The sequence below is a fragment of the Saccharopolyspora sp. NPDC045839 genome, from assembly GCF_056431645.1.
This window is the reverse complement of record NZ_JBWKKH010000012.1, coordinates 7,236-64,906: the sequence shown is the minus strand read 5'-3', so window position 1 is coordinate 64,906 and position 57,671 is coordinate 7,236. Positions and strand designations below refer to the sequence as shown.

The following is a 57,671-nucleotide window of genomic DNA, read 5'->3' as shown; positions in this document are numbered from 1 at the left end:
GTGCGCATGGGCTTTCGGAGGTCCTCTACGCCTATGCCTCGGCCGGCAACAACAACGGCAGTGCTTTCGCCGGGCTGACCGTGACCAGTGGGTTCTTCCAGTCCACCCTCGGCGTCGCGATGCTGCTGGGGCGCTTCGTGCCGATCATCGCGGTTCTCACCCTCGCCGGATCGGTGGCGAACCAGAAACGGGTGGCCGCGTCGGCGGGAACGCTGCCCACCGATGGCCCGTTGTTCGCCGGTCTGCTGACTGGCACCGTGATCCTGGTGGCGGCGCTGACGTTCCTGCCGGCGCTGGCGCTCGGTCCGATCGCGGAGGCGTTGGCATGACCACCACGGAATCCGGGGAACATCCACGACGCGATCCACTGGACGCGCGACAACTCCACGCCCGGCGCACCGGGCGCACCGTGACGGCCGGGGCGTTCTCCCCGCGCCAGCTGTGGACGTCGCTGCCGGATGCGCTGCGGAAGCTCAACCCGCGCCATCAGCTGCGCAACCCGGTCATGTTCGTGGTGTGGGTGGGCTCGGTGCTGGTCACCGTGCTGGCCATCGCGGACCTGGCCACGGGGGCGAGCGCCAACGGCGGGTTCAGCATCGCGGTGGCGGTGTGGTTGTGGTTCACCGTGCTGTTCGCCAACCTCGCCGAAGCCGTGGCCGAGGGCCGCGGCAAGGCGCAGGCCGACCACCTCCGCAAGATGAAGAAGGAGGCCACGGCACGGCGCCTGCTGCCCGACAGCGGGGAGGAACAGGTCCCGGGCACCTCGCTGAAGGTCGGTGACCTCATCGTCATCGAGGCGGGCGAGCTGATCCCGGGTGACGGGGACATCGTCGAAGGAATCGCGACCGTCGACGAGTCGGCGATCACCGGTGAATCCGCACCGGTGATCCGGGAGTCCGGCGGCGACCGCTCGGCGGTGACGGGCGGGACGACCGTGCTGTCGGACCGCATCGTCGTGCGCGTCACCAGCAAGCCCGGTGAGACGTTCGTGGACCGGATGATCGCGCTGGTCGAAGGCGCGGCGCGGCAGAAAACGCCGAACGAGATCGCTTTGACGATCCTGCTGTCCACGCTGACGATCATCTTCCTGCTGGCCGTGCTGGCGTTGCAGCCGATGGCCGGCTACTCCGGGGCGTTGCAATCCGTCGTGGTGCTGACCGCGCTGCTGGTGTGCTTGATCCCGACGACGATCGGCGCGCTGCTGTCGGCGATCGGCATCGCGGGCATGGACCGGCTGGTGCAGCGCAACGTGCTGGCCAAGTCCGGCCGCGCCGTGGAGGCCGCCGGCGACGTGGACACGCTGCTGCTGGACAAGACGGGGACCATCACCTACGGCAACCGGCAGGCCACCGAACTCATCCCGCTGGGCTCTTCGGACCTTCGGGCGCTCGCGGAGGCCGCGCGGCTGTCCAGCCTCGCCGACGAGACCCCGGAAGGCCGCAGCATCGTGACCCTCTGCGCCGAACGCTACGGGCTCAGCGCGCAGGCCACGCAGCCGGAGCAGGCCGGCGAGTTCGTGCCGTTCTCCGCGCACACGCGGATGAGCGGCATCGATCTCAACGGCCGTCAGATCCGCAAGGGCGCCGCCGGTTCCGTGCGCGCGTGGGTCGGCCAGCACGGCGGCAGCGTCCCCGACTCGATCACCGACATCGTCGACGGCGTCGGCCAGGACGGCGGCACGCCGCTGGTGTGCGCCGAACTGGTCGACGGCCAGGCGAAGGTGCACGGGGTCATCCGGCTCTCCGACGTCGTCAAGCCCCTCATGGCCGAACGGTTCGCGGCGCTGCGTGCGATGGGCATCCGCACGGTCATGATCACCGGCGACAACCCGCTGACCGCCAAAGCCATCGCCGAGGAAGCCGGGGTGGACGACTACCTCTCGGAGGCCACGCCCGAGGACAAGATGGCACTGATCCGCTCCGAGCAGGAGGGCGGCAGGCTCATCGCGATGACCGGCGACGGCACCAACGACGCCCCCGCGCTCGCCCAGGCGGACGTCGGCGTGGCGATGAACACCGGCACCACGGCCGCCAAGGAAGCCGGCAACATGGTCGACCTCGACTCCGACCCGACGAAGCTCATCGACATCGTCGAGATCGGCAAGCAGCTGCTGATCACCCGCGGCGCGCTGACCACCTTCAGCATCGCCAACGACCTCGCCAAGTACTTCGCGATCCTGCCCGCGATGTTCGTGGCGATCCACCCGCAGCTCGACGCGCTGAACATCATGCGACTGGCCACCCCGGCCTCCGCGATCCTGTCCGCGGTCATCTTCAACGCCCTGATCATCGTCGCGCTCATCCCGCTCGCGCTGCGCGGCGTGCGCTACCGCCCCACCACCGCCGCGGCGCTGCTGCGGCGCAACCTGCTCATCTACGGGCTCGGCGGCATCATCACGCCGTTCCTCGGCATCTGGCTCATCGACCTGCTGATCCGCCTCATCCCGGGAATCGGGTGACCACCATGCTCCTGCGCCAGACGCTGGCCGGTCTGCGGCTGCTGCTCGTGATGACCGTGATCACCGGGATCCTGTACCCGCTGGTCGTCTGGGGCATCACCCGGCTCCCGGGACTGCGTGAGCACGCCGAAGGGTCCGTCGTCACCCAGCACGGCACACCTGTCGGATCGGACCTGATCGGAGTGGACCTCGTGGCCGCCGACCCGGCCCGCGACCCCTACTTCCACACCCGCCCCTCAGCCTCGTCCGACACCTCCCTCGGCCCCGGCAACCCGGCCACCTCCGGTGGCTCCAATGACGGCGGAGACAACCCGGACCTGCTGGCCGCCGTCGAACAGCGACGCGCGGCGATCGCTGCCCGGGAACGCGTCGTGCCCGAGATGGTGCCCGCCGACGCGGTCACCGCCTCGGCCAGCGGCGTCGACCCGCACATCAGCCCCGCCTACGCCGCACTCCAAGTGCCCAGGGTCGCCCGCAACAACGGCCTGTCCGAGCACCAGGTCCGCGCGATCCTCGACCAGCACACCGGAGGGCGCGATGCCGGGTTCCTCGGCGAACCCACCGTCAACGTGCTCCGGCTCAACCTCGGCGTGGCCAACGCAGCACGCCGTTGAGCCGAACGGCGTAGGACACTGGGCGTGTGACCGGAAGCACACCCAAGCGCCGTGGGGAGCTGCGCATCTACCTCGGCGCGGCTCCCGGCGTGGGCAAGACCTACGCCATGCTCGGCGAGGCCCACCGGCGGCTGTCGAGGGGCACCGACGTCGTGGTCGGATTCGTCGAAACCCACGGCCGAGCCAAGATCGCCGAACAGCTGGAAGGGCTGGAGGTCGTGCCACGCCGGACGCTGGTCCACCGCGGCGTCGAGTTCGGCGAGATGGACATCGACGCCGTCCTGGCCCGCAACCCCGAGGTCGCCGTGGTCGACGAACTCGCCCACACGAACGTGCCCGGCTCCCGCAACACCAAGCGCTGGCAGGACGTCGAGGAACTCCTGGAAGCCGGGATCACGGTGCTGTCCACGGTCAACGTCCAGCACCTGGAAAGCCTCAACGACGCCGTCGAACGCATCACCGAGGTCCGCCAACGCGAAACGGTCCCGGACGAGGTGGTCCGCCGGGCCGAACAGATCGAACTCGTCGACATCACCCCCGAAGCCCTGCGGCGGCGGATGGCCCACGGCAACATCTACCCCGCCCACAAGATCGACGCAGCCCTGAGCAACTACTTCCGCACCGGCAACCTCACCGCCCTGCGCGAACTGGCCCTGCTCTGGGTCGCCGACCGGGTCGATGACGCCCTGCAGCACTACCGCGCCGAAAAGCACATCACCGACACCTGGGAAGCTCGCGAACGCGTGGTCGTCGCCGTCACCGGCGGCCCGGAAAGCGAGACCCTCATCCGCCGCGCCCGACGGATCGCAGCGCGCGCCGGGGCGGACCTGCTCGTGGCCCACGTCCTGCGCAGCGACGGACTCGCCGGCGCCTCGCCCGGCAGCCTGGCACGGGTGCGGCAACTCGCCGAGGACGTCGGCGCGACCTTCCACACCATCGTCGGCGACGACGTCCCCGAAACGCTCCTGGACTTCGCGCGCAGCGTCGACGCCACCCAGCTCGTCCTGGGCACCTCCCGGCGCCCCCGCTGGGCACGAACGTTCGACGAAGGCATCGGCTCGTCCACCGTCCAGAAATCCGGGCCCATCGACGTGCACATGGTCACCCACCCCGAAGCACCCCGGGGACTGCGGTTCCCGCGCCTGTCCCGCAATCCGATTCCACCCTCGCGCCAGGTCTGGGGATGGGTGCTGGCCGCGCTGGCACCCGCACTGGTCACGGCTGCCGCGGTCAGCGTGCCGGAGCACCTCTCGCTGGCCAACGCCGTACTCGGCTACTTCCTGGCCACCGTGATCGCCGCTGTGGTCGGCGGAATCGCCCCCGCCGTCATCACCGCACTGCTCGGCGGTGGACTGCTCAACTTCTTCCTGACCGAACCCCGCTACACCCTGGCCGTCGCCGACCCCCAGAACGTCGTCACCGTCGTGATCATGATCCTGGTCGGCCTCATCGTGGCCGTCGTGGTCGACCGCGCCGCCCGGCTGGCCGAACAAGCCACCCGGGCACGCACCGAGGCCGCCTTGCTGGCGTCCTACTCACGCACCGTGCTCACCCACCCCGACCCCCTCCGGCGACTGCTGGAGAAGGTCGTGGAGAACTTCGGGCAGTCCTCGGCCGCGCTGCTCGAGCGAACCGACGGCCGCTGGCAGCTGGCCGCCTCGACCGGCCCCGACCCCTGCGGCCAGCCCGCCGAATCCGACGTCGACATCGAGATCAACCCCGACGTCCACCTCGCGCTGCGAAGCCGAGCAGACGGCGCGACCACCTTCCAGACCGCCGACCGCATCGTGCTGGAAGCAGCCGCTGGCCAAGCACTCGTGGCACTGCAACAACAACGCGCCGCGCAAGAAGCAGCCACAACCCAACGCGAGGCGGACGCCGCCCGACTGCGCACCGCCATCCTCTCCGCAGTCGGCCACGACCTGCGAACACCGCTGTCCTCGATGAAAGCCACGGTCGGCACGCTGCTCTCCCCCGACGTCGAACTCGCCGAATCCGACACGCACGAGCTGCTGACCGGCCTGGACGAGTCCATCACCCGACTCATCAAGCTGGTCAACAACCTGCTGGACTCCTCCCGGCTGGCCACCGACGCCGTGACGCCTCACCTCCAACCGGTCACCTACGACGAGATCGTCGCGCAGGCCCTGGCCGAAGTGGACCACCAGCACGACATCACCGTCGACATCGACGAACAGCTCACCCCGGTGCTCGCCGATCCAGGACTGCTCGAACGGATCGTGGCCAACGTCCTGCACAACGCCGTCGCGCACGGCCGAACACCCGGCCACGAAGCCGACGTACTCGTCCAAGCCAGCGAATACGCCGGAAAAGCCGAACTGCGCATCATCGACCACGGGCCGGGCCTGCCGAAATACGCCGCGGACACGCTGTTCGCCCCCTTCCAGAGGCTCGACGACCACAGCCACACCGGCATCGGACTCGGCCTGCACGTCGCCAAAGGATTCACCGAAGCCATGCACGGCGAAATCCGCGCCGAAGACACCCCAGGCGGCGGCCTCACGATCGCGATCTCACTCCCCACCGCAGCGGGCTAGCGGTCGACTGCCCTCCCCGGACAACATCATCAGGGGCCCATCGGCGCGCTGGAACGGACACCACGGTCTTGCGCGCACAGGCCGGGGAACTTCTGCTCGGCGGCACGGCTCCACGGCGGTCTGCGCAACCGGATTTCTCCTACGTGCCAAGGTCTTTCACTACTGCTGGCGAAACTACCTACTGGTTGCTCGAGTGCTGCAGGAAGAGCACGGACGGGTGCTCGGGATCGTGGAAGATCTCCTGATCGGCGGCGTGCATGGTGGTCCCGAGCGGTTCCCCGGTGCCGAGGTTGCGGGCGTAGCGGGGGTGGGCACCGCTGGAGACCTGCAGGCGAATCCGGTGCCCCTGGCGGAACCGGTGCGCGACCGGCCACAGCTCGACCGTCGCCACCCGAACTCCGTCCACGGCGGTCGGCTCGGTGTCCAGGCGCACGATGCCGTCGCTGAGGTTGGTGGAGCGGCCATTGGGGGCGACGTCGCACAGCCGGGCGAAGACGTCGGTGTGCAGCCTGGTGGAGCGGAGATGGATCTCCGCGGTGACCGGCCCGATGATCTCGCGATCCCCCGACAGCGGCGGGCTGGTGAACGCCAGCACGTCCGGTCGCGCTTCCAGTCGCCGGTTGTCCTTCGGCCCCGCGAAGACGGCCACCACGCTGCCGCCGAGCGACGGCGTGGGATCGGCGGGATCGTAGCGGTATCGGCTCGGCGCGGAGGCGACGGGCGGATACGGGTCGAGCCCGCCGTCGGCGTGCAGGTACCAGGGTTCGGTGTCGCTGCCGGGCGGCGGCCAGTCGCCGAGCTCGGCCCACCTGTTCGCGCCGGTGACATTGAGGCGCACCGGCAGCTCCGGAAGTTCCCGATCACCGCGCAGGGCGTGGTCGAGCACTGCGAAGGTCTCCCGCAGGAAGCTCCGGGAGTTCAAGCCCCGCCCATGCGACCACGGCCCGACCAGCAGGTGGATCTGCCGACCGGTCTCGCGCAGGGCCGCGTAGTCGGCGAGCATGCCGGGCAGGAAGAAGTCGTACCAGCCGCCGGCGAGCAGCACGGTGGGCGGCATGCGCTTGACGTTGCGGCGGTGGTCCATGCGCGCCCAGTACTCGTCCGGCTCAGGATGGCGCAGCCATTCCTGGAAGTACGGGACGTGTCGGCCCACGGCTGCCCGGTCCGCGTCTGCGATGCCCGGAACCATGACGGCCCGCCGGAGTTTTCCGGGGCCGGTAAAGGAGTTCAGCGTCTGGCGCACCAGAGAGCCGCGGGTGCGGAACATCGTGTGCACCACCTGAACCCAGCCCAGCGCATTGCCGAACGCGAAGACCCCGCCGGGGTACATGAACGAGTGGTAGAACTCCGACGGCGCGTCCTGGATGATCGCCGCTTTCCACTCCGGGATCTCCACGCCGGCGAGTTCCCATTGCACATGGCCGAGATAGCTCGTCCCCCAGGTCGCCATCGCGGCGGGAAACCACGGCTGCGCCCGCAACCAGTCCATGGTCGCGGGCGCATCGCCGGGATCGATGGAGAAGCCGTCGAACCTGCCCCCGGAGTCCGCGGTGCCGCGCATGCTCTGCTGGAACACCTGATACCCCTGCCCGGCGATAACGCGTGCCAGCAGGGCATAAGCCTGGCGCCGCCCGTACGGCGTGCGAATCAGCACCAACGGCGCGCGTTCGGCACCGACCGGGTAGTACCGATCGGCCATCAACCGCACCCCATCGGGCATCGGCACCGCGATATCACGCTGTACCCGCACTACGGCTCGTGCCGCAGGAAGCCCGAGAACCCGCCGCACGGCAGCACTGAGCATCGTCACCGGAACTCCTTGACCGCTTTGGGCAGGGCGAGGAAACGGCGCATCAACCCGGTGGCAACGTGGCTGCTGGACAGCCGGAGCATCAACGACCGCGCACGCAAGGACGTGCTGTTCGAGGCGATGAACAGGCTCTTGAGCCGCTGGCCTTGCCGCCGCCGCCGTTCGGCCACGGGCCGCAGGAGCTCCTCCCAACGCTGGAGCGCCCGGGGCACATCAACCGGGTTGGCGTCCAAGACGTTGCCCAGCAGCTCCGCGCCGCCAAGAGCCAGCGAGGCGCCGTACCCGGCGAACAGGCTCACGCACCATGCAGAATCGCCCAGCAGCACCACCCTGCCGGAACTCCACCGGCCCATCCGGATCTGGCTCACCTGGTCGAAGAACACCCCGTCACCATCGCCCACAGCGTCCAGCAGCTCGGGCACGATCCACCCGAGGTCGCCGTAGCGGCGGCGCAACGCCGCGGTCGCACCTGCCGCCAAGTCGGACTCGGGCTGCTGGCTGCGGAAGATGAAGAACGCAGCCGACCGGGCGTCGCGCGGGTTGATGACGCTCACGCCCCGCCGCACCAGGCTCATGCTCACCCCGGTGCCGGGCGCGATCGCCGCTGGCGTGTCATTGAGCAGTTTGATCGCGATCAGGTCGCCGAAGTCGTAGCGAAAGTCCAGCTCCGGCCCGGAAATCAGCGAACGCACCCGCGAGTGCAGTCCATCCGCCCCCACCACCAGATCCGCCTCGACCGCAGTGCCGTCGCTCAACCGCACCGCCACCCCGCCGTCGCGCTGATCGATGTCCTCGACGGTCGTGCCGAACCGGAACTCCACCGCCGTGTCCAACGCCTCGTGCAGGACACGCTCGATATCGCCCCGGAACAACGCCAGCGCGCGATCGCCCAAGAGCGCATGCTGCGCCTGCGGATCCATCCTCGCCAGCGGCCGACCTGAGGAGTCGACGTGCACCAACTCGAACGGCTCCGGCTGGGCCGCGCGCAACTGCTCGACCACCCCCAACCGCTCGGCCGCGTCGTACCCAAGACCACCGAGGTTGAGCAAGTACCCGCCGCCACGCAACGCCGCAGCACGCTCGACCACCACGACATCCCAGCCATCGCGCCGCAGCCGAAGCGCGGTCGCCAAACCCGCGATCCCGGCGCCCACGACCAACACACGCCTGCAAGCCGACATGACAGACCCCTTTCCACACGGGTTCTTCCGTCACGCCGACCAGGCTTCCCGGCACACCATCGACACCACTCCGGGCGCGATGCACTCACGGTATCCTATGTTCAGAAATTTCTGAAGACTCCAGAAACACGGAGGCGCCGGTGCCCACGCAGCCGGACAGCAGGCACACCGCCGAACGGCTCGCCCTAGCGCTGACCCACAGCGGCATGCAGCGCATGCCCGCCCGGGCGCTCGCCGCCTTCCTGTTCACCAACGAAAACGCCCTCACCGCAGGCCAACTCGCCGACGAGCTCCAAGTCAGCGCCGGCTCGGTCTCCGGGGCGCTGAAGATGCTCATCACCGTGGGACTCATCGAACGCGTCCCCGCCCTGGGCAGCCGCCGAGAGCACTACCGCATGCGCGACGACGCCTGGGCCACGCTGTTCTCCCACCAGAACACCGTCGTGCGAACCATGCTCGAAGCCGCCGAAGACGGCATCGCCGCCACCGAAGCCGGCCCCGCACAGCGACGACTGACCCAGATGCGAGACTTCTACCAGTTCGTCCTCGGCGAGATCCCGGCACTCATCCAACGCTGGCAACAGGAATCCCGCTGAACCACCTCGATCAATAGCACCAACAGGCCTGCCCCAGCCTCGCCGAGACAGGCCAGGCCCGCGTTCTGCTGACGACCTTGCTCGACTCCGGGCAGCGGCGAGTGACGAACACCGGCAGCAGCAGGCCCGTCAAATGAAGCCAATCCCGGTCGAACTGCAGGAATCTCGATGCGTGCGGCCGCCGCACAACGGAACGAACCGACCCCAACTACTCCTTTGGTGCCAGCGCGAAAATCGACAGTTTGCGTTCGATCGACAGCACATGAGTACTGCATTCGGACCACCATCGATAATGCAAAACTACGTTTGACGAAGGTTGCACTCATCAACTAAGGTCACGTCTGCAACAAAATGTTGAAGCGTCGTTTCGGTGCGGTCAGCGACCGCCCCGAAAATGACGATCGGCGCCGAATCTCCCGGCGCCATTTCTCGTGTCCGATTTCCCGGCAGTCGGATCACGCAGGTTCCGCCGATCAGCGCGGATCCTCCGTGGCATTCGCTGTGCCGTAATGCACTCGCGAGCGCCGAAAAGAAACGACGATCGAGCGAAGGGAACGGACTTGCCGAACCAAGAGCCGGATTCCAGTGGCGATTTTCCTTTTCCCCTGCTGCGGCGCCGGGGTTTCCTCGCCGGGGTGGGCGCGGTGGCGGTACCCGCAGTACTCGGCGTGGGGACCAGATCGGTGGCGTACGCGACCCCGAGAGCAGCGACGCAGGGACGGCGCATCTACTACGGAACCGTGCTGCACTTCCTGCGTGACCCCGGCACGCAGCCGGATCCTGCCGCCTGGCAGCTGTTCGATCCGGGCGCACTGGTGGTCGGCGCCGACGGCCGCGTCGAGTGGGTCGGCCCGGAAGGCGAGGTGCCGCCGGAACTCGGCGACGGTACTCCCATCGACCACCGGGGCAAGCTGATCGTGCCGGGCTTCGTGGACGCGCACCTGCACGCCAGCCAGGTGGACGTTATCGCCAGCTACGGCGAGCAGTTGCTGCAGTGGCTGGAGAAGTACGTCTTCCCCGCGGAGAAGGCCTTCGCCGACATCGATCACTCCCGCATGATCTCCGGACTCTTCCTGGACACGTTGCTCGCTTCGGGCACCACGACCGCGACCGTGCATCCGACTGTGCACAAAGCTTCGGTGGACGCGTTCTTCGAGGAGGCCGAGAATCGGTCGATGCGGATGCTCTCCGGCAAAGTCCTCATGGACCGCGAGCCCTACGCGCCGCCGGATCTGAAGGATCCCAGCGTCGAACAAGCCGAGGCCGACACCCGCGAGCTCATCGGCCGATGGCATCAGAAGGGCCGGCTGACCTACTCGATCACGCCGCGATTCGCGCCCTCCTCGACCGAAAGCCTGCTGCAGATGGTCGGTCGGGTCTACCAGGAGATGCCGGACCTGTGGTTGCAGACGCACGCCGCCGAGAACAAGGAAGAGGTCGAGACCGTCAAAGAACTCTTCGGCGGCCGTTCCTACATCGACGTCTACGACCGATACGGGATGCTGGGGAACCGGTCGCTCTACGCGCACAGCATCTACATCGACGACCAGGACCGCACTCGGTTGTCGCAGAGCGGTTCGACCATCGCGTTCTGCCCGACTTCGAACCTCTTCCTCGGCAGCGGGCTGTTCGATCTCGACGCCGCGCGCGCCGCCGGCGTGCGGGTCGGACTCGGCACCGACATCGGGGGCGGCACCAGCTACTCGATGCTGGCCACGTTGAACGAAGCGTACAAGGTCCTGGCCCTCCAGCAGCAGAAGTTGTCCGCCATGCGCGGCTTCTACCTCGCCACCCTCGGCGGCGCCGAGGCGTTGTACTTCGAGGACCGCATCGGGAACTTCCAGACGGGCAAGGAAGCCGACTTCGTCGTCCTCGACTGGGCGGCCACGCCGGTGCTGAAGAGACGGACCGAGGTCACCGCTGACTTCCAGGAGCGCCTGTTCGCGCTGATGACTCTCGGCGACGAGAGAGCGGTCCGCGCGACCTATGTGCTGGGGCAAGAAAAGTACAGCAACACGAACCAGATCGCGGTGCCACCGCGGTGAGCTGGAGCGGCGGCGGGGCCCGATCCCGCCGCCGCTCCCGACCGGTTCAGGTTCGGGCGCGTCGGACCAGTTGCCCATCTGCGTGTCAGAGAGTTCGGCGCTGTCATCCGCGCTTCACCGCGAGCCGCGACCACGACTTGCGGCATCACCCAGAATTCCGGCTTCCTCGAAATTCCACCCGTCGAGTCAGAAGGACGCACAACCAACCCGAACTGACCGATCGCGATCCATCTCCATCGGATCGTGGAATATCGGAACGTATGGCTGCCCTCCCCCTCCCGCCCGCCGGACGAGGTGGCATCGCGAACGCCCACCCGCGCTGAATCGATTGCCCACGCCGATCACAGATCCGGACAAGACAGCTCGCCTCGGCGGCATCCTCCACGAGTGCGAGCATGCGACTTGACCTGCACAGATGAGATTCTTCGGCAAGGTCGAGGTGCTCCGCGTTCTCCTTCTCACGCGACTCGCCCGCACTCAGCGCGCTGGCAGCGATCGGGTCGCCACCCGCTGCCATGGTGGGCGTCGGCTCGACCGCGTTCCTGGTGCTCGAGCGGACGCTGGGCACCCTCCAGCGTCGCGGGGCGGTGTCGTAACCAGTATCCGAAGAGCATATCCCGGCGTTGACAACTGGAGGAAACAGACAAGATCGATTGAGTATTTGTTCGTTCACGACAATGGGCGCGGCCGGAGCCTCGGCCATCATTGGTCTGGAGCGGCGGTGTCGAGCCACGGAGGGCGGGTCATGGCGATATCGCAGACATCCATCCGTCGTGGTCCGCGGACCACGTCCTCGATCGGCGCGCGTCCGGCCGGCCATGCGACCGCCTGGACGCCACCGACGGTGACCGCCCTCTCCCAGCCGATGCGGCGTTGCGGCTCGTGGAAATCCGCAGACTGGTATTACCAAGATCAGCGACCCCACTGAGCGAACCGCCGATTCCGGCACTGCAGGCCCGCATACGCTGCCGCACTGAGACGTGTTCCGACCTCCTCCGCGTCGCGGAGGGTCGATCAACGAAGCGCAGACACGCGCTGCGATGCACGCGCGGGATATGGCTAGCGCCACCGGCCTCGCACAGTGAGGTCAACGCGACATCCGCGACGCCGAACGCGTTCTGGCGACCAAAGATCCGCGACCAAACCGACCAATCGAAATGAGGAGAATTCCATGACCACGACTCAACGCCGCTGGCTGACTCAGAACGCTCACGACCGGCTGCGGGAAGAGCTCGTAGAACTGCTCGCCCACCGTTCTGCCGGTTCTGGGGACGGCGACGGCACGGTCGACAACGAGTCCGACCAATTCGTGGATGAGGGGCATCGGCGCGCCCGCATCCGCCAGATCCAGGAGTTGCTGCACAACGCGGTGGTCGGTGAGGCGCCACCGGACGACGGGGTTGCCGAACCCGGCATGGTCCTCACCGTCCGTTTCGACGACGACGAGACCGAAACGTTCCTGCTCGGTGCGCGCGACGGAGCCGACTTCGACGGGCTTGCGGTCTGCTCGCCCGAGTCACCTCTCGGGGCCGCGCTGGCCGGGGCCAGGCAGGGCGAACAACGGACGTACAACGTTCCCAACGGCGGCACAACACAAGTGACGCTCCTGCGGGCGGTGCCCCACGGGCAACACCGTCCGTAGACGCCCGGTCAATGCGGCAGCACACGCCCGGGACCACGCCACCAGCACAGAACAGGCGGCGGCCGTGGTCTCGGCAGTGCGACGTCGCAGGCGAGACGCGCAGGCGAAGCGGCTGACCGAAGAGCGCGACGCCGTTCGCACGTCATCATGGCCAAACGCGCTGAAGTCAACTCATCCATACTGGTTGGGACAGGTTTCGGCGACTGCTTTTTCGTCCGGCCTCCGGGTGCGAAGCCATGCCGCTGTCTGCGCCACTCCGCTGTGCACGCTGATCTGCGCTTCCCAGCCGAGGAGTCGGCGCGCCTTCTCGACCGAGGGCCAGCGCCGCTGGACGTCCACCTCGAACGACGGCACGTGCTCGAGGGCGAAGCGCTCCGGATCATTGCCCGCCGCGATCCAGCAGATGCGGGCGATCTCGGACACGGTCAGTTCCTCCGCGGCGGAGATGTTGAAGTCCTCGCTGAGCCCGGGCCGGCGATTCGAGCGCCGTCACGATCCCGTCGGCGATGTCGTCCTGGGCGATTCCGAAGGTGTTCCACGGGTCGACGACCACGCAGTCTGGCTTGGCCAGCTTGAAGATCGACTTGAGTGGCTCCAGGCCGTCGAACGCCGAGTGGTTCGCGGCCACCACAACCGCGTCGGCGTCTCTGACGGCCTCCTCGAAGCCCAGGGTGGGTGTGGCGACGAATGGGTCGTGCACGGCCACGTCGGCGAGCTCGCGCTCCAGCAACCTGATCAGCTTGTGCGCCAGAGAATCGCGTTCGTCGTCGGTGTCGCGCTTGAATGCGAGCCCGAGCACCGCGATCTTGCGTCCGACGAGGGGCCCGATCCGCCGCTCGATGCCCTCCACGAGGAAGTGCGGGACGGACTCGTTGACCCGGGACACTGCCAGCAGCATCCCGGGGGCATTGGAGCGCTCCTCGCCACCGCGGTGAGCTGGAGCGGCGGCGGGGCCCGATCCCGCCGCCGCTCCCGACCGGTTCAGGTTCGGAGTTCTCGGTGAGCCTCCTATCCCCCGAATCGGTTGTCGGGTTCCAGAAATGGGCCGCGTCATCGCGCCGCGCGGATCGCCGCCGAAATGCGGTCCACATCGGCCCGTTCCTGCTCAGGTAGCGGCGCCCCCGCGCTGTCCCGCTCCGCCGCGGCGGCCGCCAACAGCTGCCGGGCCCGCTCGGCGTTCCCGGCGAGGACGGCGGCTCCGGCGAGCCCTTCCAGCGCGAGGGCGACCGCGCGGGGGTCGCCGGTGTCCCGGGCCACTGCCAGGCCTTCTTCGTGGAGCTCGTGCGCCTGTTCCGGATCGCCGCGCAGTTCGGCGATGAAGCCCAGCTCAGCGAGGCTGTGCGCGATGCCCGGCGCGTAGCCCACTGATCTGTTCCAGTCCAGCAATACCCGGATGTGCCTTTCGGCGTCGTCGAGCCGACCCTCACGTCGGGCACCGAGGCCGAGTCCGGCTTCTGCGAAGAACCGGCCGGTCACGTGGCCCTTGCTGGCCGAGAGATCGCGGGCACGCTCGTGCAGCAGCCGCGCCTGGTCCAGATCACCGGCCAGCAGGGCGAGCCTGCCCAGCCCCGACAGCATGTCGGCCACCTGCGGCCACAGCCCGAGTTCTTCGGCCCGGCGCAGGCCGTCGCGAAGCAGGCGCGCCGCTTCGGCGTAGTCGCCGATGACCTCGGCCCGCCGGGCGAGGAGGCCGGCGGCCCGAAGCTGCCCCCACCGATCACCGAGATCGGCGAAGATCCTGGCGCTTTCGGTCGCGTCACGCTCCATCGTCGCAACATCACCGCGCAGCAAGGCGTGGTGGGCGGTGCTGCTCGACGCCGCGGCCATGCCCCATTCATCCCCGGCTGTGCGGAATCCGGCCAGGGCGCGATGCGCAAGCGTGTCGCCGACCGATTGGTCACCACCGCCGAGCAATGCCTCCGCCAGCAGCCATTCGGTGAACGCACGGCCCGCCGGATCGTTCACCCGGTCGAATCCGGCCAGCCCGGCATCCACCAGCGCGGTCCGGTCCGAATCGCTGCCGCTGAGCAGCATCAGCGCCGACCGCCAGCCGTTGGCCCGCGCCCGCAGGGCCGAGGCGGGATCGCCGGGCGTGCTCAGCGCCGCGTCGAGCAGCCGGACACCGTCGGCGAGCCGCCCGCGCAGGAACCAGTACCAGGCCAGCGCGTCGACGAGGCGGAGCGCACCGCCGGAATCACCGCGACGCACCGAATCCTCCACGGCGGAGCGCAGATTCGCGTACTCGGTGTCCACCACCGCGAGCCACCGCCGCTGGTCCGCGCTGCGCAGCCGGTCGCGCGCTCGTTCGGCGAGGGTCGTGTAGTACTCGTTGCGCACCTCTCGGACCAGGTCGGCCTCGCCGGTCTGGACCAGCCGATCCGAGCAGTACAGCGCGACCGACTCCAGCAGCCGGTAGCGCGGTCCTTCCTCGGTGTCGGTCATCGCGACGAGCGACCGGTCCACCAGGCGGGCGAGCAGGTCGAGGATTCGTCCGCGAGGCAGCTCCTCGCTCGCGCAGATGTGCTCGGCCGCGGCCAGCCCGAAACCGTCGGCGTGCACCGAAAGCCTTCTCAGCACGGCCTGTTCCGGTTCGGTCAGCTGCTCCCAGCTCCAGTCGATCACCGCGCGCAACGTCTGCTGGCGACGGGGCGCGCCCCGGTGTCCGGCGACCAGCAGCTCGAACCGGTCGTCCATCCGAGCGGCGAGTTCGCGGACCCCGAGCGCCCGCACTCGGGCGGCGGCCAGCTCCAGCGCCAGCGGAATCCCGTCCAGCCGGCGGCAGATGCCGGCCACGGCTGCGGCGTTTCCGGCATCGATGGTGAAGCCGGGAGCCGCGGCGGCGGCTCGGGCGGTGAACAAGCGGACGGCGCTGAACTTCGGCAACGCCTCGGCACCGCTATCCGCGGGCGAGTGCGGCAGTTCGAGTGCGGCGACCGCGTACAGGGCTTCACCGGATACGCCGAGCGGTTCCTGGCTCGTCGCCAGCACGCGCAGTCCCGGCACCGATCGCAACAGCCGCTCGGTCAGTTCGGCGACCTCGGCCACCAGGTGCTCGCAGTTGTCCAGGACCAGCAGGACCCGTTTGCCGTCCAGCGCGGCGATCAGCTGGTCGACCGGACCGGCGCTGGACCGGCCGTCGTCGCGGAGGCCCAGCACCGCGTGCACCGTGTCCACGATGGCGGTGTGCGAGGAGGAGCTCTTGTCGATCCCGGCCAGCTCGACGAACCACACGCCGTCGGGGTGCTCAGCGATCAGGGCGCGTGCCGCCTCGACTCCCAGCCGGGTCTTGCCGACGCCGCCGGGCCCGATGAGGGTGACCAACCGGTGCTCGCCGACCAGCGCGCACACGTCGCGCGTCGCTTCGGCCCGGCCGATCAGCTCGGTCAGCTGGCCGGGCAGGTTCGTTGGAGTGGTGGCCGGGCGGGGCGCGATCAGCGGGTCCTGCTCGAGGATCGCCTGGTGCACGGCGACGATCTCGGGGCCCGGATCGACGCCGAGCTCGGTGCGCAGCCGCTCCCGCAACTCGGTGAAGCCGGCAAGCGCCTCGCTCTGCCGCCCGGCGCGGTACAACGCACGAAGGTGCGCTGCCCGCAATCGTTCGCGCAGCGGATGCTCGGCGATCACGGGCGCCAATTCGCCGACCAGCTCGGCGTGTTCGCCCAGTTCGAGCAGCGCTTCGGCCCTGGCCTCCACCGCGGACAGCCGGAGTTCCGTCAGCCGGGCCGCTTCGACCGCAGCGAACTCCTCGTCGGCGACCTCGGCGAACGCGGCACCGCGCCAGAGACCGAGCGCGGTGCTCAGGGCGTCGGCCCGAGATCGGGCATCCGCTCCGCCGGTCCCGAGCAACTCCTCGAACCGGCCGGCGTCCACCGCGTCGGCCAGGACGTCCAGGCTGTAGCCCGCGGCCCGCGACACCACCAGCGTGCGGGCGCTCGGCTCGGCGGCGGCGAGAGCACCACGCAGCTGCGAAACCTTGACCTGCAGCGCGGCAGGCGCATCACGGGGCGCCCGCCGCGGCCACAGCACGTCGATGAGCCGGTCGGTCGACACCGAACGTCCACGGTGGACGAGGAGAACGGAGAGCACCCTCAGCACCTGTCCGGCCGGGATCGTGACCGGCTCACCCTCATCCGTCCACGCCATCATCGGGCCGAGCACGCCGAACCTCATATCCGTGACGATACGGTCCCGCCCGAGCGCCGTGTAAGGAGCGCGGTAGGGCGGCTGTAGGAGAGCTGTAGGCCGCTCCGGCGAAGGTCGTGACCACACGACGACAGCCGGAAAGGCAAATCCCATGCAGACGACGGACTCCTTGCGCGTGGCGATCATCATCGGCAGCACGCGGGCGCAGCGATTCGGCCCGACGGTGGCCGAGTGGTTCCACGACCACGCGATCAAGCACGGTGGGCTCGACCTGGACCTGATCGACCTCGCGGAGACCGGGCTGCCCGACGTCCTGGGCCACCCCAACGACGCCGTCGACGCCTTGGCGCCGCGCCTCGCCCAGGCCGATGCGTTCGTCTTCGTCTCGCCCGAGTACAACCGCGGCTATCCCGCCTCGCTCAAGACCGCTATCGATTCCTACGTCGACGAGTGGAAGGCGAAGCCGGTCGCCATCGTCTCCTACGGCGGCGTCTCAGGTGGCTTGCGGGGTGCCGAACAGCTGCGCCAGGTGTTGGGAGAACTGCACGCCGTCACCATCCGCGACGCGGTGAGCTTCCACTCGTGCTGGAACAAGTTCGACGACAACGGCCGGCCGCTGGACATCGACGGTGCAGGTGCCGCCGCGACGGCGCTGCTCAACCAGCTCACCTGGTGGGCCCGCGCGCTGCACGCCGCCCGCATCGCCCAGCCGTACCCGTTCTGAGCCCGGAAGGAGGCACCGATGTTGAAACGACCGGCGACAGCCCTGGCCCTGCTGGCCTTCTCCAGCCTGATCACCTCGCTGGACTTTACGATCATCTACGTCGCCTTACCCGATATCGCCCGCGACGTGGGCTTCTCCGCCCACTCCATGCAGTGGGTGGTCAGCGCGTACGCCATCTTCTTCGGCGGCCTGCTGCTGCTGGGCGGACGGTCCGCCGACCTGCTCGGCAGGCGGCGGATGTTCGTGCTCGGGATGGTGCTGTTCGGCGCCGCGTCGCTGCTGGGCGGATTCGCCACCACCACGACCGCCCTGATCGCGGCGAGGGCGCTCCAGGGGATCGGCGCGGCAGTGCTGTTCCCCGCGACGTTGTCACTGGTCAACACCATGTTCGCGGAGGGGAAGCAGCGGATCCGAGCGCTCGCGGTGTGGGCGGGGGCCGGTGCCGGCGGACTCAGCCTCGGGGCGCTGCTCGGCGGGGTGCTGACCAGTGCGTTCGGGTGGCAGGCGGTGTTCTTGGTCAACGTTCCACTCGTGATCGCCGGAACGGCGGCGGCGTTCCGGGTGCTGCGCGCGGACGGTCCTCGCGACCGTGGGCGCTTCGACGTGCCCGGCGCGCTCACCGGAACCGTGGGCACCACCCTGCTGGTGTTCACCGTGGCGCAGGGACCGGAAACCGGGTGGACCTCGGCACCTGTCCTGGGCGGTGGCGCGCTGGCGGTGGTGCTGCTGGCCGCGTTCCTGGTCATCGAGGCACGCAGTGCCGGCCCGCTCATGCCGTTGCGGCTGGCACGCAAACTGGCCCCGGTGCTCGCCGTCATCTTCGTGTTCGGCGCGACCATGCAGAACGTCGTCTACTTCCTCACGCTGTTCCTGCAGAACGTGTGGCGGTACAGCGCACTCGTCACCGGACTGGTCTTCCTGAGCCTTTCGGCGGTCATCGCGGTCGCGAACTTCACCGCCGAGCGGCTCATCGTCCGGATCGGAATCCGCACCACCCTGATCAGCGGTCTGCTGCTCGGCGCGGTGGGCGGTGCGCTGCTGGCCGCGGGGATGGTCACCGATGGCTCCTACTGGACGATCCTGACCGGGATCCTGGTCTACGGCGCGGGGATGGGCACCGTGTTCCCGACGGTGTTCGCCGCCGCTGGAACCGGTGTCGCCGAGCAGGAGCAGGGCAGCGCCGGTGGGCTGGCCAACACCTCCATGCAGGTCGGCACCGGCGTGGGGCTGGCGGTGCTCGTCGGTATCGCGAACGCCGGTTCGGCCGGGCTGGACGGTGACGCATTGCGGATCGCGACTGCGGACGGTCTGCGCACCACGGTCGTCGTCGCGGCCGCGCTCACCCTCCTCGGTCTGCTCGCCGCGGTGCTCCTGCCCAGCCGTCGAACGGTCAACGCGGACAACGACACCACAGCAGCCGAACCGGTCGCGGCTGCCTGAACACCCCCTGGTCGGGAGAGAAGGCGAGGAGAGCATGAGCACACCGACACATCCGTCCTACCGGTGGAGCGGTGAGGACCTGGACTTGGACGCCTACCTGGCCCGGATCGGCTTCGAGGGTGACCGCGCGCCGACGGTGGCGACGCTGCGCAGGCTGGTCTACCTGCACACCACGACGATCCCGTTCGAGAACCTGGAGATCGTCCTCGGCCGGCCGGTGCTGCTGGACGTGAAGTCGATGCAGGACAAGATGGTTCGGCAGCGCCGGGGCGGATACTGCTACGAGAACAGCGCGTTGTTCGCGGCCGTGCTGGAAAGGCTCGGCTTCGGTGTCATCGGCCTGGGCGGGCGGATCTTCATCGGCCCGGACAACGGGCCGCTGCCCGCCACGCACGCGGTGCTGCGCGTGACCACCGCCGAAGACGATCGAGCCTGGCTCTGCGACGTCGGCTTCGGCTCGGGCCCGATGGAACCGATCGAGCTGACCCCGAGCGATGGCGAACTCACCATCGGCGGATGGCGGTTCCGGCTCGAACTCGGCGCGGACGAACTCGGCGCGCAGGTGGGGGCGCTGCACCACTTCTCCCGCAACGGCTGGCTGAACCGGCGCACGTTCACGATGACCCCGCAGTACCGGATCGACTACGAGGTCGGCAGCTACTACGTGTCGACGTCCTCCCATTCGCCGTTCACCACGCGACCCATCGCCCAGAAATTCCGCCCGGAGGTCCACCACCTGCTCGACGGCGTCACCTTGAACACCCAGTATCCGGACGGAACCGGTGAAACCCGCGACGTGGACCGAGCCGACCTGCCGGAGATCCTGTCCGAGACCTTCGACATCGACCTCGACGATGCGGACGCGACGCAGCTCGTCGAGCAGCCGTGGCCGGCGGACCAACGCCCTTGACCCGGTGCCGCCGGGCCGGGGCACTCCCGCCTGAAGGTCAGGCCGTGAGCGGTTCGGGGTGCTATAGCGCCCCGAACCGCTCACGGTCCGATGTGGACGTGGCCAGACCAGTAGGCGGGGTTTTCGGTTCGCGGGAGCGGAGTTGACCCCGACCATTGCTTCCACTCGAGCACCGGTCGGCCGGCGGTGCGCCGAAGACCTCGGATTCCCTTGAACGCGACGACGCCCGGAGCCTCCCCCTTCTTGGAGTGGCCTGACAGGCCCTCCCAGCCACCACTCCGTCCGGCGATGCTGGAACGGACGTTCTCGACCAGTGGCGATACGCTCACCAGGCAGAGAGCTTCCTGGTGTGTAGTAGCCACTTAACGTCCACACGAGTCGCGATGCTGGTCCCCATAGCAACAACTCTCCTCTCCTCACTCCCGGCGATGCGCAGCCCAAGCCTTGCCGGCGGTGCCGCTGGTGCTCTTCGGGCACAGCATGGGCTCGGTGGTGGCCTTCGAGGTCGCCCGCAGGCTTGCCGACGTCGAAAGCGCTCCCCCGCACGCACTGGTCGTATCGAACATCACCGCGCCCCACCGGCTGCACCGGCGCGACCCGCTTCCCGTCACAGACGACGGAGTGTGGGAACACTCCTGCAGCATCGGTGGTATCCCCAAGCCGATCTACCGCAGCAGAGTGCTGAAGAACATGATGGCGCCGACACTGCGCGCGGACTACGAGATGCTGAACCGCTACCGATGCGACCCGTCGCCGCAGATCAGCTGCCCTGTCACCGTGGTGCATTCCGACGGCGACGTGCTCACGACCTTGGACGATGCTTCGGCCTGGAATGAGTTAACGGTAGGCACGTATTCCTACCGAGGCTTCACCGGCGGGCATTTCTACCTCACCGAACAAGAAGCCCTGGTCGCCCGGCTTGTGTCCGAACTTGGAATCGGCCACACAGCCGGACAGCCGTGCCCCTCCAGCACGAGACGAGCTCCGCCGACCGCACGCATACCATCGAACCCGTGCACTGAATCCTCTGCGGATCGCAGGTGACGGCTTGCCGGAGCACCGAAAGTGCCCCGGCAAGCCGTCGCGACGCTTTGCTCAACGCGGCATGCCCGGTCGGGACGCAAAGCGCCCCGACCGGGCATGCCGAACTTCTCAACGCGCCGTCAGGCTTCCACCCAGCCGTTGCGCTGCGCGAATGCTACGAGCTGCTTGCGCACTTGGAGGATCTGCCCACCCGTCAGACCGGGCGCGGTCTCGATCAGCACATCTGTGATCTGCTGGGAGAACTCGGCCACCGGCAGAACGTCGCACAGCTCTTCATCGTCACCGCTGCGGGTTTCGTCCGCGACCTCCGCCGCCTGCGAAGCCGCGCCGAGCCGGTGCACAGCCACTGCCTTGGTGCCCTGAGTGCCGGGCATCGCCTCGAACCCGACCCGCATACCGCCGCGGAGATTCTGCTTGAGCTCCTCATCCAGAATGGACGCATGCAGGAATACGTCCTCGCCACCGGTATCCGGCGCGATAAAACCGAACCCTCTGGTCTCGTCGTACTTAACGATCTTACCCGTTTCCACCGCTTCAGCCTCGCAAACCGCTAGTGCACGCTTCCGCACCGCCAACAAATACATCCGAAGTATAGCTCCCCCTACGCGGAAAACAAAGGCCACAGCGCGCGACATCCACCACAATCCCGATGACCAAAAACGAGAACGCGATCACGGGCTATCTTGAATTGCCCGTGATCGCGTCACGTGCCGGTGCTCCTATGCGCGGTAAGGAGCCACCAGCAATCTAGCGGAACCCGGCTAATGATTCTCGTCGGTTTCCCCCAGAACCTGTGCCGCCTCCACCCGCTTGCGGACGAAGAACCAGCCGATCACCAGGGCTGCCACAAGCACCGGGACGCACAGCAACGTCACCCGCCCCGCCGGCACGTCGAACCACATCAGAACCGCGACGGACAACAGGAACGCGATCGTCACGACCTGAGTGATCGGCGAGCCGGGCAGGCGGTAGGTCGGTCGAAGTACCGCGCCGGTCTTCGCCTTGCGCACGAAGAGAAGGTGGCACAGCATGATCATGCCCCAGGTGGTGATGATCGCGATCGCGGCGAAGTTCAGCACGATCTCGAAGGCTGCGGCGGGGACAAGGTAGTTCAGCCCCACACCGAGCACGCAGACCGCGCCGGTGAGCAGGATTCCGCCGTAAGGAACCTGGCTGCGGTTCATCAGGCCAGTGAACTTCGGGGCGGAACCGGAGGCCGCCATAGACCGCAGGATGCGACCGGTCGAGTAAAGCCCCGAGTTGAGGCTGGACATCGCGGCGGTGAGAACAACCAGGTTCATCACGTCACCGACCGCGGGGACTCCGAGGTGGGACAGGACCGTGACGAAGGGGCTTTCGCCCTTCTGGTAAGCGTCCCACGGCAGCAACATCGAAAGCAGGATGACCGATCCGACGTAGAAGATGCCGATCCGCCACATGATCGAGTTGATCGCCTTGGGCATGATCTTCTCGGGGTCCTTCGTCTCCCCCGCGGCCACGCCGACCAGCTCGATGGCGGCATAGGCGAAGACGATTCCTTGGACTACGAGGATCAAGGGCATCAGGCCGTTGGGCAGCACACCGCCATTGTCGAAGATCAACTGCGGCCCGGGGACGGTGCCGTCGATCGGATGCGCCACGGCCAGCAGGCCGATTCCGATGACCATGAAGACGACCAGCGCACCGACCTTGATGATCGCGAACCAGAACTCCATCTCGCCGAAGAGCTTCACCGAGACCAGGTTCAGCGCAAGCACGATCACCAGCGCCGCCAGCGCCAGCACCCACTGCGGAACCGGGGTGAACAGGCTCCAGTAGTGCGCGTACAGCGAAATCGCGGTGATGTCGGCGATACCGGTGGTGGCCCAGTTCAGGAAGTACATCCACCCAGCGACGAAAGCGCCCTTTTCGCCCATGAATTCCCGCGCATAGGAAACGAATGCGCCGGACGACGGCCGGTACAGGATCAGCTCCCCCAGAGCCCGCACCACGAAGAAGGCGAACACACCACAGACGGCATACGCGATGGCCAATGCAGGACCGGCCTGCGCCAATCGCCCGCCCGCGCCGAGGAAAAGCCCGGTGCCGATCGCGCCCCCGATCGCGATCATGTTGATGTGCCTGGCTTTCAAGGACTTGCTGTAGCCCATGTCGCCGACATCGACATGCTCTCGCAGCTCTGGTCGGCCTTCATCCCGCACGGTTCGGTCAGTCACTCGATCCAACTCGTTTCCGGTGTCGTTTCGTCACACGCGAATATGACGCGCGGCCGATCCTCACGCTTGTTCCGCTCTTGGCGAATGAAGAGCAATGCTGACCCCTGGGTAGCTACCCGTCAAGAATTCGTTGCAAGGACGGGACTTCCGGGCAACCCCGATGGGGGCGTGGGGGCACCGCGGACGAGCGATTCCCGCGAGCAACCCGGTACACGATCACGCAGCTTCCTTGGTGCGCCGCGCGCCCGCCAAAGCATCCGGGCGCGGAGACGACACCCGCAGAAGCCGCACGGGTGGAAGCGTCGAACTGTGAACTGGGTCAACTTGTCCAGCCCGAAAGTGCACGTATGCCCTGAAGTATCGCGAAACGCGCGCTCGCTGCGTAGCTTCGAGGTCACGAGCCTGTTAGGTGGAATACATCGAGATCTGACCTGGACACGGCGTGAGCCGGCAAAGGCCGCGTACCCGCACTCGACTTCCACATCGGTGGCTCGCACGTCACGTCCCAGACTGACGCTGACAGAATGGCAATGCCCAGTGGAGGCGATCAACGTGAGTGACGTTCGGTGGCTGCCAGTGAACGGCGCCAGACACGCCATGCGCAAGGAGCAACATCAGCGTGAACTCGGGACCGAGGTCGTAGCGCTCTGCGGCGAGGTGATCACGCTGATCCGACCGAGTGAGACCGATTGGTTCTGGGACAGCTGCCCGGAATGCTGGTCCGCCGCCAAGATCATGAACAGCACGCCGACTTTCGCGAGGACCCTGCACCGCCTGTGAAACGCCGCACGACGATGTTGTCCACAGCGCCAGCTCCAGCGCGTCCAGCACCAGCGAGGCGTCCCGACTGGTGCCGGCTTTCCACCCCACGATCCGGCGGGAGAACACGTCCAGGACGAACGCAACATACACCGTGCCCGACCACGTCGGAACATACGTGAGGTCCGCAACCCACAGGGCATTCGGCCGGCCGGCGGCGAAGTCCCGGTTGACCAGATCACCGGCCCGCACACCGTCTTTCGCCGGGATCGTGGTCCGCTTGGGTGCGCCTCGCACGACACCGCTGATGCCCAGCTGACGCATCAGCCGCTCGACGGTGCAGCGAGCCACCTCGATGCCCTTTCGGCGATTCCCCGCCAGCACTCGATGGCTTTCTTCTCGCCCCGCAGCCGTTTGTACTTCGTGTGAATCCAGCGTCATCAATGCCTACCTGGCGCGTGCCTCCCTCGCTGTAAGACAGCTCGGACGCGCACGTTCGTCTCCCCTCTCTGGATCCCGAGCGGACACAGCACTCCCTGAACCTGCCCAAATAGGCATGTATTGATGATCGCAAGGGCACAGCCGCGGTCAAGCGGTATCGTCTCTGACGATAGAACCGTAAAAATTTGCCGAACTCGCGGCGTACATCTGGGGTAGTCCGATTCCCCGCAGGTCGAGAACGGAGAATTCTGCCGGAGGTGGGGAGCGGGAGTATCTGCTACGATCGCCCGGTTTCCTTGCGCGTATTTCTTGTGGCCCCGTTGCTTGCATGTGAAGCGGCGATCAATGGCACCATTTTCTCTAAACAATAATTGCGCGGAGCGGCATGCTGTCATGTCGTCGGCGGGATAGTCCTTGGCGTCGGTATTCGTGGGGTAGGTCGGCGCCGGGTGCAACTCGGAATTAATGGGTCTTCCTTTGGAGGCTTTCCCGATGATCGTCCCCTCACCAAGGTATGCCGAACGGATAACCGGCGCTCAAGCCCTGCTCCGAAGCCTGGAACTAGTCGGGACGGAGGTGATCTTTGGCTTGCCCGGGGGCGCGATCCTGCCGGCGTATGATGCGCTGGTCGATTCGAAGACGCTGCGGCACGTATTGGTACGGCACGAGCAATGCGCCGGCCACGCGGCGAGGGGATACGCCCAGGCGACCGGGAGGGTTGGGGTTTGTCTGGTTACCAGCGGTCCCGGCGCGACAAATCTCGTCACTCCCCTGGCCGACGCGTACCGAGACTCGATCCCGATTGTGGCGATCACCGGCCAAGTGCCCAGCACGGCAATCGGAACGGACGCTTTCCAGGAGATTGACGTCCTGGGGATCACTCTTCCGATTACCAAACACGGGTTCGCAGTCACCGACGCCGAACAGATCCCTGCTGCGATCGCGGGCGCATTTCGGATTGCCACGGCTGGCAGGCCCGGGCCGGTGGTCGTTGACGTGTGCAAGGATGCCTTGCTCGCCGCCACTCCCTTCCCCGGACTACTAGGGCCTGCGCCTCAGACGCCGACCATGTATGACGAGGAGTTGCTGCGTAGCGCCTTAAAGCTGTTGAGTTCGGCATCGCGGCCGGTGCTCTACGTAGGCGGTGGTGCCGTTCTCGGAGAAACCGCTCCGGAGCTGTTGCGCTTTGCAGAGCACGCCGGGATACCTGTGGTGACCACACTCATGGGACTCGGCGTCTTCCCGGACAGCCATCCATTGCACATGGGCATGCCGGGTATGCACGGATCAGTGGCCGCGGTCGGCGCTCTGCAACAGGCTGACTTGCTCATCGCGGTCGGCGTTCGCTTCGACGACCGAGTGACCGGACAACTGTCCACGTTCGCCCCCGGGGCACAGGTCATCCACATCGACATCGACGCCACCGAGGTTTCTCGTGTCCGGCACGCCGATGTGCCCCTGGTCGGCGATTGCAAGGAGGTCCTCGGCGACCTCCACCGGCTAAGCGCTGCAGAGGATCTCCGCTACGACTTCACGGCCTGGACCAGGATCTTGCAGGGGTATCGGAAAACCTATCGCCCGGCCTGCGAACAGCCGGCGGAGGGCCTGTCCGCCCCTCGTGTGCTACGCCGGTTGAGCGAACTGGCCGCGCCGGAGGCGATCTACGTGACCGGGGTTGGCCAGCATCAGATGTGGGCTGCGCAGTGCATCGGCTTCGAACGTCCGCGCTCGCTGATCACCTCGGGCGGGCTTGGCACGATGGGAGTGGCGGTGCCTGCCGCCATGGGCGCGAAAATGGCTCTGCCCGAGCGCGAGGTCTGGGCGATCGACGGCGACGGCTGCTTCCAGATGACGCATCAGGAGCTCGCCACGTGCGTGGCCGAACGAATCCCCATCAAGATCGCTGTGATCAACAACGGTAGTTATGGCATGGTCCGGCAGTGGCAGAACCTTTTTTACGACGAGCGGTACTCGCAGTCTGAATTGAACACCGTTGGGGCGGCGCCGGATTTCGTGCGGCTCGCCGAAGCATATGGATGCGTCGGTCTGCGATGCACGAAGGCCGATGAAATCGACGACGTGGTTCGGCGTGCTCTGGAAATCACCGAAACTCCAGTGGTCATCGATTTCCAGGTGCCGGCCGATGAGATGGTGTGGCCGATGATCGGGCCAGGCGTAAGCAACGATGATATCGCCATCGCCCGGGGCATGTCACCACGCTGGGATACGAGCATCGTTCGCGAGGAAATCATCGCGAGAAACGCGAGTAAAAAGTTGGCCTGCGCCTCGCCTCGAGCAGTTTTCTTGGTTACGCGGGACACCCCTTACGTAGTACCGCGCGTTACGGCCACAGTGCGCCGGTGCGGCCTCACCATAAACCGGATGTCGATGGAAAGCCGCAGCGGGCGGCAATACTTGGAACTGTTCTTGGAATCTCCCGGGGACCGCGGCGAATCCCTGGTGGACAGTCTCCGGAACCTGGCAGACGTTCTCGAATGCAAGGCTGTAGAAGAGGAGGAAAGTCATGAGTACGAGCGGCTTGACCACGACGCAATCGGGTAGCCAAGAAACTGCTAAGTTGCCACGTCCGCGGCGCGTAACCATGCAAGCCCTGACGCTTGTGGCGCACAACGAGGTCGCGTTGGCAGAACGGCCGGTACCGGAACCAGGTCCGCGCGATGTGGTAGTGCGAACCACCGCATCGATGATGTGCGCGAGCGACGTACACAATCTAAGCGGAGCAATGGCTGTGCCAGTGGGCCGGGTCCTTGGGCACGAAAGTGTGGGGATCGTGAGCCGCGTTGGGGACGCGGTGACACGAGTACGCGAAGGCGAACGGGTGGCGGTTACCTCAGTCACGCCGTGTGGGTGCTGTGATTTCTGCCAGAGCGGAGCGCCACAGCAGTGCGGCGGTGGGGTTGGTGGCTATAAGTTCACCACACAACAGGACGGAAGTTTGGCCGAATATTTCGTCGTGCCGGACGCCGATTTCAACGTCGCCAGGATCCCCGACGAGCTGACCGACGAGCAGGCGTTGTACGCGACCGACTCCATGAGCACGGGGCTCGCCGCAGCCGAACAGGCCAACATCCCTCTTGGCGGTACCGTTGCGGTGTTCGCTCAAGGCGCGGTCGGTCTCTCCGTCACGGCAGGAGCCCGCTTGCTCGGCGCCGGCACAGTCATAACCACTGCGACTCGCCCGCTCAATGCCCGCCTGTCCGCGCAGTTCGGCAGCGATCTAGTCATCAACCCGCGCCACGAGGATGCGATCAACAAGATCCGGGACGTCGTCGGCCAGCACGGGGTCGATTGCGCCATCGAGGCACTCGGCACCCATGAGACATTCGAACAGGCCGTTCGCGCAACGAAAGCCGGAGGCACGGTGGTCAATGCCGGCTACCACGGCTGGCAAGCCACCGGGCCGCTGCCGATTCCACTGGTGTCCTTCGGTTTCGGCATGGGTGGCAAGACAATCCGAGCGATGCTCTGCCCTGGCGGCTCCGAGCGTCTTCAGCGGTTGTTCCGGCTCATGGTCAACAAGCGCATCGACCCCACACCGATGACTACGCACCGCTTCGGCTTCGGAGACGCGGCGAAAGCTTTCGACCTTCTCGCTTCACGCGCTGACGGAATTATCAAGCCGCTCATCACGTACTGAGGGACGACATGACACAGACTGCAGGCATTCTCGGCGCTGGCTATTCGGTCCCGAACGGGGTCCGACGCAACGACGACCCGGCATATGCTTCGCTGAATCAGAACCGCAATGCCCAGGGCGTGATCGAGGCGGCCGTCTTCCGCGGCCTCGATCGCCGCCGAGTGCTCGCCAAGGGCGAACGCATTGAAGACCATGTCGTCAAAGCCGCCGATCTCGCGCTGGGCAAAGCAGGGCTCGAGCCCGTCGACATCGACCGGTTGTACGGCTACATTACCGTGCCGGAATACCTCACCCCCAACAGCCTCTACCACGTGCACCACCTGCTCGGGCTTCCCTCTGAAGTCATGGTCGTACCGATCAACAGCGAGTACAGCAACTTCCTGCTCGGGGTCGTGCACGCAGCCGAGGCGGTAGAAGCCGGCCGGGCCCGCAACTCGCTGGTCGCCTGCGGCGCCAACTGGACCGGACACATGGACTACACCAAAGGCCACGCGGTCAGCATCGGCGACGCGGCCGGTGCGGCGGTGGTCGGTCCTTCCGATCGATTCGTGGTCGTTGACCACTTGACGCAGACCGCAAGCAGCCAATACCACGGCCTGACTATGACCATGAGAACGTTGCACCTCAACGGACTCACGCTGCTCCCCGCCGATCCGGTCACCGGGCTGCCGACCCCGACCTACGACATGACGCAGACCGGGATCGAGGATCTCGGCGGGCTGGTCAAGGACGCCGTTGCAGTAGTGGCACAGGACCTGCTCAAACGCAATGACGTGGACCCGAACCAGGTAACCCTGATGACCCACCAGGGTTCCCGGATCCTGATGGACCACTGGAATGAGCGCATCAAACCCCGGGAATACCTGGACACCCTCGCAGAGCACGGCAATATGACCGTGGCCACCTACCCGGTCAATCTTGCGTACTACCTCGACGAGATCACCACCGAGTACACGCTGATCGTGGCAGTCGCATGCGGTCTACATGTGACAGCGTTGCTGCTGCGCAACTGAGCTACTGCCTCGTCCGGCAACGTGCATGGTGAGCGGGGCGCAGCAATGTGTCCCGCTCACTCAACGAACGCGAGTTTCCCCTGCGCCGGTCTGTTTCCCGGCGCTGCCTACCTCGGCTCCCCGCAGGCGTGCAGGCTGCCGCCCGTGCTGGGCAGGAGTGTCCCGAGCGGATACAGCCCCACGGCCTGCAGATCCAGCCCAGCCCGTTCGGCGACTGTCCGCGCCGTGGAAAGAATCCGGGACTCGGCCGGATCCTCCACGCATATCAGCAATCGCCCAGATCGTCCGTGCAGCTCTGGGCAACCGGCTCGCAGCACTTGCACCACATAGGCCAACCGGACCAGCTCGGCGTAACTGGTGACCTGCTCGGTCGGAGCGATGCGGCGCCAGACCGGATCGACGTCGGCTAGAAACCGCAGTGCCTGTTGGGGCGTGGTTCCTGGCAACCGGCCGCGGGCAATGTCCGCAATACCGGCCAGCCCCTCGACGACGACAGCGTGCAGGCCCTCGGCGAGACAGCGCCGCACACCAACTCGTGAACCTGGGCGTTGCGCTGACACACCAAATCCTGCCAGTAGTGCCACAATTCCGGTGCCAGCATCGGTGTACCCCGCTCGTCCAGCAAGGCGGCCAAGTAGTGCAGGTGGGGTATGTCCCAGTCCATTGTGGGAGGCACTCGTATCGCCGCCCACCGCGCCAACGCGCCCGCGAGTCCGGCCAGTGCCGCTGAGGTCGTGGTCTCATAGGCGGAGAGCTCCGCTTGGGCCCGCAGAGCGTGTGGCGAGAAGGACTCGGGGAGAACGGAAGGCGTCTGACATCACCACCGAGCCGCGATGCCATCGCGTGTCGTCCCTGAAAGAACGTGCGCTACCAACACAGGTCTTACGAAAGATGCTTGGCCCGCTTGACAAATTGGCACATGGCGAGCAAAAAGACAATTATATATGAATTTTCAGTCAATCCGATACGACGAGCAGGGTGATTTCTGGGACATGGTAGATGCGGGCGCATAATCGGGGACATCTTTATCACTTCTTCAGCAGTGTCGCGTCGAGCACTATCCGCAAGGTCGCGGCCAGCCCGGGTAGGTCGGCTCCGCCGATGATGGTGAAGTGGTTGCCGGGCACCTCGTGCACGCGCAACCGCGCCATCGGCACCGACGCCCAGCCGTTGCGGGGAGAGCCCACCGGCATCGCGGATCCGAACACTGGCGGAAAGGGTCTGCGATCGCGGTGCATCGCGCCGGCTCTCCCTGCGGCTGCTGTCGGCAGCTGGAGCTGCGAAGTGGCTGCGCGCGAGTTTCCGGGCATAGCCCACGTTGGTCTCGATCAACTCAAACCCCAGGAGACTCCCGACGTGATAGGTCCGTCTGTCTCCTTGCATGCGCTCAAGACGATCGAGAATTCCGTCCGCGAGGTCTTCAGCGCCGAAGTGCGGCATGAATGGCCAGCGGCGGGTGATCAGCACTTCGGTGACTTGGCCGCCCATCGCGGCCACATCGTCACGCAGCTGCCGAACGATGTCTGCGGTCTCCAAGCCATGCGCGCCGTAGGAGTAGCAGGTGTAGACGTTGGTGTCGGAATACCGGTTGTGATAGGCCACGCAGTGGCCAGGTGGCGGTGCCTCGCCCTCGGAACGGACGAGATACATGCCGCCTCTGGGAAGTCCGGAGATCCGGCAAAGCACGGTGTAGTAGTCGATCGTGCGAATCCTCGCCGCGATGTCCCGTTCATCGGCAGTGGCGTCGAGCACGTCGACGACATCGTCGAGAGGAACGGACAGAACGAGCGAATCCGCCAGCACAGCACCGGAGTCAGTGTGGACGACGACGCCGCTGGATGTCCGTTCGATCGATGTGATGTGCGTACCGGTGCGCACATCGGTGAGACTGCCGGCAACGCGCTGCCACAGCTGTCCGAAACCACCGGAGATCGTGAAGGTTCCGGCATGCCCGGTGGATCGCGGGCCGACGGACACCAGGCCGGTCATCTCGGCATGCTTGACGAAATACAGTGCGGGTACATCGTCGTGCGGATAGCCGTATCCCGAGGCGGTGTAGCCGGATCCGAGCGAATCCGTCATGGCGAAGAGATCGTTGCCGACCACCCATTTCGATATCGGTTGAGCCAACGACCCAGCAGAGTGCGCCAGCCCGGCGGCCCCGATGTCTGAAAAGGTCTGTTCCCGCAATCGCGAGTACCGCGAGAACTCCGATCTCCGGAAGAACGCCGCACTCGGAGAGCGACGAATCCACCGGTCGGCGTCGTACTCGTAGACCGCTGTGGTTTCCACGGTGTCGACACCGAACTCGGCCGCCAGTTCGGCCAACTCCTCGTAGCGCGGTGCGCAGATGTGGGCGCCCAGATCGTAGGCACGTCCGTCGACGTCGACCGAAACGGACTTGCCACCGACGACCGGCTCGCGTTCCAACACTACGACGGTGTGCCCGAGGTGTTCCAGCTCGTGCGCGACGGTCAGACCGCTCGGACCCGCACCAACGACACAGACTGTCGAGGTGGGGCGCACCCCTGACGCAGATGCTTGATCACAGGTGCCCCTCAATTTCCGGAGCAATGCGGTGAAGTCGGCATCGACGTCGTGTAGTCGCGGATCATCCGGTCCGGTGGAGATCCGCAGCCCCGGAAATAGCGGATCACTGCTCATCGGGTTGCTCCCCTGCTCGCTGGAGGTGCTGCGCGCGGCACGCGGCGCGCCGCACCTTGCCGCTGGTCGTCTTGAGCACCAGTCCCGGAGCACCTACGACCACCTCGTCGCACGCGATCCCGTGGGAATCCCTGATCGTGCGGCGAACCACCCGGGTGACCTCCCGGGCAGTGTCGGCGGAAGGCTCGCCATCCACCGTCTCGACGAAGACGATCAGCCGTTCGCTCTGGGCGGATCCCTGTGAGGGAACCGAGAATGCGGCGGTCCCGCCCGGGCGGATCAGAGGATGACACCGGTGAACGGATTCCTCGATGGCCTGCGGGTAGTAGTTGTCGCCCCGGATGGTGATCAGTTCCTTGAGCCGACCGGTGACGAACAATTCCCCGTTGTGCAGGAAACCGAGATCACCCGTCCGCAGATACTCACGGGGGTCGCCGTCGGAAACGCGAGCGCGAAAAGTCTCACGGGTCTCGTCCGCCGAGCCCCAGTACCCGAGGGCTTTGGTGGGCGAGTCGACCCAGATCTCCCCCACCTGCCCTGGATCACATGGCTTGTGGGTGTCGGGATCGACGATGCGGACGCGGGCATCTTCCTTGGTGACCCAACCGCTGCCATAGAGACCGACCGCATCCCGCGCGGACCCGGCCTCCACCGGCCGCACGCGGCCCTTCTCCAGCTCCCGCTTGTCCACCCACATCGGTCCACCGCTGCCCACGCTCAGGCTCAATGTGTGCTCGGCCATGCCGTAACCGGGGTGGAACACCGCGGGCTTCAGACCGCGCAGTATGAAAGCGTTCCAGAACCGCTCCATGGTCTGTGGCAGCACCATTTCGCCTGAGGAACCGAGAATTCGCACGGCGCTGAGGTCCCATTCGGCCCGCTGCTCCAAGGTCGTCTTGCGGACCATCAGGTCGTAGGCGAAGTTCGGCGCCGACGTGTGCGTGGCGCGCACCCGGGACATGACGTCGAACCACACCGAGGGCCGCTGCAGAAAGCTCAGGGGCGACATCACGTAGGTCCGCCCGGAGTGCCCCACGATGGTGTTCAGCAGGAAGCTGATCAATCCGAGGTCGTGGAAGTGCGGTGCCCAGGTGACCGCGACCGTGTCGTCACCGAGCCCCAGGTCCGCGGCCAGGAACAGCAACTCGTGGTAGATGTTGCGATGGCTGACGATCACGCCTTTCTGGAAGCCCGTCGAGCCGGACGTGTACTGCAGGAATGCCGGCTCATCAGGATCTGCGGGGGCGTACCAACGCCGCAGGTCGACCACGTCCACCTCGCCACCATCGCGTGAATCGGTGGCCAGCCAAGGAATCTCGGGTAGTTTGGGCGCCTCGGGCGGGAGCGGGCGCGCTCTTATCGCAGCCTCGATCGCCCCCTGATAGGCATCGTGGGTCAGCACCACACGCGCACCGGAGCTGACGGCAATGGCCGCCAAAGCCCCGGTGTCGGTCGCGAGCCTGAACGGATTCGGCGCGGCGACCGGAACTGGGATCACGCCGCAGGCAAGACATCCAAGGAACGCGCTGACGAAATCCAGGGAAGGCAGGTAGACCAGCAGGGCCCGGTCGCCACGCCGGACGTCCCGCTCTTCCAGCAGAGACATGACCCGGTGCGCGTCCTGGGCCAGGCGATGCACTGTCATCGACTCGACATCGCGGCCCTCGTCGTCGACGAAGACGAAAAGCTCGCGGTGCATGTCGCGCTCATGAAGATCGGCGAACGCCGACAGAATCGTGCCTGCACCGGGGCTCGCGACCGGGCGCGGATCCGGCTCAACGTCCGATTGCACAACGAGCCTCCCTGTCTGCGGTCGCGGCACGCGAACCACTTGATCTGTGCAGCCAACAGCCCAGACAGCACCGCGCGGACGGCCTTGCACCGGACCGGCCGAATCCGACCCGGACGCCGAAAACGTAGGAACCCCGGTACGGTGGACGAAAGGGCGCCATCCTCGAAGTTGCCTGATCGACCCACGTTTCCTGCCCATCCATCCGCCCAACGGCGTGAGGCAAGATGTGCGCAAGCGAGTGCTACTTGTATTCGCCATAGCACACGGAGCCGGCAGCAACCAAGGTGCTCACGGACCGTGCAGCGCGCCCTCGAGAATGTCTGACGGCGGATTCGCAAGAGAATATGTTCATGCCCGCACGGGCAGATCTGTTCGCACCCTGTTGCAGAGCCGAGTCTCTCCGGCATAGCTTCACCACGCAATTTCCATGCGACCGCAGCAATAGTGAATTCGGCGCAGAGACACCTGAACCGGAGAAAATATGCCCTTCGCGAACACCCTCAAGCGAGCAAGTTCTTCCGCCATCGCTGTCGGTGTCCTGGCATCGGCCACCATGCTGGCTGCCACGACGCCCGCCTCAGCCGCCACCGGTCAGCTTACCGTGTGCTCGCGGGGCGACTACGCGTCCTACGTGGAGTTTCCTGCGCGAGGCGGTTGGACCACGAATATCGTGCACCGTGGTCAGTGCCAGAAGTTCACTCGCCTTGGGTCCAGCACCGCCGCGGAGCCGATCAACGTCTACGGCATGCACAGCCCGTCCACGTTCTGGGTCCAGAGCGGCAAGTTCCGTCCGAGCCGAGGCGGAAACGTCATCACGTACGGTTCCTCGGCCCACGCATGGGCGTCGATGCCGCAGATCTGACCAATAGTCTTAACCAATCCTGAGACCGGCCCGAAGGTCTCCGCTCGGTGAAATCCGCCAAGTCCTGCTCTGTCGGTAAATCACGCTGACGAATCAGAATGCCGCTGCGCGATTCGGTCGCGCAGCGGCATTCTGTTTCAAGGTTTCAAGCTCAGCACCGGATAATGCGTTGGCGACCCACACCGTGGTGGGGTTGTAACGACCTTCTAGCCTGCTCAGATCTGCATGAGCACGCCGGAATCAACTACCCATTCCGCGCCTGTAACTTGGCTTGCCAATGGGGAGACAAGGTAGGCGATCACGCGAGCGACGTCCTCTGGTTCACTGACTCGTTTCGTCAGTTGCGGGCGAACCGCAGTGGCCATGTAGTCGACGATGCCAGCAAATTCGATCCCGCGGAGCTTCGCCACTTTCTCCCCGAAACCGCCGGGACGGTCATAGATTGCCGTCCTGGTCAGTCCAGGAGTGACCACGTTTGATCTGACTCCCTTGCCGGTGAACTCGGCAGCCAAGGTTTTTGACAGGGACAACAGCGCCAGCTTGGCCGCCGCGTAGTCGGGATTCAGCATTGTGCCTAAATGGGCAGAAGAGCTGGAGATATTGACGATCGCACTGTCGCCAGATTCGAGGAGTGCCGGTAGTGCGGCTTTGCTCATGCGCCGCGCGGCATGGAAGTTCAAGTCGAACATGTCGAGCCATTGTTCCTCGGTGATGTCGAGGAAGCCACTTCGGAGATCCAACCCACCCGCGTTGTTGACCAGTCCATCGAGGCGGCCGTGGCGTTCCAGCACTGTCTCGACGATGCGATCACCTGCTTGCGGGTCGGTCACATCGGCGATGACGTGATCGATCTGTCGATCTGGGTCGCTAGGCCCCAGATTGCGGCTCACGCCAACTACGGTGGCTCCTTCCGCTGCGAGTAGCTCGGCAGTTGCCCGTCCGATGCCGACAGATGCCCCGGTGACGAGTACCACTCGATCCTTCAGTTCAAGGTCCATTTGCCTGCTCTCAAGATGTGACGAGATAAGAACGTGGTGGATGGTTCCGCGAGAACTGATTCGGCACCGACCTGGTACTCACGCGGCCGCAGTGCCTCCGTGATCAGATATCAGCTGGGTCGACATGCCGGTCTCCCTCACGCAGGGAATCGCGGGTTGGGCAGATCTGTCGCTGGAGGTCGCTGCCCCCAGGCCGCGACGCTCGCGATGCACAGGTCATCGAACGAGGAGCTCTCGACCTGGTCGGCGAACTCCGCAAGCTCGACTGCGGTGATCCCGAAGTATGTATTCAGGTCGGCCGCGATGTGCTCGGCAGTCAGCCGCCACGCACGGCCCATCGGGGTGGCCCCAACCCCGTGGCTCGAGGCATGGACACCAGTGTTGACCAGCCCGTTCGCGCGCAACTGGGCCGGGAACGCTCGCGACCATTCGTAGTCGCTTCCCATTCGCTTGGTGGCGATCGACAGCACCGCCTTACTGACCTTGCGGTACAACGCATTCGGCGATGAGTCGAACGGGAACGGTCCGGTGTCCTCCAGGAGGAGCCAGCCACCTGGGGCCAGCGAGCGGACCACCTTGGCGAGCACGGCGTCACGGTCGGCGAGGTGCTCGAACACGAACCTGGAGCAAATCAGATCGAAGGCGCCCTCGGGGAGATCATCGACAGTCACATCATGCGCGATAATCTGCAAATTTGAGGGACACTCTTCGTCTGAAATCAGGCTGGTGTCGAGATCGGTGGCAACGACACGGCCGCGAGGGCATTGGGCTGCCAGCCAGTTGGCTATCGTACCGACGCCGGCTCCGATCTCCAAACAGTTCCAGTCGGGCTGGATACCGAGCCTCTCGAGCCGATGGATGGTGTCAGAGTCAAACGCCGCCGCTAACGCAGTCAACCGTTCCGCCTCCGCGGCATGGCCGTGCGTGAAGAGAACCTGCCCGTAAGGAATCGCACTCGAGACCACACTAGAACCTTTCTACGATTCAACCAACTAAAGAGAAACCGAACTTTTCAGAGTTCCGAATACTCGGCCCGGCCCCACCTTTTCCGACAATTGGCCAGTTGCGGAGGTTCGTCGAGAAACACGGTCGGCAGCTTAAATTTTCCGGCCCTCAGCAGTACATCAAAACTCGGCGAACGGGGGAAAAAGTGCAGGCTGGTTTGCCCGTTTGACTCGAGCCGTGTCCGTGTTCGGATTGGGCCACGTAGCGTGACCAGAAGCTGGCGTCATGGCACCGTTGATACCTGAGCTCCGAGCGATCAGCAGCTTCTCGCTGTTGCGCACCCGCTCGGCACGGGCCGTCCACGACGGCGTGGATGATCAACTTACTGGATTCCGTCCGGATACCTGGCAACCGGCCGATCGCACAGCTGGGATGCGCGGCGATCAACCGCGCGCACGATTTCTGTTCCGCCCAAGCGACCGCGAACGCACTGGCGCGCACCGCGTAGGCCACGGCATGCTGCCGGTTGCGCAACTTCAGCCAGTCGGCCATCCCGTAGATGACGTTCTTCACTGTTCGCTCTGAGCAGAGAGCACGGCGGCAATGTCGGCAGAATCCCAGCCAATGGAAACCCGCCAACGTACGCCATCGCAGGGCGGTACCCGTGCGCCCGCGGAACTCGGCCCGGCACTGGGGACGAGTGCAATCTTGGTGAGTCATGCGGGCAACGCACAACTCACGTCGTGGCCAGTGCTGGCCGGGGCGAGTAGCTTTGTGCTGCGGGCACAGGGATCGACCATTTCGGGAACGACATGCTCCGCCACCCTCCGGTCCAGGCGGCGCGTCTCCCGGCCGTTCGCTGTCGACGCACAAATTCGTAATCGCGCGCCACGGAGTATCTGCCCCTGACGCACGCAAGGGAGAACGACATGTCTGTCATGGACCCGGGCGTCATCGCCCCCGAATCCCCGCAGAGCTTCAGCAGCGCCCTCGACCAGGTGCTCTTCCACATGGGCTCGGCCCTGAACGACGAGCAGGCGAACAAAGTGGCCGGCTACCTGGAAGGTGGAAGGGCGTTGCCTGCGGCGGAAGCGCTGGCGTCCATCGCTGCGGCCAAGCAGCGAATGGTCTCACGTGAAGACCGCAGCATCCTTCGGACAGTCATCGAAACCTACAACGGCGATCTCACCCACATCAGCCGCCTGGAGTCACAAGCTGTCACCGATACCCCGACGGTCTCGATCAAAGCCCCCCGTTTTCTCGGTCTGGCTTGATCCGGCCAACAAGCACAAATGAATCTCCGCGCGAGGGGGGCAGGAAATCCTGCCCCCCTCGACTAGTGCGCGAATCACTCCGCGGTACGCACCACGAATGCGCCGTGCGGCGTCGGTCCTTACCGACACCGCACGGCGCGAGGGTGAATACCGGTCGGTTACAGGTCGTTTGGGAGCAGCCGGTTCAACGCCTCGTCGACACTCATCCACCGGTGTTCGTCGCCGGGTTCGACGATGTCATAGGTGTCGTCCAAGAATTGCGCCAGCTTCTCAGCGGGCGTTTCGAAGGTGGCTTCTCCCGACGGTGAGCGCAACGTGATCAAGACGAGCTCGGGCTTGTCCGGACAAGGGCCGATGCGCATGTCACCTTCCCCGCTGTCGGCGACCAGCCCGTCGGCGAGCAGGTCGCGGGCGACTTCCCAGCGAACCTCGCGACTCCGCCCCGCGTTGAAGATCATGACCACCGCATACGGGTCGCGGGTTTCGTACCGCAGTTCCACCCGAACCTGGGCGCTCACCCCTGGCAGCGTGGCCAGGCTGAAGACAGTGGCGAAGCGGATGATCGTCCGGTGGTTCTTGGCCATCATGCTGCACTCCTTCAAGCTTGACTCCCCCACGAAATGCAGCATGGCCAACCCGGATTCACGCCTTCTTCACGACATCTTCAGACTCCGGTGACACCTGGGCTGCTCCGCTCGGCAGGCGCTCAACCAGGCCAAGAGCGCCCCGAAGAAGATCCTTTTTGACCGATTGATCGATCCAGGCGATCCAGTACCGGAAACCGGAGCCCGATGGTAACCCCTTACGCGTGTACAAACAGGCAGTCCTTCGGGCAATCAGCCGCCGTGGGCACAATGTGGTTCCCGAAGGTGCAAATATTGCGGAGAGAGACGCTATCTTTTGCGACTGTGGAAATAGGGGTGGCGATGCCCGCGAGCGCGAACGGACCGCTTAGGGTCGCGTTGCTTGGACCGTTGCGTGTGTGGCTCGGACAGGACGAGATCTCGCTTGGTCCGCCACGCCAACGAGCCGTGTTCGCAGTGCTGGCGCTGCAGGCCCAACACGTCGTGCCCCGGCACGAAATCATCAACGCCCTTTGGGGGGATCGCCCGCCGGCCAGCGCCGAAGGCAGCGTCTACACCTACATTTCGGGACTGCGCCGCAGCCTGGAACCGCAGCGCTCCCGCCGGTCCAACGACGGCGTCCTGATCTCGCATTCCGCCGGTTACACGCTTCGGCTGCCGACTGAGAACCTGGACGTCAAGGTGTTCGACCGGTTGCGCGAGCAGGGGCGGCAGCAGCTCGCCTCCGGTGACCACGAGGGCGCGGTCGAGTCCCTGAACGCCGCATTGGGTTTGTGGCAAGGGGAGGCTCTCGCTGGTATTCCGGGACCGTTCGCCCAGCTGCAGCGCGAGCGACTCGCCGAGTTACGCCTCATGACCATCGAACACCGCTCGACAGCGATGCTCGTGCATGGCAGCCACGTCGAGCTGGCGGCCGAACTTGCCGGTCTGGTCCGCGAATTCCCGTTGCGTGAGTCCCTGCGCGTGCTGCTGATGACCGCCTTGTACCGCAGTGGCAGATCGGCGGAGGCGTTAGAGGTCTTCCGCGAGGCCCGCCGGGCGTTGGTCGAAGAGCTCGGCATCGAACCCGGGCCTGAGCTGAGTCGAGTGCATGAACAGATCCTGGCCAACGATCCTGACTTGGACCCGACACCGGCGAGGACATCGCTGGTTCGCCACACCACGCCACTCTCGATCGTTCCCGCCTACGTCAACCGGGCACTGCAGCAAAGCGACAAGAGGCGTTACGTCGGACGCCTGGCTGAAAGCACGCGCCTGCAGGAACTGGTCGCGGAAGTGCTGGCCGGCCGCGGCCGTTCGGTGTGGATCGAGGGCGAACCCGGTATCGGCAAGTCGGAGCTGCTCACGGTCGCCCTCGCCGATGCCGGCCGTCTCGGCTGCCAACTCGCCTGGGCGGTCGCCGACGAACTGAGTCAGCGTTTCCCGCTGCAGGTCATGGCGGAATGCCTCGGCATCGATACGAAAGCACCCGACCCGCGACGGGCGAAGCTGGCCGCCACCCTGCACGGTGAGCGCTCCACGGAGCCGGTGGATCAGCTGCTGGAACTCGTCGACGAGCTGTGTGCCATCTCGCCGCTGATCCTGGTCATCGACGACCTGCAGTGGGCGGACGAAGCCAGCGTGCTGGTGTGGCACCGGCTTTGCGCGGCAACGCGCCAGTTACCGTTGCTGCTCGTGGCCGCAACACGCCCGGCACCCGACAGGGTCGAGCTGCGGCAGCTGCGCCGCGCTGTCGAGTCGCGCGACGGTGAGGTCTTCCTCCTCGAACCGCTGACCGATCTGGAGACCATCCAGCTGCTTCGCGAGATCGTCGGGGCCAAACCAGGGCCAGTGCTGCGGGAAATCGCAGGGCGCGCGGCGGGCAACCCGCTGTATGTGCAGGAAATCACCGGCACACTGCTCCGCTCTGAGGCGGTAGCGATCACCAATGGCACCGCAGACGTTCCCGCCTCGTCGATCTCGCAGGCCCCTCGGTCTTTGGTCGCCGCGATCGGCAAACGACTGGAGTTCCTCTCCTCGCCAACCCGGGAAGTGCTTCGCTGGGGCGCGCTGCTCGGCTTGGAGTTCTCCTGCACCGAAGTCGCCGCCGCCATGGGTAGACAAGCGTTCGAGCTGCTGGACGCCTTCGAAGAGGCCGTCTCCGCCGACGTTCTGGTCGATGCCGAAGTCCAGATGGCATTCCGCCACCCGTTGCTGCGCCAGGCGCTCTACGACGGAATCCCGAAGGCCGCCCGGGGCGCACTGCACCGGCAGGCGGCGGAAAAACTGGCCCAGGTCGGCGCACGGGTGGAGCAGGTCGCCGAGCATCTTCTCGCAGCGTCGACCGCCAACGACCGCTGGGTACTGGAATGGCTGGCGGAGCATCACGTCGCGGTGTCCAACCGTGCCCCGCTGATCGCCATCGACCTTTTCGCACGCGCGCTGGAAACCTGCCCGGTCGGTGACCCCAACCGGGAAGTGCTGCTCGCCGCGCTCGTGAAGGTACTGTTCCGGGCGGGACGCGACACGGAAAACAAAGCACGCCAGGCCCTCGCGATCGCCACCGACCCGTACCGGTCGGCGGAGATGCGGCAGCTGCTGGTCGCGACGCTGTACCGCAAGGGCGAGTTGGCCGCTGCTCTCGACACGCTGGGCAACGCGGCCGACGATCCAGCAGTACCGGAGATCTGGCGCAGTAGACACAGGTCGCTGGCAGCGAACTTCCAGCGCGGCGACCTCAGCGATCTCGATGCCACTCAGAAAAGCGCCGACAAGGCCTACGCGCAGGCAGTGACCACCGGCGAGCCCTACCCCATCGCGCACGCATTGCAGACCATGTGGTTGGTCGAGACGGTGCAGCGGGATCACGTACGCGCGCTCGAACACGTCGACAAGGCTCTCGACGTGGTCGGGGATGATCCCGAATTCTCCGAGTTCCGCTTCGACCTGCTCGACAACCGCACGTTCACGCTGCAGAACCTGGATCGCCTCGACGAGGCGGAAACGACGATGCTCGAGGCCCGCCAGATCGCGGCCCAGCACCTTCCGTCCAGTGGCCTCCAAGTTGCCGAGGCGGTCCACTACTTCTGGGTAGGCCGCTGGGACGACGCCATGCTCCAGTTGCAGACCTTGACCGAGGACGGCCCCGCGATCTCCTTCTACGGATTGCGCGAGCCCGGCCCAGCGGCGCTGCTTTCGCACGGCGTCAGCGCGTTGATCGCCGGGCAGCGGGAAGACGGCAAGACAGCCGCCCGCCATCTGGACGCGGCCGAGGAGTACGCGCCATCCAGCGGCGCGGAGCGCGAGAATGTTGACTTCTTGCTGATCGCCCGGGCGTTGGCGGCCGAACAGCGCGGCGAGCCGGAGAAGTCACTGTCGATTATGGACCCGATCCTGAATCCCGGATTCGCCCCGCTGATGCTGCGCCACCAGTGGTTGCCGATCATGGTCCGGTTGGCGGTCGAACTCGGCGATCTCGATCTGGCAAACCAGGCGTTGGCCGTGTGCCGGGACGAAGCCGCCAAGGAAACCCGGCCGGCCCGGGCATTCGCGGCAGCGGCCCGATGCGAGGGACTCATCGCTGGTGACCCCGAACCGGTCATGGCGGCGGGGCGGCACTACCGGGAAGTGGGGCGCGTGGTCGAACTGGCCGGGGCTTTGGAGGATGCTGCTTTGCTGCTGGCGCAACGGAATCTGCTCACGGAAGCGCAGTGCGCACTCGACGAGGCGATCCAGCACTTCGCCGGGCTGTCCGCCCGCTGGGACATCCGCCGCGCCGAGTCACGACTCCGCGGGTTCGGGATCCGCCCGAGCCCGGACATCTCGGTCGTCCATCCCGCCGAAGGCTGGGAGGCGCTGTCCCGCGATGAGGTCCGGATCGCGATTCTCGTGGCCGAAGGCCGTTCCAACCCGGACATCGCGGCCGAACTGGGCCTGCCGAGACGCGTGGTGCAAAGTCACGTTGCCCACATCCTGGGGAAGCTCAACGCGCATTCCCGGGTCGCCATCGTCGACGAGGTCCGCAGGCGCGGACCGGAGAGTCTGCAGGCCGATCACGCGTAGTCGCTCGGGTCGACATCCAGCAGCAGATCGCGGACCGCGGACCGCAACCGTTCGCTCTGCAAGGGAGTGAGGACCGCAGCGGTGCCGTCCGGTGTGGTCAGCACCAGCCGGCGGCCGGTGAATGCGAGTGTGAGTTCGCTGTCACGGCCTTGCTCGTCACTGCAGGGCAGCACACGGCGAGTCGTTCTCGCCGCAAGCGTGTCCCCAATGGACCTCGAGTTCTTCTGCGCCATGGCGTTGCGGCGCCTGCGGTTTTCGCGGCCTGCCGCGGCAGGGACGCAACCGGCCGTTTCCCTGATCCTCACACCCATCAGATCACTCCGGCTCTCATCGCAAAAGCCACCGCGTGCGGCCGGTTGCGCAGGTTCAGGCGATTGGTCACCCCGTAGATGACGTTCTTCACCGTCCGCTCCGAATAACACAGCTTCTCCGCGATCTCCACGGTGTCCAACCCATCGGCCATCAACCGCAGCACGTCAACCTCACGGCTGGTCAGCCCGGCCGCTGTCGAACCCCGCGGCGTCAGCGCTTCACGCTGCAGATGATCGACCTGCTTGAGCAACTCGCCCAGCAGATCCGGCGGCATCACAGCGCCACCCCTGGCCGCGGCCACCACGCTGTTGATCAGCCTCGTCCCGGTCGCGGCGATTCGCGGCAGCACCGCCACCACACGGGCCTCCACCGCACGCAGGACATCGGACGGATCGAGTTCGTTGGTCACCAGCACACAAGGCACCGACACCTGCTGTGCCGACAGGCGCAGATCGGCCAGCACCTGGGCACTCACTCGGTCCGCGGCGAACACGACCACATCGGCTTCGGCCGGACTCGGCACCACGAACAACTCCGCCCGCGACTTCAGACAACTCACCAACCCCGCCAGGGTGATCGGGTCTGCTGCCTGCACGGCCACTCGCACTCGGTCCATCAGGATCTCCCACACGCTCCGTGACGCTGTGACCCCAGTGTGCAAAACCCATCTTCACAAAATCTCTACACCATCTAAAGACCCCAACAACCCGCCCAAAACCCTTGCACCAGACGACAACATCTCCCCCGGCGACCAACCATCCCCGAAACCCGCACCCACAGCGACCACCAAGACGAGAACTGACCTTTCAGGCAACCCCTTCTGCCCCCGCGTCAACCCAAAACGAACTCTGCCGAGACCCACGCCACAGCCGACGCAAACGCGACAGCGTCCACTACGCCGCCAGCGGTGCACCAGCCAGGTTGAAGACCGTGGTGACGAGAACCGTCCGGTGATCGGTGACCGTCGAACTCCCGCAACGGCGCCAACGTCAAGACCAGCACAGATAGGTCGCCTGGGTCGACGTCCAGCAGCAGGTCGCGCAATGCCGCCCCGTTGCCGGGCGCGGTCAGATCACCCCGGCTCGCATCGCAAAAGCCACCGCGTGTGGCCGGTTGCGCAGGTTGAGCCGACCGGTCACGCCGTAGATGACATTCTTGACGGTCCGCTCGGAATAGCACAGCTTCTGCGCGATCTCCGCGGTGTCCAATCCATCGGCCATCAACCGCAGGACGTCGACCTCCCGGGTGGTCAGCCCGGAAGAGCTCAAGCCGCGGGGCGTCAGCACTTCCCGATGCAGGTAGTCGATCTGCTTGAGCAACTCGCCCAGCAGATCGGGCGGCATCATGCCCCCGCCGTTGGCCGCGGCGACGACGCTGTTGATCAGCCTCGTCCCGGTCGCGGCCGTTCGCGGCAGCACAGCCACCACACGGGATTCGACCACGCTGAGCACGTCAACGGGGTTGAGCTCGTTGGTCACCAGCACTCTGGGCACGGAGACCTCTTGCGCCGACTGCCGCAGGTCGGCCAGGACCTGAATGTTGACCCGATCCGTGGCGAATACGATCACGTCGGCCTCAGCGTGGGTCGGCTCAATGACCAGTTCCGGCCGTGACCTCAGGCAGCTGGTGAGGCCGGCCAGGGTGATGGGGTCTGCTGCCTGCACGGCCACTCGCACTCGGTCCATCGGGACTCCCACACGTTGAGTGATGATGTGATCTCAGTGTGCGAAGCCCGTCTTCACGAATTCTCTACGTCGCCTCTATGTGAGAGAGCCCTGGTCAGAACTCTTGCGCGACCAACCGGCAACGGTTCCACTCGTCCAGCAGGAGGTCGATCCAGATGACGTGGAGTTGAGCCGCCTGTTCGTCCCCCGACGCACGGCACCGCAGGATGTACTCGCGAGTATCCGTCATCTCAGACTCCAGCTGCCGCAGCACGTGCTCAACATCCTCAGGCAGATCGATCGTCGCCAACGAACTCCTCCTCGACCCGACGTTTACGGACCAACCATGCCTGAATCTCGACGCGGTAGCCGATCCGGCAACCAGAACTGACCTTTCGACTAACGCACTCTGCCTGGTAACGCACCGCCGGCGACGAAACGCGCCTCATGGAGAGCCGCTCAACCGCTGCGTCGTGTTCGGGTCGAACACGTGGACCTCGGCGGTATCGCGCACTGCGACCCGGATCCGCTGACCGATGTAGGGCGGGGTCCGGCCATCCACGCGGACGACAATGCGCTGCTCCGCCCCAGCGACAACGCAGTGCACATAGGCGTCCGAGCCCAGTTCTTCGACCAGTCGCACGATGAGGTCAAAACCTTCCTCGTCCGCCCCCACCAGTCGCAACGACTCCGGCCGCACCCCGAAGGTCACCTCCGCCAACTGCTTTGCGGAGGCATCCGAAAGCGCCTCCCGGGGCAACGCGACCGTCAGTCCGCCGATCACGACACCGGCCGCGTCCAACGGCAGGTCCAGCAGGTTCATTGCGGGCGAGCCGATGAAACCCGCGACGAACGAATTCGCCGGGGCCTCGTACAACTCCCGAGGGCTGGCGCACTGCTGCAGCACACCGTCGGCGAGCACCGCCACCCGGTCCCCCATCGTCATCGCCTCGACCTGATCGTGCGTCACGTAGATCGTCGTCGTCCCCAGGCGCTGTTGCACCGACGCGATGTTCGCCCGCGTCTCCACCCGAAGCTTGGCATCCAAATTGGACAGGGGCTCGTCCATCAGGAATACGCTCGGCTCCCGCACGATCGCACGGCCCATGGCGACCCGCTGCCGCTGCCCACCGGAGAGCGCCTTGGGCTTGCGGTCCAGGTACTCGGTGAGATCCAGCATCGCCGCGGCTTCGGCGACCTTCTCCTTGATCTGGGATCCGGGCATGCGTCGAAGCTTCAGCGCGAAACCCATGTTCTCCGCAACAGTCATGTGCGGGTACAGGGCGTAGGACTGGAAGACCATCGCGATGTCGCGGTCCTTCGGCGGGAGGCTGCTCACCGCACGGGGGCCGATGCGGATCTCTCCTTCGTCGACTTCTTCCAGGCCGGCCACCATGCGCAGGGCGGTGGACTTGCCCGATCCTGACGGGCCGACCAGGACCAGGAATTCACCATCGGAGATGGAAAGATCGAGCCGATCGACGGCGCGCACCTTCGAAGCACCGCCGTAGACCCGCGATGCCTCCACGTAGGCGACTTCTGCCATGCCGTTTCCTCCATGTCTTGCTGGGACTGGATCTGGTTCCGAAGGGGTTGCTCAGCTCGGACGGCTCGGCCGGTACCGACGATCACGGTCACGAGCACGTTGGACTACTGACCACGCCCGCCGAGGTCGATGGTCCGCTCGGGATCGAGCGCCTCGAAGTCCGGCAGCACCTGGACCTTCAACTCGGCGCCGCTGCGGGTCAGTTTCAAAGCTTCGTCGAAGCTCGCAAGCGGCAAGGCGTGAGTCAGCAACGGATCGGTTCGGATCGATCCTGATGCGATCAGTTCGAGCGCGACGCCGAAGCTGTTGAGCACGGCCATCGAGCGATTCAGCTCGGCTTGCAGATCGTAGAACGGAACTCGCGACACCTGGATACGCCCGCTCGCGTGGGGCGTCCCGAACACGAGCAGCCGGCCATCTGCGTGTACCGCGTCGAACGCCCCCTCCATCGCCTCCGGATCGCTGGTGCAGTCGATCGCAACATCGAACTTCTCACCGCCGGCCTGGGCGATGTCCGTGGCAACCGCAAACGCGCCGAGGTCCATCGCGAGATCCAGCAGCCCCGGGTCGCGGTCAACGATGGTTACCTTGACACCGCTGAGTCGCTGCGCCTGCAGCAGCAGCAGCCCAGTCGTGTTCGCTCCCACGACCAGTGCGCGCTGCCCAGCGACGACGCCGAACCTGCGCACGGCCCTGAGTGCACGCGAGGCCGGTTCGACCATCGCTGCCTGCGCCCAGGTCATCGAGTCCGGAATCCGGTAGCAGTTGGCGGCGGGCACAGCGACGTATTCCGCGAACGCACCGTTCACCGTCTCACCGATAGCACCGCGCTGCTCGCACTCCATCATGTAATCCGAACAGCACGCCGCGCACTGCCCGCAGGGCAGGATCGGATCGACCGTCACACTATCCCCGACCCGCCACTTCCTCGGCGCGCCTGGCCCCAATGCAACGATCTCGCCGCTGAACTCATGCCCCGGCACGATCGGATACGGCACGGAAGCAAGCTCGCCGTCGGCGATAAGCACATCTAGCCCGCAGACCCCGCACGCACGGACCCGGACAACCACCTGCCCCAAGCCCGGTTCCGGATCAGGCACCTCACCCACACCGATCACCCCCGGCCAGCTGATGACGGCAGCCCGCATCGGCAACGCACCCTCCTCAACACCGTTGTCGCCCCACCCCGGAATTGCGCTCAATTGAGCACCAACGTGGCCCAACACCCAACAAGACCGCCGGACATTAAAAGACCAGATACGACCCCAAGCCAGACCATGAGAAAGATCCAGGCCCCTACATCCTCGCCACCTTGCCCATTCGCGCAGGCTCGGCCCGGTAATGATCGAGACCACCGTGCGCCCGGCGATCCGCATCAGCTGCCGAACCGTGCGCAGATCCCGGGCGGAGCAGACCGCAGGCCGTTCATGCCCGAGCTGACCTCCGAATCGACCCGCACCACTCGATGACCGGCCTCCGCCGCCCACGCCGACAGGCGGGCAACCTGACGCTCCAGATCGTCCTTCTGGCCGCGAAAGGAAACCCGCGCATACAAACCCGGTCCGCCAACCAATTCCGGGACGGCATTGGTCTCGACGTTGGGCATCCCGATGACCAGAGATTTCGGCCGGACGAGCCGCCGTGGATATTCACCAGCATTTTCTGCCGGCATCCAGCGGGGCACGAACGGCCTGCCCGGCCAGAATTCGACATGGTCGGACGAATTCCGCGCACTGCAACACAGCTGCACGCGGTGGCGGTCCGATGACCCGCGAACCCTGGCTTCCAGCCTGGTGCGGTCAGTCGTGCAGCAGGGTGTTGATCTCGTCGCGGATCGTTGCTGGAATGTAAGAGCTCGGCAGTGAGTTGACCGGTGCAGGCGCCGAGCTCGAGTATATGTTTCGATGTTTCACTCGGCGCTTGCGCGACTCCAGTGACAGAAATCAGGAGACAGCCGTCCCCTCCGCGGTCCTCGCCAGATAGCCCACCGCGACGGCGAGCTCGAGTGCTTGGTCGCGGTTCAGGCGCGGGTCGCACGCCGTCTCGTAACACCGGCTGAGACTTTCCATGGTCACCGCGGGATTCCCCCCTACGCACTCGGTGACAGCCTCACCGGTGAGCTCCAAGTGCAGGCCGCCCGGATGGGTGCCGAGCGCACGGTGCACTTCGAAGAAGCCCACAATCTCGTCGAGTACGTCTTCGAAGCGACGGGTCTTGTAGCCGTTCGGCGAGGAGAAAGTGTTTCCATGCATGGGATCGCACACCCACGCCACCGAGCCCGCACTCGCCGTGACCTTCTCCACGAGCGGCGGAAGCACATCGCGGATCTTCCCTGCTCCCATTCGAGTGATCAGGGTGAGTCGGCCCGGTTCGCGGTCCGGGTCCAGCCTGTCGATCAACGTCAATACGTCGGCCGGGTCGGCGGTCGGGCCAAGCTTCACGCCGATGGGATTGCAGATCCCAGCGGCGAACTCCACGTGCGCACCGTCGAGTTTCCTGGTCCGCTCCCCGATCCAAAGCATGTGGCCCGATGTGCCGAACCGCCGATCCGTCAGGGAGTCGGTGCGACTGAGGCCTACTTCGTATGGAAGCAGCAGCGCCTCGTGGCTGGTGAAGAACTCCTCGCGAACCAGCGCGACGTTGCCGGTCAGCTCCCGAAGCCGCACCAAGGTGTCAGCAGCTGTCCGGTATGCCTGTAGGAGTCTCCTCGGGTCCGGTGTCCGGGCCTCGGCTGTGAAGTCCGTCCCGTTCACGGCGTCACCCCGGTAACTCGGCAGCACCGTCCCGTCCTTGGTTTCCGTTGCCGAGGACCGGGGTTTTCCGTACTGCCCCGCGATGCGGCCAACGGTCACCACGGGCAAATTCATGTTGGCCGCGAGGATCTCCGCCATCTGGTGGAGTATGCGCACCTTCCCCTCGATGGTCTCCGGAGTGGCACCCGCGAAGGTCTCCGCGCAATCCCCTCCCTGGAGGAGGAATGCCTCGCCAGCGGCCACCGACGCGAGTCTCGCCAATAGTCGATCACACTCTCGGGGCGAGACGAGTTGCGGCTGCGCGGCGAGTTCACCCACCACGTCCCGCAGCGCACACGGATCCGGCCAATCTGGTTGTTGTGCTGCAGCCGGATCGAGCAGGGCCGGCGGATCGAGCAGGGCATGCGATCTGTTCATTTCAACCTTCAGCCACAGTAGAGGTGCGTGTCAGCCCCGGCAGATCTGCAACAGTGCGGCAGCGAGTGCACTACCGGCGTCGCCGAACGGGACGTGGTAGTTGTTGGTGATATCGGCCTCCCGGACGGGTTCGACCGCGGCCCGCCCACGTCGGTGGGAATGCGCTGCACCTGCCGGGATATTTCCTTGCAAGTACGGATCAAATCGATGATGCTCTGGTCGATGTCGTCAATGCGCCGACGAAGCTGTAACACGTCAAAACCGCCGTCAACGGTCTCCCCTGGCATGGAGATGAGAGACCTGGTCATTCCTCCTCCGTGGACTCATAGGAGCTTGAGCGGCTGTTCTACCCGGTCGGCGACATGGCGGAGAAAGCCTGATGCGACCTCGCCATCGCAGACTCGGTGGTCGAACGTCAACGAGAGCTGCACGACCTTGCGCACCGCCAATTCGCCTTCGTGCACCCAGGGCTTGGCCACGATGCGGCCGACGCCGAGCATCGCGGCCTCCGGGTGGTTGATGATCGGAGTGGAGCCATCGACTCCATAGCCGCCGTAGTTGTTCAACGTGATGGTTCCACCGGTAAGCTCAGAAAGAGCGAGTGTCCCGGCACGGGCGGCCTGGGTGAGCCGCGCGATCTCGACGGACAAATCGGCAGTGGTCATCTTGTGGGCGTCGTGCACCACGGGCACGAACAAGCCCTTCTCGGTTTGGGCCGCAATACCCAGATTGACAGCTGAAAAGCGGACAATCTCTTGACGTTCGACGTCCACCGTGGAATTCAGCTCAGGATACTGGCACGCGGCAGCGACGCAAATGCGTGCCAGGAACGCGAGCAGGCTGATTCGGTTCGCCTCAGCGCCTGCGTTGAGTACGTCCCGTGCCGCGAGCAGCTCGGTGGCGTCGACATCCACCCAACACGTGACGTCCGGAACTTCGCGTCGACTGCGGGAGAGCTTGTCGGCAACCGCCTTGCGCATGCCACGAATCGGAACCCGCTCACCTCCTCGCCGGTCGGCGGAATCCACCTGGGAGGCTGCGGCGATGGCCCGTTCGACGTCGGCGCGCGTGATCACACCATCGGTGCCGGTGCCTTGGACCGCGCGCAGATCAAGCCCGTTGTCCCTCGCGAGGCGGCGCACCAGTGGCGAAACGACGGCGACCGGCGTGGTCACCAGCGCCGACGAGCCGGAATCCCGGCTGGGGGCAGGCTGAGCACAAAGACTTGTGGTCCTCGGAACGGGAACCGCCCCCGCCCGAACCCGACCGCGCCGGCGAACGGGTGCGCTGCTGACGCCGGAGCCGACAAGCACCTTGGCCGAATCGTCGGAGCACTCGAGTTCGGTCGCGGCGACCGCAACGGTCACCAGGACGCTGCCCACGGGGAGGACGTCACCCACGTCTCCGACACGACTGTCGACCGTTCCTTGATACGGGCACGGCAGCTCGACCGTGGCTTTCGCCGTCTCCACCTCGACCACCGGCTGGTCCGCGCGCACGCGATCGCCGACATCCACCAGCCAGCGAACGATTTCCGCCTCAGTGAGGCCCTCACCGATGTCGGGGAGCAGGAATTCAAAGACCTGCGACATGCACCTCTCCCCCTCGGATATCCGTCTCCCATTGGAGGCGGGCCACTGCATCGAGAATCCGGTCCACCGACGGAAGGTGACGGCCCTCCAGCATCGGCGGCGGCTCGTAGGACTCCTCGGTCCCGTCGAGCAACAACTTGATCAAAGCGATGCGCTCGTCGAAGCTGTGCCGGGAGACAACTGTGTTCGACAAGCAGATCCCCTCTCGCCGTGCTATGTTTAAATAAAATTAACCGGGTCACGACGCAGTAGACCCGAGAACTCAACTCGCGACAGCTCGTCGGCCCAAGTCAACTCTAGGCGCTGTTTCTCCCAGCGGTGGCACTTCAAGGGCTTTTCGAAGTGAATCCTTGCGACTCGACTTCGGCGACAGCTGGAAGAGTACAGCCGAGCATTTCGCGCGCACAAGAGCGGCGTTACGCAGGACTTGTACCGAATCAAACATTCACCCGATCGGACTAGCCGGTAATCGAAATCTCAATCTCTTTCAGGAGGTCCGCGATCACAGTGCCGCCGAGAAAGTCAAACACCCTGCGAATATTTGCACGCTTCACCCGGGCAGACTTGCCCATTTGCACACGCGGTTCAATTGCGCGCCATCCGCCGCACACCGTTCCCGGCATACGTTTCGAGAATGCAAATCTCTGCAGAATTCGTGCCCGATGGATCGTCATCCCCGGTACTTTCGGGCAAAAGGTCAGGCCCGGGAACAACGACGGGTGACGCCCGGGATCGTTGGCGCGGCCACGTTGCGCCGGCCGCTGGTCGGAATGCGTGACCAACGAGCGGATACAGCGGCGACGCTGACCCGCCGTCAACGTGACGAATGACGTCTTCCACAGACCAGCTTGCAATCGTCTCGGATGCGGACGAACCGAGAAGAAGGTGCAAGCCCTCGCGGCTACGGGTGCAAGATCGGCATTGATGCCCTGGGCGCCTTCAGCCATCCGTCATAAGGCCGTCCTGTACGTATCGGTTACCACCGTTGCCGCACCCAGCGGAACGACGCCGCAGGGACAGAACCTTCTGAACACGGCCAAGGCCCTGAACTTCACACCGAACAACTACTCGATCATGCCGTTCAACGGCTTCCAGAACGTCGGCGATCAAATCGCCTTGCTCAAGAAGTTCCACGGCGTCCTGATGAGCATATTCGGCTGGGACAGCGCGACCGCGTACGCCCACGAGGGCGCGTCGCTGATGAATGGGCGCTCGGATTTCGGCGAGTACTACACTCAAGCCGATCTTCAGACGCTGCTGGACTACTCGATCAGCCACGGCCTGTCCCGCTACACGTTCTGGTCGCTCAACCGCGACCGTCAATGCACACCGCCCGACAACGGACAGACATCTGGCACCTGCAGCAGTGTGCCGCAGCACCGCTGGGACTTCACCAGGCTGACCGCGCAGTTCGCCCAACGGACAACGGCGATGAAGGTCGGCGTCGAGATTTCCCCGCCGGCCCCTGACGCTCACCCGGTCCTGAGCGACCACGGCGTGGGCCGCTGACTGCGCCCTGAGCAAACCCGCCTACCACGCCCTGGTGGTCACCCGCAGTCCCACGAGGGCTAGTCGTTAGAAAGCGGCAGGTGCCGACTGGATCATTCCTGCCACCCCGGCCTTGTCTCACGCATGCGAAACGCGGACACCCCGGCTGCTGTCCGGACAGCAGCCGGGGTGTCCGGTAGGCCGACCGTGCGGAAGGCGGAACCCGTCACGGTGGACGGGATCGAGTTAGAGGCTCCGCAGTAGGAGCGTTTGCTGGCCTTGGCGGCGGGTTGAAGGCAGGGCGGGCATGGTCGTGGGGATCATGAAGTTGCTGACGCTTCGTGATCACAAGGAACGACCATGCCCATGCTGCCCCTGTCTCATCGAGCCGATCTGGGGCCAAATCGCCGCGCTGCTGCCCGCGAGACTGCCACTGGACATCGTTGCCGCCGGCACCAACCACCACGACTCGCCGCTGCTGGCACCCACACTGCAACAGACCCGCCGACAGATCGCCGAGCTGCCCGCTGGTGGCCTGCCCACAAGCACCCAGGTGCACCTCGACAGCGGCAAGACCCGAGACCTGCTGGAACCCGCAGCCGCGGCCTCAGATCAGGCGAGCCACGGCGGTAGCCGGAGACCAACCTCCGGAATTTTTGCCCTTTCGTTCCCTACTGTCTGCCCCTCCAGCTCACCCCATCCGATCTTGCGTTGACCGGCACCTGGCGGCTACCTAGAGTCGCCTTCAGGAATCTATCCGTAACCACATCTTCGGTTCTTAACCGGAACATCCTATTCAGCTCTTACCTGACTTATCGAGGCCCGCGTGGACAACGGCGACAAGCCCATTGATTTGACCTGCTCCATGACCGGAATTCTCGGTGGGCTAAATTCAACACGTACCGCTCGCTGGCCGCTTCAGGAATGTGAAGCGGCCGTAGCCGTGTACCGAGATCTGGATGAGTGGACGCGCGCCCGTCCGGACATCAAGCTTTCGCGGAGCAGTGCGGCTCTCCCCTGGTCATCTTTGCTTGCCGCCTACACCTTTGCGGGCGCCTACAATCAGACGGTACGCGAGTTCGCCGCCCAATGCCTTACCCTATTCGTGTATGACGACATCGTAGATGACGAGTACGGAATTTTTGACGAAACAGCCTTGCAAGATCTGACGGCGGCTTGCTTGGATGCCTCCAAGAGTGCCACAATACCCGAAGCCAGAACCTCAACCTCGTCCAATATCATCCCGGGCCAGCGAGGATCCGCGGCGAGAGAGGCGGGCCCCCTGGATAGCGTTCTCGCTTCGGCGCGTGCGAGCGGACGACTTTCCCCTGTCGAGCAGACCATCTCCTGCTTCGCGGATTGCATGGGTGGAGCCGTGCGTCGCGCGCAATCAGCGGAGTGTGTAGAAATCTTTCTTGATGTTCTGTCGAAGACACTGCGAAGCCATCTGGTAAGTCGCAACTCGCGAGCAAACGACGAATCGGCTCCAACGCTCGACCAACATCTCGCGAACGGTAGCTATGACGCAGGCGCGCCAATACTGCTACTCAGTGCAATGATGACAAATATGCCGCACGATATTGACCGGATCGAAGTCGACCGCTATCGATCTTGCTGCCTGGATCTCGGCTGGTGTGTCCGCGTGAGCAACGATATCGCCAGTCTTGACGACGATATGCATTCCGGGCAGGTCAACGCCGTCGACCTCATGGTGAAGGAAAAACACGTAGGCGAGTTGCAGGCGATTCAAGACTTGCTGTCCGGGGTGCGCGGCAAGATAGCGCACATGCATCGAGTCGCCGACGATCCCAGTCATCCACTCAGTCAGCATTACCGATGGCTCGCTCGTTGTGCGGACTTTCACGTCGATTGGTATATGACCAGGGCATCCTACTCGTTCACCATCGAAGACTGGGTGACGTTTGGGAAGGTAGACGACCATTTTGGCAAAGCCGTGCGGGCTGCGATCAGACAGGGAAATGGTTATGGCGAACGCATTCACACGGTCTGAAACCACTTCTTTCAACTTTTCCGAGGAGTGCTTATCCGCGCTTGCCTCCTGGAGTGAACAAGTTAAGCAGGTAACCCTCGCGACGGGTGAAAAGGTTTGGCTTGCCAAGGGGTACGAAGAGGTGCGGTTGATTCTTTCGGACGCCCGGTTCGGTGCCGGCGATGAGCCGATGCATCGAGCTTCTTGGTCCGAAGAGGAGCGTAAGATCGGTCGGCTGCTGCATAATGACCCACCCCAACACGGATGGTACCGCCAGCCGCTGAACAAGGCATTCTCTGCTCGCCGGATCCAGCGACTGGAGCCGCGGATTCGCGAAATTGCCCGCGAGCAACTCGACGTGCTCTCGAGAAGCCAGAACCGATCAGCCGATCTGATCGAAACCTTCGCCCTGCCGGTACCAGAGCGTGTAATTCATGAAATACTTGGCATTCTCCCCGTTTTTCGCTCTGAATTTAGAGAAATAGTCGAAGGTCTCTTGCGTCGCGGTCAGACGTCGGAGGAAAGCCGGGTATTCGTGGACCAAGCCCTCGATTGTATGTGCCGGGTGATCGAGGAGATTCGGCGCGCACCCACTGGTGGCCTCCTTGACGAGCTTATCGCTACCGGGCAATTCGCCGATGTCGTGCTCGCCGACTTGGCCGTGACGTTGCTGATGGGCGGATATTTGACCATAACCGGGATGGTCACCGAAAGCGTAGCCGTGCTTAGTCAGAACCCGGAGGCCCGCCGCAACCTTCTTGTGGGCGCGCCGCAGAGCTCAGAAACAGTCGAAGAACTACTGCGCTACATCACTGTTATTCAGTACGGCGTAGACCGGGTTGCCCGCGAGCACATCAGACTTGGCGGTCAGGAGATCAAGGAAGGGGACCGCGTCGTAGCATTTCTCCCTGCCGCCAACAGAGATCCGGCTCTTTGTCCCCATCCTGAAGCGATGGACGCAACCCGACGCCGAGTTCGGCATGCATCCTTCGGCTTCGGCCCGCACCAGTGCCTAGGGCAGCAGCTGGCGCGAGTCGAACTTGAAGTGATGCTGACAGAACTGTTCGGACGTTTCCCTCACCTGCGGCCAGCGCGCGCCTGCGAAGCGCTGCCGCGCCGTATCGAAACGGTAATCGGCGGGTTCGATCGGTTCCCCGTCACCTGGTAATCTGATCACTAGGGACCAATAACAGTGACCTCCATTACGCATCGATTTGTTCAAGCGGGTGACGTCCGCCTGCATATCGCCGAAGCCGGCACTGGGCCTCTGGTGCTGCTCTTACACGGCTTTCCCGAGGTGTGGCATTCGTGGCGCCATCAAATTGCCACACTCGCCGAGGCCGGGTTTCGGGCGGTAGCGGTGGATCAGCGCGGGTACGGCCAGAGCGACCATCCGGTTTCCGTGGAAAAGTACTCCATTATGCATTTGGTTGGCGACGTCATCCAACTGCTGCACGCTCTCGATGAGAAAGAAGCGGTGGTCGTCGGTCACGATTGGGGCGCGGAAGTAGCGTGGAACACAGCGCTCATGCGGCCAGACTTGGTACGCGGGGTGGTCGGCCTAAGCCTGCCGTACCGACCCCGTGGCTCGCAGTCGCAACTCGCTGAAATGGTCGAAGCTTTCGGCGACGGTGTTTACACCAATTACTTTCAACGTCCGGGCCCGGCAGACGCGGACCTCGGTGCGGACCCGCACAAGACCTTCCGGCTGATGCTTCGCGGTTCACGGTCCCAGTCCAAGGCTCATGTCAGGCCACCCGCACCCATCGTCCCTGCTGGTTGCACATATCTCGACATCTATCCAGAACCTGAGAAACTTCCTACCTGGCTCACCGAAACCGATATTGAGACCTATGCCGCCGAATTCTCGGCAGGCTTCAGCGGTGCTCTCAATTGGTATCGCAATATGGATCGCAACTGGGAACTCACCGCCTTCCTGCAGAACAGTGTGATTCGTTGTCCCGCATTGTATCTGGTGGGCGAACAGGACCGGTGTTTGAACTTCCCAGGCGTGCGGGACGCAATCGAGCGCATGGATGAGCTCGTGGCGGGCCGAAGTGAAGCCTTGGTCCTGCCTGACGTCGGGCATTGGACGCAGCAGGAAGCCCCAACGCAAGTCAGCGCCGCGATAATCGAGTTCGCTCGTTCGGTAGCTGCGGTCGCATCCTCGCGCTGAGGGGCCTTCCCTATTCCCGACTTGCTACCCGTCGGTCCGGATTTGGTTGGGCCCGGTGGATTGACATGACGCGATCCCGTCCTGCGGTGCCGGCGGTTTGACCAAAGGGCGCTTCGGGAAGATGCTCCGTGGAAGCCAGCTTCCCCGTCGCCTCGAGCAGGTCTTCGACCTCGTCTGCGCAGCCGACTTTCGCGGTTACGTCCTCAGCCTGCGGGACGCCGGCGGCACCCGATTCGACGAGACGCAGGAGGCCTTCAACGAACTTGTGGACGCCTTCGCCGGCCCGCACGGGTTCCTCGGCGTCCACAAGGGAAAGGTCGTCGACTACTTGGGGGTATCGTCGCCGGGTTCTTTCCGTTTGGCGGCAACGAGGTCAGCAAAGCCGCTATACAGCGCCTGTCGAGTGGCCGCAGCTTCTTCCGGACTGGACGCGGTGGCGACGACACCGTCGATGGACTGGCGTAGGGCGGCACGCGCGGCGTCGGGAACACCAAAAAGTTGGCATTGAGCGACCCTTAGATGAGTCCCGCGCGGATGGCGTGGGCGACAGCGTGGGTACGGTTGCTGAGATCGAATCGTTTCATGAACTTGTAGAGGATGTTCTTGACGGTACGTTCGGAGAAGTGGAGTTTTTGCGCTATTTCTTCGAGGCCGAATCCTTCGGAGACGAGACGTAGGACATCGATGTCGCGGTGCGTGATACCGGAGGGTGTCATATCGAGCGGTGCGAGCACTTCGCGGTAGGTCCGTTGAAGCTGATCCATGAGTGTGCCCTGCATTGAAACGGGGAGAAAGCCACCACCTTCGCTGACTGCTCGAATAGCTTGGGCGAAGGCCCCGGCGGAGAAGTGGTGGCGCCATAGGACGGCGCGGACGCCCAACCTTACCGCCGTGGCTATGTCGGCGCGCCAAAGGTTTTCCACTACGAGGATAACGGGTTTGACAGCGGCGGGATTGAGGCTTCGCAGCGATTCTATTGTGGATGCTTCGGCGATATCCACGGCGACGACCACAACGTCGGCGTTGTCGTTGGTGATCTCGATGTGTTGGCGCTCGTCCAAGCACTGGGCCAGTCCGGCGCGAATCAGCGGGTCCGAGGCAGTAATAGACACGCCGATCTTCGTTGTTGTTCCGTAATCCATGGCAATGTCCCCGTAAACTAAGTGGATGCTTCGGCGATATCCATGGCGACGACCACAACGTCGGCGTTGTCGTTGGTGGTCTCGATGTGTTGGCGCTCGTCCAAGCACTGGGCCAGTCCGGCGCGAATCAGCGGGTCCGAGGCAGTAATAGACACGCCGATCTTCGTTGTTGTTCCGTA

Annotated in this window: 48 protein-coding genes and 3 pseudogenes (1 of these 51 only partly in view); 24 read left to right on the top strand and 27 right to left on the bottom strand. The window is 65.2% G+C overall.

Annotated features, from left to right (window positions below):
* The 4 genes in view from kdpA to AC07EQ_RS18850 are tightly spaced (at most 26 nt apart) and all read left to right on the top strand, a layout consistent with a single transcriptional unit that may run on beyond the window.
* Nucleotides 1-329 carry the 3' portion of a potassium-transporting ATPase subunit KdpA gene (gene kdpA, locus AC07EQ_RS18865; protein WP_478389206.1) on the top strand. It extends 1,324 nt beyond the left edge of the window, so only the last 329 of its 1,653 coding nucleotides appear in the window; its start codon lies beyond the left edge, outside the window; it ends in the stop codon at nucleotides 327-329.
* Nucleotides 326-2,458 carry a potassium-transporting ATPase subunit KdpB gene (gene kdpB, locus AC07EQ_RS18860; protein WP_478389205.1) on the top strand — a complete coding sequence of 711 codons (2,133 nt, stop codon included), beginning with the start codon at nucleotides 326-328 and terminating at the stop codon, nucleotides 2,456-2,458. Before kdpA ends, kdpB begins: the two co-directional genes overlap by 4 nt.
* Nucleotides 2,459-2,463: 5 nt before the next feature.
* On the top strand, nucleotides 2,464-3,072 hold the full coding sequence (kdpC, locus tag AC07EQ_RS18855; protein WP_478389362.1) for a K(+)-transporting ATPase subunit C: 609 nt from the start codon (nucleotides 2,464-2,466) through the stop codon (nucleotides 3,070-3,072).
* Nucleotides 3,073-3,098: 26 nt separating this feature from the next.
* Nucleotides 3,099-5,630 (top strand): DUF4118 domain-containing protein, encoded by a 2,532-nt coding sequence (locus AC07EQ_RS18850; RefSeq protein WP_478389204.1) that lies wholly within the window; start codon nucleotides 3,099-3,101, stop codon nucleotides 5,628-5,630.
* A 178-nt stretch (nucleotides 5,631-5,808) separates the two neighbouring features.
* Here AC07EQ_RS18850 and AC07EQ_RS18845 read toward each other — a convergent pair whose 3' ends face one another.
* Both AC07EQ_RS18845 and AC07EQ_RS18840 read right to left on the bottom strand, forming a co-directional pair.
* Nucleotides 5,809-7,434 (bottom strand): CocE/NonD family hydrolase, encoded by a 1,626-nt coding sequence (locus AC07EQ_RS18845; protein WP_478389361.1) that lies wholly within the window; start codon nucleotides 7,432-7,434, stop codon nucleotides 5,809-5,811.
* 2 nt (nucleotides 7,435-7,436) lie between these two features.
* Entirely contained in the window at nucleotides 7,437-8,621 is a 1,185-nt protein-coding gene (locus AC07EQ_RS18840) for an FAD-dependent oxidoreductase (RefSeq protein ID WP_478389203.1), read from the bottom strand.
* Between the two features lie 140 nt (nucleotides 8,622-8,761).
* Here AC07EQ_RS18840 and AC07EQ_RS18835 point away from each other — a divergent pair, with 140 nt between their 5' ends.
* The 3 genes from AC07EQ_RS18835 (at nucleotide 8,762) to AC07EQ_RS18825 (ending at nucleotide 12,904) form a co-directional block, all read left to right on the top strand.
* Nucleotides 8,762-9,217, top strand: a complete 456-nt coding sequence (locus AC07EQ_RS18835; RefSeq protein ID WP_478389202.1) for a GbsR/MarR family transcriptional regulator — start codon at nucleotides 8,762-8,764, stop codon at nucleotides 9,215-9,217.
* Between the two features lie 560 nt (nucleotides 9,218-9,777).
* Nucleotides 9,778-11,262: a guanine deaminase gene (gene guaD / locus AC07EQ_RS18830; RefSeq protein WP_478389201.1), complete on the top strand. Its 1,485-nt coding sequence runs from the start codon at nucleotides 9,778-9,780 to the stop codon at nucleotides 11,260-11,262.
* Between the two features lie 1,171 nt (nucleotides 11,263-12,433).
* Nucleotides 12,434-12,904, top strand: coding sequence for a GreA/GreB family elongation factor (locus AC07EQ_RS18825; protein WP_478389200.1), 471 nt, complete (start codon nucleotides 12,434-12,436; stop codon nucleotides 12,902-12,904).
* Between the two features lie 171 nt (nucleotides 12,905-13,075).
* Here AC07EQ_RS18825 and AC07EQ_RS18820 read toward each other — a convergent pair whose 3' ends face one another.
* The 3 genes from AC07EQ_RS18820 to AC07EQ_RS18810 form a co-directional block, all read right to left on the bottom strand.
* Complete coding sequence (locus AC07EQ_RS18820) at nucleotides 13,076-13,327, bottom strand: hypothetical protein (protein ID WP_478389199.1); 252 nt, start codon at nucleotides 13,325-13,327, stop codon at nucleotides 13,076-13,078.
* On the bottom strand, nucleotides 13,284-13,754 hold the full coding sequence (locus AC07EQ_RS18815; RefSeq protein WP_478389198.1) for a UDP binding domain-containing protein: 471 nt from the start codon (nucleotides 13,752-13,754) through the stop codon (nucleotides 13,284-13,286). The genes AC07EQ_RS18820 and AC07EQ_RS18815 overlap by 44 nt, the downstream gene beginning before the upstream one ends.
* A gap of 200 nt (nucleotides 13,755-13,954) precedes the next feature.
* A complete protein-coding gene (locus AC07EQ_RS18810) occupies nucleotides 13,955-17,074 on the bottom strand; it encodes a BTAD domain-containing putative transcriptional regulator (protein WP_478389197.1) in 3,120 nt (1,039 codons plus the stop codon).
* 124 nt (nucleotides 17,075-17,198) lie between these two features.
* On the opposite strand from AC07EQ_RS18810, the gene AC07EQ_RS18805 reads away from it, so the two are divergent.
* The 4 genes from AC07EQ_RS18805 to AC07EQ_RS18790 all read left to right on the top strand — a co-directional run bounded on the left by AC07EQ_RS18805 (nucleotide 17,199) and on the right by AC07EQ_RS18790 (nucleotide 21,165).
* The gene (locus tag AC07EQ_RS18805) at nucleotides 17,199-17,771 is read left to right on the top strand and encodes an NADPH-dependent FMN reductase (protein WP_478389196.1); all 573 of its coding nucleotides are present in this window, start codon (nucleotides 17,199-17,201) and stop codon (nucleotides 17,769-17,771) included.
* Between the two features lie 18 nt (nucleotides 17,772-17,789).
* Entirely contained in the window at nucleotides 17,790-19,211 is a 1,422-nt protein-coding gene (locus tag AC07EQ_RS18800; protein WP_478389195.1) for an MFS transporter, read from the top strand.
* 34 nt (nucleotides 19,212-19,245) lie between these two features.
* On the top strand, nucleotides 19,246-20,121 hold the full coding sequence (locus tag AC07EQ_RS18795) for an arylamine N-acetyltransferase family protein (RefSeq protein WP_478389194.1): 876 nt from the start codon (nucleotides 19,246-19,248) through the stop codon (nucleotides 20,119-20,121).
* A 444-nt stretch (nucleotides 20,122-20,565) separates the two neighbouring features.
* The gene (locus AC07EQ_RS18790; RefSeq protein ID WP_478389193.1) at nucleotides 20,566-21,165 is read left to right on the top strand and encodes a thioesterase II family protein; all 600 of its coding nucleotides are present in this window, start codon (nucleotides 20,566-20,568) and stop codon (nucleotides 21,163-21,165) included.
* A 119-nt stretch (nucleotides 21,166-21,284) separates the two neighbouring features.
* Here the strand turns inward: AC07EQ_RS18790 and AC07EQ_RS18785 are convergent, their stop codons facing one another.
* Both AC07EQ_RS18785 and AC07EQ_RS18780 read right to left on the bottom strand, forming a co-directional pair.
* On the bottom strand, nucleotides 21,285-21,749 hold the full coding sequence (locus tag AC07EQ_RS18785; protein ID WP_478389192.1) for a cold-shock protein: 465 nt from the start codon (nucleotides 21,747-21,749) through the stop codon (nucleotides 21,285-21,287).
* Between the two features lie 177 nt (nucleotides 21,750-21,926).
* Nucleotides 21,927-23,276 carry an amino acid permease gene (locus tag AC07EQ_RS18780; protein WP_478389191.1) on the bottom strand — a complete coding sequence of 450 codons (1,350 nt, stop codon included), beginning with the start codon at nucleotides 23,274-23,276 and terminating at the stop codon, nucleotides 21,927-21,929.
* A 54-nt stretch (nucleotides 23,277-23,330) separates the two neighbouring features.
* Between AC07EQ_RS18780 and AC07EQ_RS18775 the strand changes: the two genes are divergently transcribed.
* Nucleotides 23,331-24,161 carry an HC3 family zinc finger protein gene (locus tag AC07EQ_RS18775; RefSeq protein WP_478389360.1) on the top strand — a complete coding sequence of 277 codons (831 nt, stop codon included), beginning with the start codon at nucleotides 23,331-23,333 and terminating at the stop codon, nucleotides 24,159-24,161.
* Between the two features lie 21 nt (nucleotides 24,162-24,182).
* Here the strand turns inward: AC07EQ_RS18775 and AC07EQ_RS18770 are convergent.
* A pseudogene (locus AC07EQ_RS18770) lies at nucleotides 24,183-24,509 on the bottom strand (DDE-type integrase/transposase/recombinase); the annotation flags it as partial.
* A gap of 537 nt (nucleotides 24,510-25,046) precedes the next feature.
* Between AC07EQ_RS18770 and AC07EQ_RS18765 the strand changes: the two are divergent.
* From AC07EQ_RS18765 to AC07EQ_RS18755, 3 genes and pseudogenes are all read left to right on the top strand, one after another.
* A pseudogene (locus AC07EQ_RS18765) lies at nucleotides 25,047-26,828 on the top strand (acetolactate synthase large subunit); the annotation flags it as partial.
* A 277-nt stretch (nucleotides 26,829-27,105) separates the two neighbouring features.
* Nucleotides 27,106-28,239, top strand: coding sequence for an alcohol dehydrogenase catalytic domain-containing protein (locus tag AC07EQ_RS18760; RefSeq protein ID WP_363903893.1), 1,134 nt, complete (start codon nucleotides 27,106-27,108; stop codon nucleotides 28,237-28,239).
* An 8-nt stretch (nucleotides 28,240-28,247) separates the two neighbouring features.
* Nucleotides 28,248-29,252, top strand: coding sequence for a hypothetical protein (locus tag AC07EQ_RS18755; protein ID WP_478389190.1), 1,005 nt, complete (start codon nucleotides 28,248-28,250; stop codon nucleotides 29,250-29,252).
* A 107-nt stretch (nucleotides 29,253-29,359) separates the two neighbouring features.
* On the opposite strand, the gene AC07EQ_RS18750 is transcribed toward AC07EQ_RS18755, so the two are convergent.
* From AC07EQ_RS18750 to AC07EQ_RS18740, 3 genes are all read right to left on the bottom strand, one after another.
* The gene (locus AC07EQ_RS18750) at nucleotides 29,360-29,779 is read right to left on the bottom strand and encodes a hypothetical protein (RefSeq protein ID WP_478389189.1); all 420 of its coding nucleotides are present in this window, start codon (nucleotides 29,777-29,779) and stop codon (nucleotides 29,360-29,362) included.
* A 355-nt stretch (nucleotides 29,780-30,134) separates the two neighbouring features.
* Nucleotides 30,135-31,916 (bottom strand): protoporphyrinogen/coproporphyrinogen oxidase, encoded by a 1,782-nt coding sequence (locus tag AC07EQ_RS18745; RefSeq protein WP_478389188.1) that lies wholly within the window; start codon nucleotides 31,914-31,916, stop codon nucleotides 30,135-30,137.
* Nucleotides 31,906-33,708: a fatty acyl-AMP ligase gene (locus tag AC07EQ_RS18740; protein ID WP_478389187.1), complete on the bottom strand. Its 1,803-nt coding sequence runs from the start codon at nucleotides 33,706-33,708 to the stop codon at nucleotides 31,906-31,908. Before AC07EQ_RS18740 ends, AC07EQ_RS18745 begins: the two co-directional genes overlap by 11 nt.
* 481 nt (nucleotides 33,709-34,189) lie before the next feature.
* Between AC07EQ_RS18740 and AC07EQ_RS18735 the strand changes: the two genes are divergently transcribed.
* Nucleotides 34,190-34,570 (top strand): hypothetical protein, encoded by a 381-nt coding sequence (locus AC07EQ_RS18735; protein ID WP_478389186.1) that lies wholly within the window; start codon nucleotides 34,190-34,192, stop codon nucleotides 34,568-34,570.
* Nucleotides 34,571-34,785: 215 nt separating this feature from the next.
* On the opposite strand, the gene AC07EQ_RS18730 is transcribed toward AC07EQ_RS18735, so the two are convergent.
* The 3 genes and pseudogenes from AC07EQ_RS18730 to AC07EQ_RS18720 form a co-directional block, all read right to left on the bottom strand.
* Complete coding sequence (locus AC07EQ_RS18730; RefSeq protein ID WP_478389185.1) at nucleotides 34,786-35,568, bottom strand: SDR family NAD(P)-dependent oxidoreductase; 783 nt, start codon at nucleotides 35,566-35,568, stop codon at nucleotides 34,786-34,788.
* A 137-nt stretch (nucleotides 35,569-35,705) separates the two neighbouring features.
* Nucleotides 35,706-36,533: a class I SAM-dependent methyltransferase gene (locus AC07EQ_RS18725; RefSeq protein ID WP_478389184.1), complete on the bottom strand. Its 828-nt coding sequence runs from the start codon at nucleotides 36,531-36,533 to the stop codon at nucleotides 35,706-35,708.
* Nucleotides 36,534-37,005: 472 nt separating this feature from the next.
* Nucleotides 37,006-37,136 (bottom strand): annotated as a pseudogene (locus AC07EQ_RS18720) (LuxR C-terminal-related transcriptional regulator); the annotation flags it as partial.
* A gap of 306 nt (nucleotides 37,137-37,442) precedes the next feature.
* On the opposite strand from AC07EQ_RS18720, the gene AC07EQ_RS18715 reads away from it, so the two are divergent.
* Nucleotides 37,443-37,787, top strand: coding sequence for a hypothetical protein (locus AC07EQ_RS18715; RefSeq protein ID WP_478389183.1), 345 nt, complete (start codon nucleotides 37,443-37,445; stop codon nucleotides 37,785-37,787).
* A 158-nt stretch (nucleotides 37,788-37,945) separates the two neighbouring features.
* On the opposite strand, the gene AC07EQ_RS18710 is transcribed toward AC07EQ_RS18715, so the two are convergent.
* Complete coding sequence (locus tag AC07EQ_RS18710; protein ID WP_478389182.1) at nucleotides 37,946-38,416, bottom strand: SsgA family sporulation/cell division regulator; 471 nt, start codon at nucleotides 38,414-38,416, stop codon at nucleotides 37,946-37,948.
* 297 nt (nucleotides 38,417-38,713) lie between these two features.
* Between AC07EQ_RS18710 and AC07EQ_RS18705 the strand changes: the two genes are divergently transcribed.
* Complete coding sequence (locus AC07EQ_RS18705) at nucleotides 38,714-42,412, top strand: BTAD domain-containing putative transcriptional regulator (RefSeq protein ID WP_478389359.1); 3,699 nt, start codon at nucleotides 38,714-38,716, stop codon at nucleotides 42,410-42,412.
* On the opposite strand, the gene AC07EQ_RS18700 is transcribed toward AC07EQ_RS18705, so the two are convergent.
* From AC07EQ_RS18700 to AC07EQ_RS18650, 11 genes are all read right to left on the bottom strand, one after another.
* Nucleotides 42,403-42,723 (bottom strand): hypothetical protein, encoded by a 321-nt coding sequence (locus AC07EQ_RS18700; protein WP_478389181.1) that lies wholly within the window; start codon nucleotides 42,721-42,723, stop codon nucleotides 42,403-42,405. The genes AC07EQ_RS18705 and AC07EQ_RS18700 overlap by 10 nt on opposite strands.
* Complete coding sequence (locus AC07EQ_RS18695; protein ID WP_478389180.1) at nucleotides 42,723-43,340, bottom strand: helix-turn-helix transcriptional regulator; 618 nt, start codon at nucleotides 43,338-43,340, stop codon at nucleotides 42,723-42,725. The genes AC07EQ_RS18700 and AC07EQ_RS18695 overlap by 1 nt, the downstream gene beginning before the upstream one ends.
* Before the next feature lie 451 nt (nucleotides 43,341-43,791).
* Complete coding sequence (locus AC07EQ_RS18690; protein WP_478389179.1) at nucleotides 43,792-44,409, bottom strand: helix-turn-helix transcriptional regulator; 618 nt, start codon at nucleotides 44,407-44,409, stop codon at nucleotides 43,792-43,794.
* A gap of 94 nt (nucleotides 44,410-44,503) precedes the next feature.
* Nucleotides 44,504-44,698, bottom strand: a complete 195-nt coding sequence (locus tag AC07EQ_RS18685) for a hypothetical protein (RefSeq protein WP_478389178.1) — start codon at nucleotides 44,696-44,698, stop codon at nucleotides 44,504-44,506.
* A gap of 135 nt (nucleotides 44,699-44,833) precedes the next feature.
* Nucleotides 44,834-45,934, bottom strand: coding sequence for an ABC transporter ATP-binding protein (locus tag AC07EQ_RS18680; protein WP_478389177.1), 1,101 nt, complete (start codon nucleotides 45,932-45,934; stop codon nucleotides 44,834-44,836).
* Between the two features lie 104 nt (nucleotides 45,935-46,038).
* A complete protein-coding gene (locus AC07EQ_RS18675; protein ID WP_478389176.1) occupies nucleotides 46,039-47,082 on the bottom strand; it encodes an alcohol dehydrogenase catalytic domain-containing protein in 1,044 nt (347 codons plus the stop codon).
* A gap of 227 nt (nucleotides 47,083-47,309) precedes the next feature.
* The gene (locus AC07EQ_RS18670; RefSeq protein ID WP_478389175.1) at nucleotides 47,310-47,540 is read right to left on the bottom strand and encodes a recombinase family protein; all 231 of its coding nucleotides are present in this window, start codon (nucleotides 47,538-47,540) and stop codon (nucleotides 47,310-47,312) included.
* Nucleotides 47,541-47,877: 337 nt separating this feature from the next.
* On the bottom strand, nucleotides 47,878-49,104 hold the full coding sequence (locus tag AC07EQ_RS18665; RefSeq protein WP_478389174.1) for a 3-deoxy-7-phosphoheptulonate synthase class II: 1,227 nt from the start codon (nucleotides 49,102-49,104) through the stop codon (nucleotides 47,878-47,880).
* Between the two features lie 323 nt (nucleotides 49,105-49,427).
* A complete protein-coding gene (locus AC07EQ_RS18660; RefSeq protein ID WP_478389173.1) occupies nucleotides 49,428-50,696 on the bottom strand; it encodes a dihydrolipoamide acetyltransferase family protein in 1,269 nt (422 codons plus the stop codon).
* Complete coding sequence (locus tag AC07EQ_RS18655) at nucleotides 50,680-50,889, bottom strand: hypothetical protein (RefSeq protein ID WP_478389367.1); 210 nt, start codon at nucleotides 50,887-50,889, stop codon at nucleotides 50,680-50,682. Before AC07EQ_RS18655 ends, AC07EQ_RS18660 begins: the two co-directional genes overlap by 17 nt.
* A gap of 265 nt (nucleotides 50,890-51,154) precedes the next feature.
* Nucleotides 51,155-51,643: a hypothetical protein gene (locus AC07EQ_RS18650; protein WP_478389172.1), complete on the bottom strand. Its 489-nt coding sequence runs from the start codon at nucleotides 51,641-51,643 to the stop codon at nucleotides 51,155-51,157.
* Between AC07EQ_RS18650 and AC07EQ_RS18645 the strand changes: the two genes are divergently transcribed.
* The 6 genes from AC07EQ_RS18645 to AC07EQ_RS18620 all read left to right on the top strand — a co-directional run bounded on the left by AC07EQ_RS18645 (nucleotide 51,621) and on the right by AC07EQ_RS18620 (nucleotide 56,858).
* Complete coding sequence (locus AC07EQ_RS18645; RefSeq protein WP_478389171.1) at nucleotides 51,621-52,205, top strand: glycoside hydrolase family 18 protein; 585 nt, start codon at nucleotides 51,621-51,623, stop codon at nucleotides 52,203-52,205. The two genes, AC07EQ_RS18650 and AC07EQ_RS18645, sit on opposite strands and share 23 nt — an antisense overlap.
* A gap of 301 nt (nucleotides 52,206-52,506) precedes the next feature.
* Entirely contained in the window at nucleotides 52,507-52,899 is a 393-nt protein-coding gene (locus AC07EQ_RS18640; RefSeq protein ID WP_478389170.1) for a hypothetical protein, read from the top strand.
* 111 nt (nucleotides 52,900-53,010) lie between these two features.
* Nucleotides 53,011-54,195: a terpene synthase family protein gene (locus tag AC07EQ_RS18635; RefSeq protein WP_478389169.1), complete on the top strand. Its 1,185-nt coding sequence runs from the start codon at nucleotides 53,011-53,013 to the stop codon at nucleotides 54,193-54,195.
* Nucleotides 54,170-55,342, top strand: coding sequence for a cytochrome P450 (locus tag AC07EQ_RS18630; protein ID WP_478389168.1), 1,173 nt, complete (start codon nucleotides 54,170-54,172; stop codon nucleotides 55,340-55,342). Before AC07EQ_RS18635 ends, AC07EQ_RS18630 begins: the two co-directional genes overlap by 26 nt.
* A 24-nt stretch (nucleotides 55,343-55,366) precedes the next feature.
* A complete protein-coding gene (locus AC07EQ_RS18625) occupies nucleotides 55,367-56,350 on the top strand; it encodes an alpha/beta fold hydrolase (protein WP_478389167.1) in 984 nt (327 codons plus the stop codon).
* 97 nt (nucleotides 56,351-56,447) lie between these two features.
* Nucleotides 56,448-56,858, top strand: coding sequence for a hypothetical protein (locus AC07EQ_RS18620; protein WP_478389166.1), 411 nt, complete (start codon nucleotides 56,448-56,450; stop codon nucleotides 56,856-56,858).
* A 7-nt stretch (nucleotides 56,859-56,865) separates the two neighbouring features.
* Here AC07EQ_RS18620 and AC07EQ_RS18615 read toward each other — a convergent pair whose 3' ends face one another.
* Nucleotides 56,866-57,492 (bottom strand): helix-turn-helix transcriptional regulator, encoded by a 627-nt coding sequence (locus AC07EQ_RS18615; protein ID WP_478389165.1) that lies wholly within the window; start codon nucleotides 57,490-57,492, stop codon nucleotides 56,866-56,868.
* Between the last annotated feature and the right edge of the window lie 179 nt (nucleotides 57,493-57,671).

Coding starts and splice junctions, on each gene's coding strand:
- AC07EQ_RS18845 (WP_478389361.1), bottom strand. CDS start 7,434: ATGCTCAGTGCTGCCGTGCGGCGGGTTCTCGGGCTTCCTGCGGCACGA.
- AC07EQ_RS18780 (WP_478389191.1), bottom strand. CDS start 23,276: ATGATCGCGATCGGGGGCGCGATCGGCACCGGGCTTTTCCTCGGCGCG.
- AC07EQ_RS18670 (WP_478389175.1), bottom strand. CDS start 47,540: ATGCCCAACGTCGAGACCAATGCCGTCCCGGAATTGGTTGGCGGACCG.
- kdpC (WP_478389362.1), top strand. CDS start 2,464: ATGCTCCTGCGCCAGACGCTGGCCGGTCTGCGGCTGCTGCTCGTGATG.
- AC07EQ_RS18640 (WP_478389170.1), top strand. CDS start 52,507: ATGAAGTTGCTGACGCTTCGTGATCACAAGGAACGACCATGCCCATGC.
- AC07EQ_RS18785 (WP_478389192.1), bottom strand. CDS start 21,749: ATGTATTTGTTGGCGGTGCGGAAGCGTGCACTAGCGGTTTGCGAGGCT.
- AC07EQ_RS18665 (WP_478389174.1), bottom strand. CDS start 49,104: ATGAACAGATCGCATGCCCTGCTCGATCCGCCGGCCCTGCTCGATCCG.
- AC07EQ_RS18660 (WP_478389173.1), bottom strand. CDS start 50,696: ATGTCGCAGGTCTTTGAATTCCTGCTCCCCGACATCGGTGAGGGCCTC.
- AC07EQ_RS18810 (WP_478389197.1), bottom strand. CDS start 17,074: ATGAGGTTCGGCGTGCTCGGCCCGATGATGGCGTGGACGGATGAGGGT.
- AC07EQ_RS18825 (WP_478389200.1), top strand. CDS start 12,434: ATGACCACGACTCAACGCCGCTGGCTGACTCAGAACGCTCACGACCGG.
- AC07EQ_RS18715 (WP_478389183.1), top strand. CDS start 37,443: ATGTCTGTCATGGACCCGGGCGTCATCGCCCCCGAATCCCCGCAGAGC.
- AC07EQ_RS18800 (WP_478389195.1), top strand. CDS start 17,790: ATGTTGAAACGACCGGCGACAGCCCTGGCCCTGCTGGCCTTCTCCAGC.
- AC07EQ_RS18795 (WP_478389194.1), top strand. CDS start 19,246: ATGAGCACACCGACACATCCGTCCTACCGGTGGAGCGGTGAGGACCTG.
- AC07EQ_RS18730 (WP_478389185.1), bottom strand. CDS start 35,568: ATGGACCTTGAACTGAAGGATCGAGTGGTACTCGTCACCGGGGCATCT.
- AC07EQ_RS18775 (WP_478389360.1), top strand. CDS start 23,331: ATGCTCTCGCAGCTCTGGTCGGCCTTCATCCCGCACGGTTCGGTCAGT.
- AC07EQ_RS18615 (WP_478389165.1), bottom strand. CDS start 57,492: ATGGATTACGGAACAACAACGAAGATCGGCGTGTCTATTACTGCCTCG.
- AC07EQ_RS18630 (WP_478389168.1), top strand. CDS start 54,170: ATGGCGAACGCATTCACACGGTCTGAAACCACTTCTTTCAACTTTTCC.
- AC07EQ_RS18710 (WP_478389182.1), bottom strand. CDS start 38,416: ATGCTGCATTTCGTGGGGGAGTCAAGCTTGAAGGAGTGCAGCATGATG.
- AC07EQ_RS18690 (WP_478389179.1), bottom strand. CDS start 44,409: ATGGACCGAGTGCGAGTGGCCGTGCAGGCAGCAGACCCCATCACCCTG.
- AC07EQ_RS18700 (WP_478389181.1), bottom strand. CDS start 42,723: ATGGGTGTGAGGATCAGGGAAACGGCCGGTTGCGTCCCTGCCGCGGCA.
- AC07EQ_RS18805 (WP_478389196.1), top strand. CDS start 17,199: ATGCAGACGACGGACTCCTTGCGCGTGGCGATCATCATCGGCAGCACG.
- AC07EQ_RS18760 (WP_363903893.1), top strand. CDS start 27,106: ATGAGTACGAGCGGCTTGACCACGACGCAATCGGGTAGCCAAGAAACT.
- AC07EQ_RS18745 (WP_478389188.1), bottom strand. CDS start 31,916: ATGAGCAGTGATCCGCTATTTCCGGGGCTGCGGATCTCCACCGGACCG.
- AC07EQ_RS18695 (WP_478389180.1), bottom strand. CDS start 43,340: ATGGACCGAGTGCGAGTGGCCGTGCAGGCAGCAGACCCGATCACCCTG.
- AC07EQ_RS18755 (WP_478389190.1), top strand. CDS start 28,248: ATGACACAGACTGCAGGCATTCTCGGCGCTGGCTATTCGGTCCCGAAC.
- AC07EQ_RS18645 (WP_478389171.1), top strand. CDS start 51,621: ATGCCCTGGGCGCCTTCAGCCATCCGTCATAAGGCCGTCCTGTACGTA.
- kdpB (WP_478389205.1), top strand. CDS start 326: ATGACCACCACGGAATCCGGGGAACATCCACGACGCGATCCACTGGAC.
- AC07EQ_RS18840 (WP_478389203.1), bottom strand. CDS start 8,621: ATGTCGGCTTGCAGGCGTGTGTTGGTCGTGGGCGCCGGGATCGCGGGT.
- AC07EQ_RS18675 (WP_478389176.1), bottom strand. CDS start 47,082: ATGCGGGCTGCCGTCATCAGCTGGCCGGGGGTGATCGGTGTGGGTGAG.
- AC07EQ_RS18650 (WP_478389172.1), bottom strand. CDS start 51,643: ATGGCTGAAGGCGCCCAGGGCATCAATGCCGATCTTGCACCCGTAGCC.
- AC07EQ_RS18735 (WP_478389186.1), top strand. CDS start 34,190: ATGCCCTTCGCGAACACCCTCAAGCGAGCAAGTTCTTCCGCCATCGCT.
- AC07EQ_RS18705 (WP_478389359.1), top strand. CDS start 38,714: ATGCCCGCGAGCGCGAACGGACCGCTTAGGGTCGCGTTGCTTGGACCG.
- AC07EQ_RS18680 (WP_478389177.1), bottom strand. CDS start 45,934: ATGGCAGAAGTCGCCTACGTGGAGGCATCGCGGGTCTACGGCGGTGCT.